This is a genomic window from Lysobacter sp. HDW10 (genome assembly GCF_011300685.1).
In the GTDB taxonomy this organism is placed as follows: domain Bacteria; phylum Pseudomonadota; class Gammaproteobacteria; order Xanthomonadales; family Xanthomonadaceae; genus Solilutibacter.
The window spans coordinates 57,672-115,342 of record NZ_CP049864.1; the positions used below are offsets into that span (position 1 = coordinate 57,672).

Genomic DNA, 57,671 nt, shown 5'->3' on the forward strand with positions numbered 1-57,671 from the left:
CAGTGCCCTGCCGATGCGCGTCTTCGACATGTATCAGCCGGGTGTGATTGCGCGAATCCTTCAAGGTGAACCGGTGGGAACGCTCGTTCACGCCTAAAGCCCCGCCAAAGGCCGCTTAAAACACGGCAGGCATCGCATCCGCTCTATAATGGCCGGTCAGATTCGCGGAGCATCGACCATGTTGAATGAAATCAAGAAAGACGCGCAGTCGCGCATGCAGAAAAGCATTGAAGCGCTTCGCACCACCTTGAGCAAAGTGCGCACAGGGCGCGCCACCACGGCCTTGGTCGACCATTTGAAAGTGAATTACTACGGCTCGGACATGCCCCTGACCCAAGTGGCGAGCGTCACCGTCAGCGATGCCCGCTCCTTGACCATTACGCCTTGGGAAAAGCCCATGGTGGCCGCGATCGAAAAAGCGATCTTGGGTTCAGACCTCGGCCTCACGCCGAACACGGCCGGCACCACGATCCGAATCAATATTCCGGCATTGACTGAAGAACGTCGCAAGGACCTGACCAAGGTCGTGCATAGCGAAGGCGAAGACGCAAAAGTCGCGGTCCGCAATATTCGCCGTGATGCGAACCAGCAAATCAAAGATTTGTTGAAAGAAAAGGCGATCACCGAAGACGATGAACGCCGCACCGAAGACGAAATCCAAAAAATCACCGATAAGGCGATCAAGGACATCGACGAGGTGATCAAAGAGAAAGAAGTTGAATTAATGGCTGTTTGACGCACCTGCGTCCGTCCGGCACATGTCCGATACAAAGCCGATGCCCCGCCACTTAGCCGTCATCATGGACGGCAATGGCCGTTGGGCGCAGCAACGTCGGCGCCCCCGCATCATTGGTCATCGGGCCGGTGCACGGGCTGTGCGCAACACCATTGATTTCTGCCTGCAGCAAGGTGTCGAAGTCCTCACTTTGTATGCGTTCTCAAGCGAAAACTGGCGTCGTCCGGAAGAAGAAGTCAGCGGCTTGATGCGCATCTTCTTGAATGTGCTCGACACCGAAGTCTCCGAGCTGGCGCGGCGTGGCGTTCGTATCCGCTTCATCGGCGATCGTGAAGCCTTCAGCGACGCCCTTCGCAGCAAGATGCAGCACACCGAGACCCTGTCTGGAGCCAATGCAAAGCTCACCTTGGTGATTGCTGCAAGCTACGGCGGCCAACAAGACATTGCGCATGCCGCGCGCGTTTTGGCGCAGCAAGTGGCGGACGGGCAATTGGCCGCACAAGACATCACCGCAGCAAAATTAGCTGAACACGTGGCCCTGTCGGATCTGCCCGAGGTCGACCTGTGTATTCGTACCGGTGGCGATTTACGCATCAGCAACTTCTTGTTGTGGCAAATTGCATATTCCGAACTTTGGTTCACCCCGGTGCTTTGGCCGGATGTGGATGAAAAGCTTTTGTCCCAAGCCTTCAACGACTACGCGCAAAGGCAGCGTCGTTTTGGCATGACGGGCGAACAAATCGACGCCGGCGCAGGAGCGGCACTCAACCCATGACCCGAACACGCGTAATTTCGGCCTTAGTGATGGCACCTGCCGCCATCGCCGCCATCTTGTTGCTCCCCACTCAGTGGATGTCTGTGCTTGCCGCCGTGGTCTTCTTGGGTGCGCTTTGGGAATGGCTCAAGCTGTCAGACGTCGATGATACTTTGGCGCGAAGCATTCTGATTGCACTGAATCTGTTGCTTCTGGTGGTTTTGGTGTGGGGTTCGCATTCCGAGCAAGGCGGCACCACCGCCCTCCTCCAGCTGATGACCATGATTGGCGTCGTGTGGTGGTGCTTCAGTGCTGTTTGGATGCGCTATCCGAGTTTTGGCTCGCACCACGAAAGCTGGGCACGCGTTTTCAAATTGTTTGCCGCAAGCCTCGCGGTGTTGCCCGCGTGGTGTGCTTTGATGCTGCTACACAGCGGCGCAGAAGATGTCGTCAAGCTGGGTTTGTGGCATCTCCCATCCGGGCATTGGTGGCTGCTTACAGCCTTGGCCACCGTTTGGATGGCCGATTCAGGCGCCTACTTTGCCGGCAAGCGCTTTGGCAAACGCAAGATGAGCCCGCGCATCAGCCCGAATAAAACCGTCGAGGGTTTGATCGGCGGCATTGTGATGGGCGTGATCACCTGCATGGTGTTTTCGCTCGCCACAGGCATTTCCGCTGCGTCGTTGCCGATGGTCGCTTTGATTGGCTTCATCACCGTAGTGGCCGCGGTCATTGGTGACTTGTTTGAAAGCATGTTGAAGCGTCACGCAGGTGCCAAAGACTCTAGCGATCTCATTCCGGGCCATGGCGGCATCTTGGATCGCGTAGATAGCGTCTTGGCGGCACTCCCTGTGTTCGCACTCTCAAAACTCTTGCTCGGGTTGTGACCACACACACGCCACAGCGCATTGCTTTATTCGGTGCCACAGGGTCCATTGGCACTTCTGCGTTAGACGTCATTGCGCGACACCCTGAGCGGTTCAGCGTAGACACCCTGGCAGCGGGGTCAAACGTCACTGCGTTATTGAAGCTGTGTGAACGTTTCAAACCGCAGGTGGCCGTGATCGCGGATGAAAAACAATTTGCATCACTCAAACAGGGCCTGCAAGACTTAGGGCTGTCGACGCGTGCAGAAGCTGGCGATGCCGCACTGCGCGCGCGCGCTGCCGCATCTGAGGTCGATACCGTCATTGCAGCCATCGTGGGTGCTGCGGGTTTGACCTCTACGTTGGCCGCTGCGCGCGCGGGCAAGCGTTTGTTGCTCGCCAACAAAGAATCTTTGGTGTTGGCCGGCGAGTTGCTGATGCAAGCCGCGCAGGCATCGGGCGCCACCTTGGTGCCGGTCGACAGTGAACACAACGCCATCTTTCAATGCATGCCCGCCGACGGTGAAACACGCACCGTCAAGCGCATTATTTTGACGGCTTCCGGTGGTCCGTTTCGTGGGCGTACGCGTGCCGCACTTTCAGACATCACACCGGCGCAAGCCATTGCGCATCCCAACTGGTCGATGGGTGCAAAAATTTCGGTTGATTCCGCCACCTTGATGAACAAGGGTTTGGAAGTGATCGAAGCGCATCATTTGTTTGCGATGCCTGCCTCGCGCATCGCCGTTGTGGTGCATCCGCAAAGCATTGTGCATTCCATGGTCGAGTACGAAGACGGTTCGACACTCGCGCAATTGGGTAGACCTGATATGCGCACCACGCTCGCGGTCGGTCTCGCGTGGCCAGACAGAGTGAATTCGGGCGTAGAAGGTCTGGATTGGACGCAGCACAACAAACTCGAATTTGAAGCGCCGGATCTTGAAACCTTTCCCGCGCTTCAATTGGCTTTCGATGCCATGGCAGCAGGTGGCACGGCGCCGGCCATGCTCAATGCATTGAACGAAATTGCAGTTTCAGCCTTTCTTCAGGCGCAATGCAGTTTCCTAGGCATACCCGCGCTGGTTGCTGCGGGTCTGGATGCCCTCGAATCCGGCCCGGCGACTTCACTGGATGCGTTGCTCGCTGCTGATCAGCGTGCTCGTGCGTTTGGCGCGGAATACCTGCGCAAACATTGACTCTTCGCATCCAGGAATCGCAGTAACGCATGAGTACATTTTTCGGATCTCTCCTTTGGCTTGTCGTCACGCTTGGCGTGCTGGTGACATTGCACGAGCTTGGACATTTCTGGATGGCGCGTGCGTTCGGCATCAAGGTGAATCGTTTTTCTTGGGGCTTTGGTAAACCGTTGTGGACGCGTCGCGGAAAGGACGGTGTCGAATACGCCATCGCCGGCATTCCCCTCGGCGGCTACGTCGCCATTCTCGAAGACCCGGATAACACCTTGGTTGAGCCGATGCGTTCGCAAGCGCTCACCCATAAGCCGAAGTGGCAACGCGCCTGCGTATTCGCAGCCGGCCCCTTAATGAACTTGCTGCTATGCGTGCTCTTTCTATGGGTCATGTTGGTGGTCGGTCGTCCCGACTACACACCCGTTGTGGGTGACGTGCGCGGCTTGGCCGCCGAGCAAGGGTTCAAGCCAGGTGACACGCTGCTCTCGATTGATGGCGATGCGGTGCCCACATGGAACGACGCATTGATGCCCATCCTGCGTCACGGTGTGGCACGTGATCGCGTGCCGGTCGAAGTGCGCACGGCCGATGGCACCGTGACGCAAAGACAGATGGATTTCAGCGCACTGCCCGCAGGGACCTCCGACGCGGATGTGTTTGCGGCAACAGGCCTGTTGCCCAAGCATTGGCTGATTCCCCCCGTGGTGGGCGAAGTGCAGGCAGGCACGCCTGCCGCGAACGTTTTCAAGCGTGGCGATCAGATCACGTCGATCGACGGCAAGGCCATTCGGGGTTACCCGGAGATTGGCACGGCGATTCGTGCGGCCGCCCCAGAACATACGTTTGAAATCAATTTCGTACGCGATGGCCAGCCGTTGACTGCGCGCTTAAAGGCGCAGGTCTCCGGATCTAGCCACATCATCGGCATTGGCCCGGCGTCCACGGAAAGCCCCCCCTTCGATACTGTTTACGCATTGAGCCCGCTCGCCGCAGTGCCCGCTGCTCTGAAGGAAACCGTTCAGTTAGGGCGGGATACGGTCACCCTGGTGATGCGCTTATTCAGCACTTCGAGCGCACGTGAAGGGGTTTCAGGCCCAATCACCATCGCGCGCGTCGCCAATGAATCGGCCAGTCAGGGGCTTGCCTGGTTCTTGCGTTTCCTTGCGTTAATGTCTTTGAGTCTTGCAGTCATTAACCTTATGCCTGTCCCATTCTTGGATGGCGGGCACCTGCTGTACTTGGCAATTGAAGCTGTTCGTGGCCGTCCGCTGGAACCAAATGCGATGATGGTGGGTCAATTGCTAGGTGCAACCTTAATCGTGTGCCTTATGGGGCTCGCGTTCTACAATGACATCTTAGGCCTGCTACGGTAGCCGGTCAGAAATAACGGAAATCATGATGACGAGACGTCCAACTCGCCGCCTCATTGCGCTTGCTCTTGCAGCAGCGCTCTCGGTCCCCGCCTTTGCACAAGAAATCGAGCCTTTCCAGGTCAGCGATGTTCGCGTGGACGGTCTACAACGCATTTCCGCAGGCACGGTCTTCACCTACCTGCCGATTGAACGGGGTGACACCGTCAATCAATCCAATGCTGGCGACGCAATTCGTGCACTGTACAAGACCGGCTTCTTTGAAGACGTGCGTCTCAGTCGTGAAGGCAACATTCTCGTCGTCAATGTCGTTGAACGTCCTGCGATCAACAAGATCGAAATGAAGGGCAACAAGGACATCAAAGAAGACGACCTTCGAAAAGGCCTGAAAGAAATCGGTCTGGAAGAAGGCGACACCTTTGATCGCATGAGCTTGGACCGCGTGACGCAAGAATTGACGCGTCAATACAACAACCGCGGCAAGTACAACGTTGAAATCAATCCGGTGGTCACCCAACTGGATCGCAATCGCGTTAACGTTGCCATCAATGTGAAGGAAGGCAAGGCCGCCAAGATCCGTCACATCAACGTGATCGGTAACGAGTTGTTTACCGATAAAGAATTGATGGACAACTGGGAATCGCATCCCACAGGTTGGCTATCTTGGTACAAGCGCGACGATCAGTATTCAAAAGAACGCTTGTCTGGCGATCTTGAGAAACTTCAGTCCTACTACCTCGACCGCGGCTACATTGACGCGGATGTGACACCTGACAACACGCAGGTCACCATTAGCCCGAACAAGCGTGATCTCTACATCACCGCGGGTTTGACCGAAGGTGAACAGTACAAGGTGTCCACCGTGACCGTCTCCGGTGACACGGTACTGCCGCATGAAGACATCGAAAAACAAGTGCAATTGTTTGTGGCACCCGACAAGGTGTTCTCTCGCCGTGGTTTGGAAGCCGCTAACGAATCTGTTGCTGCTGCGCTAAGCAATATTGGCTACGCGTTTGCTTCGGTGAACCCGGTACCGAATGTCGATCGCGAAAAACGTACCGTCTCACTGGATTTCCAAGTGAACCCGGGCCCGCGCGTCAACGTTCGCCGTATCGTATTCGATGGCAACACCCGCACTGCAGACAACGTCTTGCGCCGCGAAATGCGTCAAATGGAAGGCAGCTGGTACTCGCAAGCCGCGATCGACCGCTCCAAGATCCGCTTGCAACAATTGGGCTTTTTTGAAGAAGTCAAAATCGAATCGAAACCTGTGCCGGGCACGCAAGACCAAGTGGATCTCGCTGTCAGCGTAAAGGAAACGAACTCAGGCACGATGAACTTCGGTGTCGGCTATTCGCAGTTGGGTGGCATCCAATTGAATGGTTCGATCTCTGAACGCAATTTCATGGGTTCGGGCAATCAGCTGTCCATGGCGTTGGCGCGTAGCAGCTACCAGAAGCAGGCATCGTTCCAGTTCTTGAATCCGTACTTCAGTAAGAACGGCATGTCGCTCGGTTACAACATCTACTGGAGTGAGTTCGATTACTCGAACTACAACACCGCGCAATACAACACCAGTGAAGGTGCCGCCAACGTCACGCTCGGTATCCCGCTGACAGAGTGGGACTCCATCAGCTGGTCTGTAGGCTATAGCCGCAAGCAAGTGTCGATCTTCCGCGGTTCGACGCCGCAATCGATTGTTGATTACATCGATGCTGTGGGCACACGTACGTTTAATGCGTGGCGCACATCGGTATCGTTTGCGCGCGACACGCGTGACAACTACCTGCAGCCGACACGCGGTACCTATCAACGCTTGGGTCTTGAAGTCACTTTGCCGAACTCGACCGTGAGCTATTACATGCTCGACTATCAATTGTCGAAGTTCTTCCCATTGAGCGACAAGTTCGTCTTGAACACGGTCGCCAATGTGGGCTATGGCAACTCGTATGGTAAGACTTATACGCGTACCCTCTCGGATGGCCGGGTGGTCACCGCGAAAGGCATGCCGTTCTATGAAAACTTCTACGCAGGCGGTGTCTCGCAAGCAGGCCGCGTGCGTGGTTTCGTCGACAACACCTTGGGCCCGACCGACGCCAGCAGCTGGGGTTACAACCAACCGATCGGCGGTTCGATCAAGACCATCGGTTCACTCGAGTTGTTCTTCCCCAAACTGATCGACTCGCCTGCAGCGCGCGTTTCAGCCTTCCTCGACTTCGGTAACGTGTTTGCCGATCGTTCGTCGATCAAGGCCAGCGAACTGCGTGCCTCAGCGGGTGTCGCGATGATGTGGCGTTCGCCGATGGGGCCCATTTCCATCAGCTATGCCATCCCCGTGCGTAAATTCCCGGGCGACCGCATCGAACGCTTACAATTCTCCTTTGCAGGACAGTTCTAACGGAGACGTGCATGCCGGCGACACGCAGCACCGACGCCGGCTATACGCTGGAAGACATCGCCCAACGGCTTGACCTCACCCTTCGGGGTGATGGTCGTGCGCGTATTACCGGTGTCGCTACTTTGGCCAATGCCGGCGCGACCGACATCGCGTTCCTCGCCAATCCGCTCTATCGCAACCAAGTGCCAGAAAGTTTGGCCGCCGCCGTGATTGTGCGTGCAGACGATGCTGAGCTCGTCACCCAAGCCGCGCTCATTGCGAAAGACCCTTACAGCGCGTTTGCAAAAGTTTCTGCGCTATTTGATGAAGAAGCGGACATGCCCGCGGGTATTCATCCCAGCGCCGTCGTCGATCCTTCTGCGCATATCGATGCGAGCGCACATGTCGGTCCACACTGCGTCATCGGCGCAAGAAGTGTTGTGATGCCAGGCGCGCGCATCGGCCCGGGCTGCGTCGTGGGTGACGATTGCATCGTTGGCGAAAACAGTACCTTGGTGGCACGTGTGACCTTGGTGATGCGCGTTCGAATTGGCAGCCGTGTGCGCATCCATCCGGGCGCCGTGATTGGCGCCGACGGTTTCGGCTTGGCGCAAGACGTGAGTGCCACTGGCGAACGCCATTGGATCAAAGTGCCGCAACGCGGGGGTGTCGTGATTGGAGACGATTGCGAAATCGGTGCCAACACCACGATTGATCGCGGCGCGCTGGACGACACCCAATTGGGCCGCGATGTGCGGCTCGATAATCAAATTCAAATCGGCCACAACGTCGTCGTCGGTGATCACACCGCGATGGCAGGCTGTGTGGCCGTCGCAGGCAGTACGCGCATTGGAAAGTACTGCCTGATCGGGGGTGCGGCTGGTATCGTAGGACATCTGGATATCTGCGATGGCGTCGTTATCACCGCGATGAGTTTGGTCACGCATTCGATTGATGCGCCGGGCCAATATTCATCGGGGACACCCTTGATGGAGAGTCGCAGTTGGCGCAGGAGTGCCACCCGTTTTAAACAGCTCGATGAACTGGCGCGAAGGATCGCCCGGCTCGCGAAGGAGTCGATGTGACCGCTTCAATGGAACTACCGCTTGACGTTGTACGTATCAGGGAACTTTTGCCGCACCGCTACCCATTTTTGTTCCTTGACCGTGTTGTCGAGTTCGAAGCGGGCAAGCGCATTGTGTGTATCAAGAACGTCACTGCAAACGAGCCTTATTTCGAAGGTCACTTCCCGAGCCAACCGGTGATGCCCGGCGTGCTCTTGATTGAAGCGATGGCGCAGGCCGGTGGTGTTTTGAGCCACCTTAGTCGTGAAACTACGTATAACAACGGCTTGTCGTACTTGGTCAAAGTTGACGGTGCGCGTTTCTCGCGCATGGTGGGTCCGGGTGATCGCGTTGAACTTGAGGTCACCATCAAACGCGCCATTCGCAACATGGTGTTGTACGAAGGCGTGGCCCGCGTCGATGGCCAAGAAGTCGCCGCGGCCGAAATTCTCTGTGCAGAGGCCAAGTAAAGCATGTCGAATCTGATCCACCCCACCGCTTCGATCGATCCCGGCGCACGTTTGGGTAAAGACGTACGCGTGGGCGCCTTCACCTTGATCGGCCCTGAGGTCGAGATCGGTGATGGCACACAGATCGGTTCGCACTGCAGTCTTCAAGGCCCGACGACGATCGGCAAGCACAATCTCATTCACGCACATGTGGCGATTGGTGGCGATCCGCAGGACAAGAAGTTTGAGGGTGAACGCACCACGCTTGTGATCGGCGATGGCAACACCTTCCGTGAGTTCTGCACGGTGAATCGTGGAACGGGCCAAGGGGGCGGCGAAACGCGCATTGGCGACGGCAATTGGTTCTTGGCCTATGTGCACATCGCGCATGACTGTCGCGTGGGCAATCAATGTGTGCTGTCAAACAATGCGACCCTCGCGGGACACGTCACCGTGGAAGACCACGTCATCTTGAGTGGCTTTGTGGGCGTGCATCAGTTCTGCCGCATCGGCGCACATGCATTTGTCGGCATGGGCGCATTCGTCAATGGTGACGTTCCGCCATTTGTGATGGTTGCGCAAAGTGATTACAGCCGACCGCGCGGCATCAATTCGGAAGGCATGAAGCGCCGCGGCTTCAGCAGCGAACGCATTGCCATGGTGAAGCGCGCCTATCGCGCGCTATATATGGGCGATGCCAAGTTGGACGAAGCGAAACTCGAAATCGCCGAGATTGCGTCAAGCAGCGAAGACGTACGTGCATTCTTGGACTTTATTGAACGCGGCGAGCGGCCGCTTCTGCGCTGACGTGAACGACCTACCCCGCCCTTTGCGCATCGCCGTATGCGCCGGGGAAACCTCGGGCGACCAACTCGGCGCCGGCCTTGTGCATGCGCTCAAGCAACGCTTTCCAGACGCGCACTTTGCGGGGATCGCAGGCCCATTGATGCAAGCCGCAGGCGTAGAGGCATGGGAAGATGCCGATAGCTTGGCCGTGATGGGTCTTGCTGAAGTGTTGTCGCATTTGCCGCGCTTGCTAAAACTTCGCAAGCACTTCCGTCAGCGCGTGTTGAATTGGCAACCGGATGTTTACGTTGGTATTGATGCACCCGATTTCAATTTGGGCGTAGAAGCGTGGCTGAAAGCGCGCGGCGTTCGCACCATGCATTACGTGAGCCCCAGCGTGTGGGCTTGGCGTGCCGACCGTGCGGAAAGGATCGGCGACTCGGCGCACCGCGTGTTGTGCTTGTTCCCCATGGAGCCACCGATTTACGCCACCTATGGTGTGGATGCCGTGTTTGTGGGCCATCCATTGGCCGATGAGATTCCTTTGTCGACAGATCGCACTGCCGCGCGACGTGCATTGGGCGTCGAAGTGGAACGACCGGTACTCGCCGTTCTGCCCGGGTCTCGACTCAGTGAAATCGAAAAAATGCTACCGATTTTTTTGTCGGCGGCACAACGCGTTGCGTCTCAGCAGGCGGGGCTTCAAGTATTGATTCCCGCAGCGAATAGCGCATGCCGCGCGCGCATCACCTCAATCTTGGCGAGCCATCCAAGCACCGACTTGGACGTGCGCGTGTTTGATGGTCAAGCGCAAGCCATCATGATTGCGAGCGACGTCGTGTTACTTGCTTCAGGCACCGCGGCACTCGAAGCGATGTTGTGCAAGCGTCCGATGGTCGTAGGACATCGCATTTCCGGCCTCACCTACGCCATTGTGAAAACCTTCGGTCTGTTGAAATCCGAATTTGTCAGTCTGCCCAATGTGTTGGCGAATTACCCTTGGGTGCCCGAGTTGCTTCAGGCCGAGTGCACGCCGCACAACTTGGCGCATGCCGTGCAAGCGTGGTTTAACGATGCAGATCGCCGTGCACGAGCGCTGGCAACGTTTGAGCAAGTGCACCACACACTGCGAAAAGACGCATCAAGCCGTGCCGCAGACGCGATCACCCAATTGATCACCCGCTCATGAGCGGTGACGTGCGCGTGGCGGGCGTAGACGAAGCTGGGCGCGGACCTCTAGCGGGCCCCGTTGTGGTTGCCGCTGTGGTGTTTCCTGCGGGTCGTGCGCCCTTGAATGGCTTGGATGATTCGAAGCAATTGACGGCACGCAAACGTGAGCAGTTGTATCCGCGCATTATCGAGCGCGCGCTCGCGTGGTCGATCGAAGTCGTAAGCGTCGAGGTGATTGATTCACGCAATATCTTGCAGGCCACCTTGCACGGCATGCGTTGTGTCATTGCACAAGTGCATTCGTTTGCCGATGAAGTTCGCATCGATGGCAATATCGTGCCGAGCGACCTTCCCTGTGAAGCCACCGCGTGGGTGGGCGGCGATGCACGCTGTCGCAGCATGATGGCCGCGTCCATTCTGGCCAAGGTCACACGAGATCGGATCATGATGGATCTCGATGCAGCCTTCCCGCAATACGGTTTTGCGTCCCACAAAGGCTATGGCAGCCCGCAACACCTCGCCGCGTTGCGTGCCCTTGGCCCCTGCCCTGCGCATCGGCGCTCCTACGCGCCGGTTCAGGCGGCGCAAATCGAACAAACGAGCCTGGGGTTTTGAAGGGTGGTTCAAGGTCTGCCGCAGCTTCCAAATGTCAAGCCTTGTGGAGCGCCGCTGTGAACCCTACCCTCAATAGTCCCCGCGCGCTTTGATGGCATGAGCACCCGTTTCGCACACCTCCAACTGCACAGCGAATACTCGCTGATGGACTCGGTCATCCGATTGGATGATCTCGTTGCGCGTGCGTGTGAATTGACGATGCCGGCCGTTGCGATTACCGACCGCAACAACATGTTTGCCTTGGTCAAGTTTTACGGCAAGGCGGAAAAGGCCGGGATCAAGCCGATTGCGGGTGCGGATGTTTCGGTTAAACATGCCGATGGCAGTCGATCGCAGCTGACCTTGCTGTGCCGCAATCGTGACGGCTATCTATCGCTTTCGCGCTTGCTGACACGCGCGTGGATGGAAGGCCATCAGACCGAAGGTGTGGCAGTTGAATTCGATTGGATTGCCCAAGAGGCGCCACGCGATCTGTTTGCCCTTGCGGGATTTGATTCGGCCATTGGGCGACATGCCCTGGCGCAGAAAGATGCGCTGGCCAAACAAGAAGCCGAAGCCTTGCGCGCCATTTTCGGCGAGCGTTTGTCCTTGGCCGTTGCGCGTGCACAGCGCGAGCATGACGATGCATTCAATGCGGCTGCTTTTGATTTGAGCAGCACGCTTTCAATCCCTGTGGTTGCGAGCAATGACGTTCGCTTCCTCGACGCCAGCGACTACGAAGCGCACGAAGCACGTGTCTGTATTTCCAGCAGCCGCGTGCTCGATGACCCAAGACGTCCGCGACTGTATACGCCGGAACAATCACTCAAATCTTCAGATGAGATGCGTGCGTTGTTTGCCGATGCGCCTGATGCCATCGACAACGCCAACGCGATTGCGCGCGCCTGTAATCTTGAACTTCAGCTCGGCACTTACTTCTTGCCGGCCTTCCCGGTGCCCTCTGAAGAAACGCTTGAATCGTGGATGAAGTCGCAAGCCTATGAAGGCTTGACTGCACGTCTCGAAAAACAGCCTTTGGCCGAAGGCCATACGCGCGAATCGTACTTTGAGCGTCTAGATACTGAGCTTGGCGTGATCGCCAATATGGGCTTTGCCGGCTACTTCCTGATCGTGGCCGACTTTATTGGCTGGGCGAAGAAGCATCGCATTCCCGTGGGTCCGGGCCGCGGTTCGGGTGCGGGCTCGCTCGTCGCTTGGGCCTTGGGCATTACCGACTTGGATCCATTGCCCTACGACCTGCTGTTCGAACGCTTCTTGAACCCCGAGCGGGTCTCAATGCCCGATTTCGATATCGACTTCTGCATGGACAGACGCGATGAAGTCATCGAATACGTCGCGCGCAAATACGGCCGCGATCGCGTAAGTCAGATCATCACTTACGGCACGATGGCGGCGAAGGCTGTAGTACGTGACACCGGTCGTGTCATGGGCTTCGGTTACGGCTTTGTCGATGGCATTGCCAAATTGATCCCGATGACTTTGGGCGTAGGGCTTGAAGACGCACTTGGCAGAACTGAGAAAGCCAAGAAGGACGCCAACTTTTTCAGCCCTGAGTTGCTATCGCGCTACGAAAAAGAAGATGGCGTGCGCGATCTGCTTGATCTCGCATTGAAACTTGAAGATTTGCCACGTAACGCCGGCAAGCATGCGGGTGGCGTGGTGATCTCGCCAACGCCTTTATCTGATTTCTGCCCGTTGTTTGCAGAACATGCGGGAGAAGGGATCGGCCGCAACCCCGTGACCCAGTTCGACAAAGACGACGTTGAAGCTGTGGGCCTGGTGAAGTTCGACTTCTTGGGTCTGCGTACGCTCACGATCATCGATTGGGCAGTGAAGGCGATCAATACGCGGCTGCTCGCGCAAGATTCTAGTGCGACGCCTGTCGATATCTCAGCGCTGCCGCTCATCGATAGCGCAACCTTTGAACTGTTTGCGCGTGGCGACACGGTGGCGGTATTCCAGTTCGAATCGCGCGGTATGCGCGAGCTGTTGAAGAAGGCAAAGCCCGACACGTTCGAAGATTTGATCGCGCTCGTGTCTTTGTATCGTCCGGGCCCAATGGATCTGATTCCAGACTTCATTGATCGTAAGCACGGTGTTGCCGAAGTCAGCTATCCGCATCCCTTGTTGGAACCTGTCTTGGCGCCGACCTATGGCGTGGTGGTCTATCAAGAACAGGTGATGCAAACGGCGCAGATACTCGCCGGCTATTCCTTGGGCGGCGCAGACCTGTTGCGTCGTGCAATGGGCAAGAAGAAAGTCGAAGAAATGGCGAAGGAACGCGCCAAGTTCGAAATCGGTGCGAAAGAGGTTCATAACATTGCGCCCGCCGTCGCGGGACCCATCTTCGATTTGCTCGAAAAGTTTGCAGGCTATGGTTTCAACAAATCGCACGCCGCAGCCTATGCCCTTGTCTCCTATCAAACCGCATGGCTAAAAGCGCACTACCCGTCTGAATTTATGGCAGCGGTGTTGTCGTCCGATATGGACAAGACCGAAAAGGTCGTGGGCTTCCTCACCGAAGCGCGCGGCATGGGTTTGAATTTGTTGCCGCCGGACGTCAATGCCTCCAACTACATGTTTGACGCCATCGATTCGGAAACGATTCGACATGGCTTAGGCGCCGTCAAAGGCGTCGGGCAAAATGCGTGTGAAGCCATTTCTGAAGCGCGCGACGCGGACGGCCCGTTCAAAGACGTCATGGATTTCTGCGCGCGGGTCGATGCGACACGCGTGAATCGTCGTGCGATCGAAGCCTTGGTGAATGCTGGTGCCATGGACGGACTCGGTGGCAACCGTCCAACGCTGTTGCTGCAATTTCCTGAAGCAATGAAAGCGCAAGAGCAAGAAGCGAAGGCGCGCGCCGTGGGACAAGATTCATTGTTTGGCGGCATGGGTGACGCGACCCCGCCCTTACAAGTCGATCTGCCTACCGCTGCCGATTGGTCCTTGTCGCAACGTTTGAAGGCGGAGAAAGAAAGTCTCGGGCTGTACTTGTCGGGACATCCGGTCGATCCGTATCGCGACAGCTTGTTTGCGCTGACCGGGCATGATCTCTCTCACCTGGACACCATTTGGAATAACCGCAGCGACCAAGAGCGTCGCGGCTGGCGTCCGGAAGCCAATGTCATTCTGGGCGGCATGATCACGGCCCTTCGTCGTCGTGGCGAAACGCAGACCATTGCCACGATGGAGGATGGCAAGGGGCATATCGAATGCATGTTCTTCCAAGAAGAGCTCGAGCAGTTCGGCCACATGTTGACCCAAGACGCGATCTTGATCATCGAAGGCGGTATGCGCGAAGACGACTTCAATGGCGGGTTTTCGTTGCGTGCAAGGAAGGTTTGGAACTTCCGCGAAATACACCCGGCCTACGCTGAACGCATTCTGGTGCGGCTCGATGCCCGCGATAAAGACGTGCCTGAGCGCTTCCTCAGCGCCCTCAAGGCCTTCCGCCCCGGCCTGACCCCCTTGCGCATCGAACTGCTCAGAGACGGCGTACGCGGCGCAATTGATCTGCGTGCGCCAAACGGCGTGTTGCCGGATATTGAGCTGCCAGGCACGCTACGGGCCGTGGAAGGCGTGCAATCGGTGGCCGTCTCGTTCAGAAAGCCTTGGTAGAACCAAGCCCCCGCGTAGGGTGTGAAATCCGAAATCCGTTAAACTGAACGGCACTCTCGGAAGACCAAAATGAATCCGAATTACCTAGATTTCGAAAAACCTATCGCCGATCTTGAGGCCAAGATCCAAGAACTTCGCCAAGCAAGTACGGGTCCGGCGCTCAATATCGAAAACGAAGTCGTTGCTTTGCAGAACAAACTGCGTCAACGCACGGCACACATTTTCCGCGATTTGAGCGACTGGCAGATTTCGCAGCTCTCGCGTCACCCGCAACGCCCCTACACGCTCGATTACATCAAAGTGATGTTCACCGATTTCGAGGAACTGGCTGGCGATCGCGCGTTCGCGGACGACAAAGCCATCGTGGGTGGCGTGGCGCGCTTGAATGGCGCGCCCGTCATGGTCATCGGCCATCAAAAAGGTCGCGACACCAAATCCAAGGTCAAGCGCAATTTCGGTATGCCGCGTCCCGAGGGTTACCGTAAAGCATTGCGCTTGATGAAAATGGCAGAACGTTTTGATATGCCGGTGATCACCTTCATCGACACTGCGGGGGCTTGGCCGGGTATTGATGCGGAAGAACGCGGTCAATCCGAAGCCATCGCGCGCAATTTGCTGGAAATGTCGGAGCTCAAAGTGCCGATCATTTGCTGCGTTGTGGGTGAAGGCGGTTCGGGTGGCGCATTGGCCATCGGCGTCGGTGACCGCACGATCATGCTCGAATACAGCACCTACTCGGTCATTACGCCGGAAGGTTGCGCCGCTATTCTGTGGAAAGACTCAGCCAAGGCCAATGAAGCGGCCGAGCAAATGTCGATTACCGCAAAGAAATTGAAAGGCCACGGTTTGGTCGACAAGGTCGTGCGTGAGCCGATCGGCGGGGCGCATCGCAACCCGGTGCAAACGGCGAAACGCTTGAAGGCCGTCATCGTCAATGAATTGACCGCACTCAGAGCCCTGCCTGTTGATCAGCTGTTGCAGCAACGCTATGAACGTCTGCGCGGTTATGGTGCCTACAGCAAAAGCTGAGCACGTATGTTGATGCCGCTCGAGCACTTTTTGCGGCATTTGCCTTCGGCATTTGTGCATGCGCACACACGCATGGTCGTGGGCTTTAGCGGTGGCATGGACTCCACTGTGTTGTTACATGCTTTGCTGCAAGCCTTTGGCACGCGCGTGCATGCGGTCCATGTCCATCATGGGCTGCAGGCCGACGCAGATGCTTGGGCAGCACAGTGTTCGGACGTGTGTCGACAATGGCAGGTGCCGTTGGATGTCGTCCATGTACAGGTCACCGAAAACGGGCATGGCCTTGAAGCCGCCGCACGTGATGCGCGTCACGCAGCTTTTGCCGGTGTGCTGCAGTCGGGCGATGCAGTTGTGCTCGCACATCATCAAGACGATCAAGCCGAGACGTTTTTACTGCATGCCTTGCGCGGTTCGGGTCCGGATGGCCTGTCGGCCATGCCGGCTTGGCAAGCGCGTGGCGACACCTTTGTGTGGCGTCCGCTGCTAGATGTGCCGCGCGCGCAGCTAGAAGACTACGCGCGTACGCATGCCCTCACTTGGATTGAAGATCCAAGCAATGCATCGACGCGTTTCGATCGCAACTATCTGCGCAATACGGTTTTCCCACTGTTGCAAGCACGTTGGCCGCAAGCCGCGGCCGCGCTCGCGCACGCTGCCGAGTTGCAATCCGAAACACGCGTGCAGCATGACGTACGCACAGCGCAGCAACTCGATGCCTGCCGTTTGCCGGGCGCTGATCTCAGTGTGGATGCGCTCATGCGCTTTGCGGTTCAAGACCGTGCACGCATGCTGCGTGCATGGGTGAACACGCTCGGCTTACCGCCCTTGGGCCGCGCGCATTTGCAGCATATTGAGCGCGATGTTTTAGCTGCACGCCACGACGCCGAACCCGCTTTCAATTGGGGCAATGCGCAGATCTTGCGCTGGCGTGATGTCTTGCATGCGTCTTTGCGCGCGGCACCTATGTCGATGCCCGTCGTGCCTTGGGATGGCCAGCGTCCTTACCCGTTACCGGACGGCCGCCAGTGGCGACTGTCGTTGCCGCTCACATTCCCGCAGGCGTACACAGTGGTCTCGCGCAAGGGTGGAGAACGGATTCAATTGCCGGGGCGCCGCCATCGCACTGAAGTGAAGAAGCTGCTGCAAGCGATGGGTGTGCCGGTGTGGCAGCGCAAACCGCTGATGCTGCTGGTCGATGCTTCGGGGGAAGTCCACGCCATTCCTGGCCTAGCCATGTCGGAGACGCTCTCCAAATGGCTGCAAGCCCAAGGTGCCGAGCTCGTCATTGATGCCAAGATTGACCCCGCCACACTTGATTGACACACTTGAACCTATGGCTCGCAAATCCTCTTCTGAAAGCTCCGCCGACGCCAATCCGGTGGCCGAATTCGAAACCTCGTTGGATGCGCTGGAAGCATTGGTTGCCCGCATGGAAGGCGGACAGCTGACGCTGGAGGAGTCTCTGGCCTCTTACGAGACCGGCGTCGGCCTGTATCGCAAATGCCAAGCCGCGCTTGAGCAGGCCGAACTGCGCGTCAAACTGCTGACCGATCTCGACAACCCCGCATCGGCACGCGATTTTCCGGGATTGACCGACCCCACTTCGGAATGAGCCCCACCGCCTTAAACGCCAACCAGTGCCTTGAGACTTGGCACACAGCGATCCAAGCCGCGCTTGAAGTGTCGCTCGGCAGAGCCCAAGGCAACACGCGTCTGCAGTCCGCCATGCGTCATGCCGTCTTGAATGGCGGCAAACGCATGCGACCCCTGTTGTCGTTGGCAACCGCGCATGCCTTGGGACATGACGCATTGACGGCCATGCAACCCGCCCTCGCCGTCGAGCTGGTTCACGCCTACTCCTTGGTGCACGACGATCTGCCCGCAATGGACGACGACGACCTGCGTCGCGGCCAGCCGACCGTCCACATCGCATTTGATGAGGCCACCGCCATTCTCGCAGGTGATGCGCTACAGACCTTGGCCTTTGAAGTGCTCAGCGCGGCGCCACACGCAGCCGATACGCGCATTGAGATGGTGCGTTTGCTGGCGAGTGCCTCCGGCATCGCAGGCATGTGCGGTGGCCAGATGATGGATCTCGAAGGCACCGGTCAAGCACAAGCGCATACCGTGCAAGGCTTGGAAACCTTGCACGCGATGAAAACCGGGGCCTTGATTCGTGCCGCGGTCTTGATGGGTGCGCTTTCCGCAAACGCGTCTTCAGCGCAGATCGCCATGCTGACAGCGTTTGCAGATCAATTGGGGCTCGCCTTCCAAATCAAAGACGACATCCTCGACATCGAATCTGACAGCGTGACCTTGGGCAAGACGGCAGGCAAAGATGTCGAACAAGGCAAAACCACCTACCCGGCGCTGATCGGCATGCAGGCGTCAAAAGCCCGGCTTGGCGCATTAGAAAACGAAATGCACGCATTGCTGCGTGCATTCGGGGAAGCGGCGGATCCGCTCAGGCTGCTCGTTGCGCGCGTCGTTGAGCGCACGCATTGACTCACTCGCTTACTTAAGAAAACGAAGTGTCATCGGGTAGCGATAGAGCTGCCCTTCGTAAGCCTTCATCGCAGCGATGATGCCAAAGACCACCCACAAGATTGCGATAGCACCCAACGCCAGCACGATCACCAACACCATGGGTGCGGCCACCAATGCAGCCACGCCAAGCGTTGCAATCGTTGCAATGACGGCGCCCACGCCGAGAATCAAGCCAAGCACGACGGCCACACATGCGTAGAGGAACATCGACAAGTTGAAGTTGAAACATTCCTTTGCATGCGCCGCCGCAAAGGGATTGCGATCACGCACCACAAACCAAACGCACAGTGCGACAACGGCACCTGCGATGCCCACCATCCAGCTCGTGAAGAATGCTGCAATCAATGCACCAATATGTACGCCGGCACCCCACAGACGTTCGTCTTGGCTGACGGTGTTGTTTTCAATCGAATCCATCTTTGTTCTCCTCCATTGATTCACGCTCACACTATGCGGACTGCTGACATGCGCTTCAACCCAACTGAAGGCCTGTGCGCCGTAGTATGACCTAGGCTGTGACAACCGCCGTTCAGCCAGCGTTGCCTGCGACCGTCATCGAGGGCACGCGGATTGCGCCCACATGCACGTGCGAACGCGGATCGAAATCGGCGGAGATTGCATCGATGTCCGTAAACATTTTTTTAAGGTTGCCGGCGATCGTAATGCCGTCGACCGCGTAGGCAATCTCACCGTTCTCAACCCAGAACCCGGCTGCCCCACGGGAGTAGTCGCCGGTGATCGGATTGACGCCTTGGCCCATCAAACTGGTGGCCAAGAAACAGCGCGGCGTGTCTTTCAAAATAGCGGCGAGGTCAGTGGCATTCGCGTTGACACGCAGGTTGTGTACGCCGCCGGCATTGCCGGTGCTTTCCAAGCCCAATTTGCGCGCAGAGTAGCTCCCCAACAAGTAACGCTGCAGCACGCCGCCTGAAACAATCGGCGCCTCTTGCGTGGCCACGCCTTCGGCGTCAAAAGAACTTGAACGGAATCCGCCCGGAACGTGCGGCATTTCCAGAATATCGACCCAGTCAGGGAACACAGGCTTTCCTGCATGGTCGAGCAGGAAGCTTGCCTCGCGATACAACGCACTGCCGGAGATGGCGCCCAAGAACGCGCCGATGAGTCCACGGGCCATTTCTGCAGAGAACACAACAGGCACACTGCCCGTCGGCAAAGAACGGGGTGATAAGCGCGACACCGCTTCTTGCGCTGCACGCTCACCGACAGCACGCGCACTTTCCAAGGCGTCGCGGCGAATGGCTGTGGTGTACCAGCCTTCACGTTGCATTGCGTCGCCTTCGCCTGCAATTAGCGCGCAAGCCAAGGTGTATCCGGTATCGCGCTCGGTGCCGATAAAACCGTGCGAGTTCGCATAGACGCCGACGGCGGTGCTGGCTGCCATCGTGCAGCTGTCTGAGTTGCTGATGCGTGAATCAAATTCGCGACCCGCGGTTTCGCAGGCAATGGCTTCGGCCACAAAGGCATCGGCATCGAAGGTTGAGGGATGCCACAAATCAAAATCACGAATGTCGCGGGCCATACGATCAGCATTGGCCAATCCCGATGCGGGATCGGCTTCCGTGTACTTGGCGATTGCGCATGCCTGATCCACCGTGGCGCGCAAGCTTTCCACGCTCAAATCACCGGTGCTGGCTGTGCCCTTGCGTTGATCAAAATAGACCGTCAAAGACACGCCGCGGTCGCGATTGGATTCCACAGTTTCCGCGTCTCCCATGCGCACGGTCGCGGTGAGCCCCGTCGATTCGGAACAATCGACTTCCGCCTGGCTGGCACCCCGCCCTTTGCACATCTCCAAGACGTGCTCTGCCACCGAGGTCAGCGCTGCGATGCGTGCTTTGCTGTCGTCTGCGTGCGGGTCGTAGTTCTGGAGAACGGTGTTCAATGGCGTATCCTATTCGAAGCAAGGAGAGAGTTATGGCGCGCGGACGCGACGTTGAAACAGGTGAATTCATTGGTGAAAGTCGCAGCCAACAAAGGCGCGACGCGCTCGACGTTTTGGCGCTTGCCGAGGTGTTGACCGGCTTGTCCGAGGCGCAGCTGCAAAAACTGCCGATCCCCGAAGACGTGTTGCCGCATATTCGCGACGCGCAACGCATCACCTCGCATATCGCGCGCAAACGTCAAATCGCATTTTTGGCGAAGCAGATGCGTCGCGAAGACGATGATGCATTGCGCGCGATTCGCGATGCGATGGACGTCAACAGCGAAGGCTCGAAGCGACAAGTGGCCTTGATGCATGGTGCGGAAGCTTGGCGTACGCGCTTGATTGAAGGCGGCGACGAAGCGCTCACTGCGTTTGTTGCAGAAATGCCCCATGCCGATGCGCAGCAATTGCGCCAACTCGCGCGCAATGCCAACACGGAAATGAAGGCGAACAAAGCGCCGCGTGCGTTTCGTCTGTTGTACAAGGAGATCCTTGCCTTGCTGACGGCATTTGAATTGACGCAGGGAAACGAAGTCGATCATGACGATGACGAGGACGCGGCCTAAGCGCTCGTCCCACCGACGGTCAGTTCACTGATCAAGATCGACGGCTGACCCACACCGACCGGTACCGATTGTCCATCTTTGCCACACACGCCCACACCTGCGTCTAGCGCAAAGTCGTGGCCAATCATGGTGACCTTCTGCATGGTTTCCGGACCGTTGCCGATCAAGGTGGCACCCTTCACTGGCGCGGTCACTTTGCCGTCTTCAATCAAGTAGGCTTCGGTCGCCGAGAAGACGTATTTGCCATTGGTGATATCGACTTGGCCACCGCCGAAATTCACCGCATACAAACCACGTTTCACCGAGCGAATCATGTCTTCCGGATCATCTTGACCCGGCAACATGTAGGTATTGGTCATGCGTGGCATGACGGTGTGCGCAAACGATTCGCGTCGTCCGTTACCGGTGGGTTTGGCGGACATCAGGCGCGCGTTCAAGCTGTCTTGCATGTAGCCCGTCAACACACCGTCTTCAATGAGCGTGGTGCATTGGGTTTGTTGGCCTTCATCGTCGCAGTTGAGCGAACCGCGGCGGCCACTCAGTGTGCCGTCATCCACAATCGTGACGCCGGGCGATGCAACGCGTTGACCCATGCGTCCGGCATAGGTCGACGTGCCCTTTCGATTGAAGTCACCTTCCAATCCGTGCCCGACCGCTTCATGCAAGAGCACACCTGTCCAGCCATTGCCCAGCACAACAGGCATGACACCTGCAGGTGCATCGACGGCTTCAAGATTCAGCAGCGCGGAACGCAACGCCTCGCGCGCAAACTTCTCAGGTTGTCCATCACTGAGCAACGTACGGTAGTCATAGCGACCCCCGAAACCGGCATAGCCGGATTCACGGCGACCATTTTGCTCAACGATGACTTGCACGTTCATGCGAACCAAGGGGCGCACGTCCGCTGCAAGCACGCCGTCGCTGCGCGCAATCAGAACGGTGTCGACGGCGCCCGAGAGGCCGACAGTGACTTGGCGCACGCGTGGATCCAACGAGCGGACCAATGCATCGACCTGTCTCAGTGCTGCCACCTTTTCATCATTGGGGAGTGTGTCGACCGGATCGATCGCGGGATAGAGCGCATGCGACGTACGCGGTGCGAGTGCGCGCGGTGCCATGGCACGACCGTCGTGTGCAATTGCACGGGCCGCACGCGCGGCGTCTTGCAAGGCGATCGCACTGATGTCGCCCGAATAGGCAAAGCCGGTTTTCTCACCGCTGATGGCGCGCACACCGACGCCCTGATCAATCGCATGTGCACCGGTCTTGACGATGCCGTCTTCGATGCTCCAACTTTCACGTCGCGAATGTTGGAAGTAGAGATCACCGAAATCGATGCCCTGCCCCATCAAGGTGGAAAACGCCGGATCGATGCGTGCGATGTCGAGCTCAAATGGTTTGAGCAAACGCGACGTCGCGGCGTCCAACATCGAATCCGCAGAGGTTTCCACTTCAATCATTTTCGCTTCCCGTTCTTGTCTATGGTCTCGACGTGTGGGTCACTCCAAGGACCCGTCACGCGATAGGTTTTTGCAGCCATTTGTCCCAACGGCTTCTTCAAGATTTGACCCGCTACGGCACCGATCGCCGCACCAATCGGGCCACCTGCTACGGCGCCCGCCACTGTCAGCATGTTTCCGGCTTTCGGATATACATCTATGGTTTGGTCAAAAGTTTGTGTTTCAAGGTTTGCGGTGCCGCGAATGTTGATATCTGCCGACGGGCCTTTGATCGAAAAATCGTCTGTTTTGGCAAATCCGGACTCAAAACGGATGTCGCCGTTCACCGAATCAAACGCAAACCCTTCAGCGAAGAAATCGCTGAAATCCAATGTCAATCGACGTGGCAATCGCGCGACGCTGAACAAACCGATGACACGACCCACACCAGGCTCCACTTTCACCAAGCTGCCTTGACGCATATCGACCGCGATCTTTCCGCTGAGTTTGGACGTTTGCAAATCCATGGGACTCGACGGCCACGCGACATCGGCGCTGAAGGTGCCGCGACCTTTCGACACCTGATCGGCCGCGCCCATGGCTGACACGAGCTTGCCCAGATTGCGTGTATCTACCTTGAGCTTCAGCGCTGTTCGCGACTGCGATGCATCGCCGAACCAACTGCCTGTCGCCTCTAGCTGCGTTTGCGCTGCAGTGGCTGAGAATCGATCGATCAACGTCCCCGCGGCGACTTGCGACGTTTTCAAACGCACGCCGTTAAATTCGGTCTTGCCCAGCATCAATGATTTGATTTCCAGATCTAATGGCGGCAGTTTTCGCGGATCTGACACCAATGCATTCGTGCGCGATGCACCCGACGTGGGCGACGCGCCCGTGAACTTCGGCATGGCCACGCGAACGCGATCAAAACGACCGACAATCGGCGCGTTGCGTGCACTGCCAATGTGCAGTGTGCCTTGCAACGCACTGCCGGAGACATCCACCTGATTGCCATCGCGAAGCGGTGTCAGGCGCAAGCGTGCACCGGGCAAAGCGGTGTCACCCAACAAGATTCGATCTGCTTGGACGTCCAAGCGATCGATGCTCATTGCGGTATTTGCACCGCTACTGCCATCCAAGATCGCCATCCATGCCAAGGCATCCATGGCAGGCACGGCACCGTTGATGCTGACACCGCGTGCCGGTGGTGTTGCAGCGGCGGCGCCACCTAACATCACCGCAACACCTATATTCGCGCCCGTCGTGCGTGCGCGAACGTTGGCAAGTTTTCCGAGCGTAACTTGTACATCGCCGCGACCGTCCATCGACAATGGAATGCGCACCGTCGTGGGTAATCCGACTGATGCAGATTTATTGAACGGTGCGGGCAAGTTCAGTGCCGTGCCCACAAGGTTGGAACGCAGTTCCAATTCAGTTACGGCTTGTGCATCACTCCCGACAGGAATGGCCACACTCGCCGTCCAATCAGATCGACCTTCGACATGCGGCGCCATCCAATTCAAATTCGGCACGCGCGCGATCAAGCTGCGCACCGTGGCATTCACTTTTAAATCGCTTTCAAATGCATTCTGCGAATTTCTCACACCACTGCCGACGCGCAAGCTGAGCTTTCCGGGCTGCCCTTCATGCATCACCGCAAGATCATCTGCCTTGAAGCCGCCGCGACCGAATCGACCTGTGCCGCGCACTTGATCGAAGGCTAACGCGTACGTTTGATGTTTTGTTTGTACGCCCTTCAAATCCACCTGACCGTCCAGTTCGAACGGCGCGTCGTTGTGCAGCGGCAAGGTGAGATCGACACGCGCACTCGCCGGGCCCGTCACGATCAGCGGGTCGGTATGCTCGCCAAATTCTTTCTGCAGCGGACTTGTACGAATCAGTTCGAGGAACTGCTTTGCGTCCCCGGACCCTTCGCCGTGAATAACGAGTACTGGCAAGCCTAGATGCTCAATGTCCGCGCTTGCCTTTGAAAGCTTGATGCCGCTGATGCTGCCATCTGAGGTGATGTGCATGCTATTCCCGACGAACTGAAGCACAGCGTGGTTGCCTGCCACCTCTGGCCATTCGGGATGAAACTTCATGCGGAAATCGCGCACATCCGCCAAGACTTCAAAGCGACCGTTGTGCTTATCCATTGGCCACTCATCCAAGTCGCCTGAAATCACAATCTGCGCGCGCTCCACCGTGCCGCCCAGCAAAGCGGTATTCAACCAGTGAATCGCCTCTTTCGACATCGTGTTGTGCACCCAAAAACCCTGCGCCTTCGTCACTTGCGCCGGCGCAGTGAGTTCTGCCGCGATGTCTATCTGAGGATGCGTACCATCGCCTTGCCAATACATGCCGCCACGCGCTTCAACAGACGCGTCAGGGCCGCGCAATGACAAACTGCTTGTGCCGACACGGATGCCGTTGCCGTCACGCCACAGCACGACCGTACCTTCAGGCGTGAACTGATGCGGCACACCAAAGCCGGCCGGCCAATCAAAGGTCCACTCTGATTGCGACGAAAGCGCGATGCGCACGCCCGCTTCATCACCGCGCACGCGCCCTGACACGCCACGAATACCCGGCGCCGAACCCACGGGATTCACACTCAAATGATTGGCGTCGGCATCGAACTGGACACGCCCGCTGGCATTCCTGCGCAACACGATATCGTCCAAACTGCCTTCGGGTGCGGCGCGCGACAGCCATTGATGAAAATCGGGCGGCAGACGGTCAGTGAGATCGGCAAATGCCGCCACCAACTTGAGATGGATGCGATCCACGGCGACATACATCGAATCGCCGTTGTTGATTTGCAAACCCTTGAGCGTTTGCGTTTCGCCTTGGCTTTGAATGGAGAGTTCAGGAATTTGCAGCGACCACTTGTCGGCATTGCGATTGAAGAAGGTCTGCCCCTTCAAGCGATCCACTTTCATCGACTTCGGCGCTGCGTGTGATGCAAGGGATTGCAGACGCACATTGCTGAAATCGACGTTGCTTTGAACACCGGTGACAAACCGGTTCTTCACCGTGAGCCAAGCCTGCCCCAAGCCACGACCATCGGTGATGGCAATCCCTGCGAACTTCAACGCGGATGCTTGGCCCGAAAGATCCAGTGACTTGCCACCGACATAGACCTGCCCGTCGCCTTTCTTGCGATCGAAGCGCATGACGGCATCAATCGGCTGTTTTGATTTTTCCAACCAGGCACGCATGCCGACGCGCAGCATGTCGCCATTGACTTGGGTTCGCACATCCACATGCGGCGCATACACATCGACACCGAGAGAGGGTGCCAATACGCGCAGCTTTCCGTTGATGACTTGAAGCTCGCCTAATCGCTCGAGCGTCGTGAACGGATCTTCGGTGGTAGGTCCTGGCAAGCCATGCACGCGCCAATCACCGGCGACGCTGCGTTCAAGCGTAATTTCAACACCACGGATGCGAAGCTCGGTAAAGCGCCGACCGGGCCACCAACCGCTGTACTGCGACACCAACAGTTCCGCATCACCAACGCGCAGCGGGTTGCCTGTCGGCCCTACCGTCATGTTCTTGAGCTTCAAGAGCGGACCGGAGCGCGTCCATTGCGCTTGCAGTGCATCGAAGTGCACGGGGCGACCCGCTTTTTGCGTGAGCCAAGCACTGACCCGTTGCGGATTGTTCTCAAGCCATGGCATGAAGCGTGACAAAGCCACCATGACGACAGCCACTAACAGCAGCTTTGCGCCAAGCAGGTAGTAGACGCTCTTTCCGGCAAGATGCAGGTGACGCTTCATGCTTTAGAGCAGCACCACGTCGTACTGCTCCTGCGAGTAGTGTTCGTCCATTTGGAATCGAATTGATTTGCCCAAGAACTCTTCAAGCTCGGCCACCGCGACCGACTCTTCGTCGGTAATACGATTCACCACCTCAGCCGAGGCGATGACGAGGAGCTGATCGGCATCGAACTGCCGAACTGCACGGGTGATTTCTCGGAAGATCTCGTAGGTGACGGTCTCAGTGGTTTTCAACGTGCCGCGCCCATTGCAGGTCATGCAGGGTTCGCACAGTTGACGCTCCAAAGACTCCACTGTGCGCTTGCGCGTCATCTCGACCAGGCCCAAGGGCGAAAAGTCGTAGACCGTCGTCTTCGCATGATCCTTGACGAGTGAACGCTCCAAGGTGCGCAAGACTTGCCTGCGATGTTCGACGTCATGCATATCGATGAAGTCGATGATGATGATGCCGCCCAAGTTTCTCAGCCTCAACTGGCGCGCGACCGATTGCGCGGCTTCCAGGTTGGTTCTGAACACGGTCTCTTCCAAAGTGCGCTGACCTAAGAACGAACCGGTGTTGACGTCGACTGTGGTCATCGCTTCGGTTTGATCGATCACCAGATAGCCACCGGATTTCAGCGGCACTTCTTTTTGCAGCGCACGCTGTATTTCGTCTTCAACGCCGTACAAATCGAAGATCGGTCGCGCACCCGTGTAGTGCTCCACCTTCTCCGCTAACTGTGGCATGTATTGCGCAGCAAATTCACGCAGGCGATCACAGGTCTCGCGTGAGTCGACGCGCACGCGTTCAACATTGCTGCGCATTAAATCCCGCACTGCACGCAATGGCAGGATCAAGTCTTCGTAGATGCATGCGCCCACCGGTGCGGTGCGTGCTCTTTCTTCGATCAGACCCCACACCCTGGACAAGTAAGCCAGATCTTCAGCGAGGGCTTCTGCCGGTTGGCTTTCCGCATTGGTGCGCACGATAAATCCGGAACCGCCGATCAATGACAGTTCTTGCACCAAACTCTTCAAGCGTGTGCGTTCGGCATCCAGCTCAATGCGCGAAGACACGCCAATCACCTTGGATTGCGGCAGCATCACCAGATAGCGCGACGGCACACTCAACTGTGTCGTCAATCGTGCACCCTTGGTGCCGATCGGATCTTTCAACACCTGCACGATGATGTCTTGACCATCGCGTAGCAATTCTGAAATCGGACGCACCTGTTGCGGTGGCACGGACGCGTCTTCGGGCAAGGCGTCATCGGCCGGCAGCTGTGTGCTGTTTCTGAAAATGTCGTTAGCGTGCAAGAAGGCAGCGCGCGGCAAACCGATATCGACGAACGCCGCTTGCATGCCAGGCATGATGCGTTGCACTTTGCCCTTGTAGATGTTGCCTACGACACCTCGACGCCAGCCCCGTTCAATGTGCAACTCTTGCAACATGCCGTTTTCGACAACAGCGACACGGGTCTCGCGCGGCGTGACATTGACCAGAATGTCTTCCGTCATTGCGCGCGGTCCTGCACAAAGAGTCCGAACTTTCGCAATGCCCGAGCCGTTTCAAACAATGGCAGGCCCATCACACCGCTCGGGCTGCCTTCCACGTGGGCAATGAATGCTTGTGCCGCACCTTGAATGGCGTAAGCGCCGGCCTTGCCTTCCCATTCGTTGCCAGCCAAATAGAAGTCAAGCAGGGCCGCATCGAGGGCACCGAAACGAACGCGGGTCGTCGACACTTCGCGAACCTCGTTGCCCGCAGACACCAGCCATAGCACTGTGATCACCTCGTGTGTTTCGCCTGACAGGGCTTGCAGCATCTCGCGGGCGTCGTCGCGATCTGCCGGTTTGCCGAAGACGCGGTCGCCAAGGACCACTTCGGTGTCTGAACCCAGCACCACAGCACTGGGATTGGACATGACCTTCAACAAACCTGCACCCGCCTTCTCGCGAGCGACCCGGCTGACGTAGTCGACCGGCGGTTCATTGGGCAAGCGAACCTCGGGCAAGTCCAGATCGAGCAGGCCAAAGGGGACGCCCAATCGGGCGAGCAGGTCTGCGCGTCTGGGGGATTTCGAGGCTAAATAGAGCATGGCTCAAGGATACCGTGTCCACCCGTATGCACGGGCGATTCGCTGAATCTTTGGCAACCTGCGACCTGGCCTTTAACCCATCTCCCCCTCACCGACCGTTCACCGCCTATGACGCACTGTGCGTTCATGAATTTAAGGACCCTCCCATGAAAGTGATTCCGACCCTCTTGGCCGCAGCGCTGGCCGTCTCACTCACGAGTTATGCCATGCCTAGCAAAGCCCAGAACGCCGCCAACATTGCCGCGGGTACCCAAACGCAAGATGGCACCTTGATTTCCGTGTCCGCTCAGGCCTCGGCAAATCGCGTGCCGGACATTGCGACGATTTCAACGGGCGTTGTGACGCAAGCGACGGATGCCAATTCGGCCATGCGTTTGAATGCCGAACAAATGACCCGCGTGAATGCTGCGATCAAGGCCGCCGGCATTGAGACACGTGACATTCGCACCAGTGGCGTCAGCCTCAATGCGCGCTACGACTATGAGAACGGCAAAAGCCCGCGCATCACCGGTTATGAAGCGCGCAATACCGTCAGCGTCAAGGTGCGCGATCTGTCGAAGCTCGGTAAGTTGATGGATGCGCTGGTCGCGGCCGGTGCCAACGATTTGAATGGCCCGAGCTTTGAAGTGGACAAAGCCGATGAGGCATACGACGAAGCGCGCTTGGCTGCACTGAAGAAGGCACGTGCGCGTGCAGACTTGTATGCCAATGCATTGGGCTTGCGTGTGCGTCGCATCGTCAGCATCGATGAAGGCGGCGGCATGATGAACCCGATGCCGGTGATGCGTGCCATGAGTGCCGATGGCTTTGCAGGCAAGGCGGCGAATACCGAGATCGCACCCGGCGAAAGCAGCCTCGGCGTGACGCTCAATATCGTTTACGAATTGGGTCGCTAAGCACCCGTTCAATGGACCCTCGCCATCGCGTATGGCGGGGGTTTTATTTTTTAGGCGCGATGATACGGATGGTTCGCCAACATCGAGCACGCGCGATACAGTTGTTCTGCCAGCACCACGCGCGCCAACATGTGCGGCAAGGTGAGCGGACCTAAAGACCAAGATTCATCTGCACGTGCGCGCACTTCGTCTGCGTGACCTTCCGGGCCACCAATCAAGAAAACGAGATCCCGTCCTTGGCCACGCCAGTGCGCCATGCGTTGCGCCAGTTGTTCTGAAGACCAAGGTTTGCCCGGGCCATCGAGTGCCACCACCCACGCCCCTTTCGGAATGTGCTCAAGCACGCGCTGGCCTTCTTCATAGGTCGCGCGCACCGCATCGCGGCCTTTGCCGCGGATGCCCGGTGTCACTTCATGCAAATGCAGCGGCAAGTTGTGCGATAGCCGCTTTCTGAAATCTTCGAAGCCTTCACTCACCCATGCAGGTGGCTTTTCACCCACGGCAATGAGGTGGGCTTTCATGCGTTGGCCTTCGGCTGCTTAGCCGGCGTTTTGATCACGTGATGACGGCGGTTCATCGCCGACCGTCCAGAGGCGTTCCAAGGCGTAAAACTCGCGCACACGCGGCAACATCACGTGCACCACGACGTCGCCCAAATCGACCAGCACCCATTCGGCTTCGCGCTCACCTTCAACGCCCAACGGCTGGCAGTCGAGCTTCTTGGATTCACGCATGACTTCATCGGCGATGGACTTGACGTGCCGGGTCGAAGTACCGGAGACGATGACCAAGTAATCGCACACGCTGGTCTTGCCACGTACATCGATTTCTGAGACTTCCAAGCCTTTCAAGTTGGCGACGGCGATATGCACGTGTTTCAAGAGCACATCGACAGGCGGCGGTGGATTAGGCAACTGGGTCTTAATGACGTGGGCTTGGTTGGTCAACAGTGGGTACTCCGGTGGATACCGCGAATTATAGGGCAGCCTCGGCACACTTGGATGTCAAAACCTCAACGTGAAACCCTGAACGAGCCAAGCGCAGGCGCGCTTGATGTGCCTCAGCGTATGACTGGCAGCGATACCCGAACGGGCTTAAAACGCGGGTTAACTGCCAACCGGCAGCGTTCGACACCCGAGCGCTTCCAGCACGCCATGCAGGACGGGTGACTTTGCGAGCAAGGGTGCAGACAAGGTCAAAATGCCGAGCAACATCAAACCGGCCGCAGCAAATTTTTTGCCTTTGCCGCGTTGAAGGCCTTGCGCCACTCGGGCACCCGCCCACGTCAATGGCACCATCACGACACAGGTGCCAAGGCCGAACGCTGCCATTGTCAGTGCACCGTGCCAGACGTCGCCTTGCAGCCACGCGGCCGTCAAGAGCGTTGTACTCAAACCGCAGGGCAACCATCCCCAAAACAATCCGACCAACACGCGCTTAAGGGTCGTGTCGGCAGGAACGAGTTGTTTATGCAATGGCTGCAGCCAATGCCAAAGGCGACCGCCCGGTGATCGAAGTAAGCCCAAGCGTCCGCGCGTGTCGAGCATGCGCAGTGCCACGATGATCAATACAAGTCCGACCATCGCACGCAGCGTCAAACCCACGTTGGGATTGCGTGCAAACTGCAGCATACCGGCACCGATCGCACCGACCGCTGCACCCGCAACGGTGTAGCCTAAAACGCGTCCTAGATTTGGTTGAACCGCCATCCAGAACGAGGGTTTGGATGTGCGTGCATTGATGCTTGTTGCGATGCCACTGCACATCAACACACAGTGCGCGCTGCCCAACAAGCCGCTGAGCAAGGCACCACTGATCACGATCCAATCAATCGGCATCGGCCTTGCCGGAGGTCGATGTGTCTGTTTCGTCGTCTACGAGAATATCCAGTGCTGCGCTATCGAGATTCTCGAATTGACCTTTTTTCACGGCCCACACGAACATCAAGATCGCCACGACCAAAAGCATCAAGCTGATTGGGATCAATAGCAGCAGCATGTTCATTCGCGTTTTAGCTCCAGACTGACTGCCGACTTCGCAGGCAAAACAACGCGCACCGGGGCTGTTTCGATATCGCCTTCACCGCGGTTCGCCGTGCCGCCGAAAGACAATCGCGCAAACACTTCAACGGATTTCACAGTGCTGAGTTTGGCGGTGGGCATCGGACTGTCGGCATCGGTCAGGTTGACCGTGGCAGGAAGTTCCGACAAGGCGAGTTTGCGTGCCGCGATGGGCATGGGTTGGCCATCCGGCAATCGCGCGATGACGTAGACAGCGGTGTCGGCTGTCACGCGCGAATCTTTTGCCAACGCCGGATCAATTTTCACGTGTACGTCGAGTCCACGCGCTTCACTGCTGGCGCGTGCCGGCATTTGAATTTCAGGCAGGCCTGCGGCAACGCGTGCCAAATTGACTTGTGGCAACAGTGCTTCGGCCGCTGCAGATTCAACGCGTGCCAACAAGGGTGTCCACGTTTCTGCTGCCTCGGCATTCTTCCCTTGTTGTCGCAAGGCAACGCCTAGGAACCAACGGGCACGTTCGTTATTCGCATCCTTGGTCGATGCGCGTTGCAGCATCTCTATGGCTTGAGGATCGAACCGATGTTGCGCATCCGCCATGGCGCGTGATTCCGCTGCATCGGTGAGGAACGCCACATTGTCAGGTGCCAAGGCTGTCGCCTTTGCAAATGCATCGCGTGATTTCTCAAATTGGCCGTCTTGGCGATAGGACTGTGCAAGCAAGGCCCAGCCTTCGGGCTGCTTCTCATCTTTGGCCAGCGCCGTTTCCAACTGATAGATGGCGTCTTTCATGGAGCGGGGTTGGTTCACCAAGCGCGCATCCAAGGCTTCGGGTGTGCCCAATTGCCAATACAACGCGCCCGCACCCACTGCGCCGATAGCGAGGACGGCGAGTCCCACTTTGGCTTGTGCTTTTAGAACCGGATACAACACGAGTGCCAGGACGACGACGACCAGCACCGCCGCAATAACGATGAATTGAATGTTCACCACTCTTCTTCCTCTTCCGGTACGCGAGCGTCACTGTGCGGCACAACGGTTTTGCGCTTTCTAACGAAGCCGAACAGGACGACAGCGCCACCTACAGCCAATAGCAAGGGGCCAAACCAAAGCAGCATATTCATGCCAGCCATGCGCGGCTTGTACAGCACAAATTCGCCATAACGCTGTACCAAGAACGTCTTGATCTCGGCGTCGGTCATGCCCTTTCGCATCAGACCCAATACCTCTACGCGCAAATCGCGCGCGATGACGGCATTGGAATCTGCCAAGGATTGGTTTTGACACATGACGCACCGCAGTTCTGATGACAGTGCATGAAAACGACTTTCTTCATGTGCGTCACGAAAGATCAACGGTGCTGCATTGGTATCTGTTTGCGCGCTCGCCTTCGGCGACATCACGCCCAGACCTGCACACAAGCACAGCATCACGAGCAAGCTTTGCATCATGCGCATCATGATGTGGCGCCCCCCATGCCTTTGAAGCGTTTATCGGCAGCGGTCACAAAGGCACCCAAGGCCATCAAGATGGCGCCGAACCAGATCCAACGTACAAAGGGTTTGATATGGATGCGCACGGCCCAGCTGCTACTGCCCTTGCTGCTATTGGCGGCATCTAGCGGCTCGCCCAATGCAACGTAGATGTCACGCAATGCATTGCGCGAAATCGCGGATTCCGTCATGACTTGTCCACCCGCAACGTACTTGCGTTTTTCAGGGAGCAAGGTGGTTTCTTTCATACGTGGTGTGCGCATGATCAAGATGCCCTGGTCCGAGACATAGTTGGGGCCTTCCACATGCTTCGCACCTTTGAACGTAAAGGTGTTGGCGCCGACGGTCACGGTATCGCCCGGCTTCATCGCAAGTTCGCGCTGTGTACTCAGCGCTTCGGTGAGCAATGCGCCGACCAAGAACACAGCAATGCCCATGTGCGCGAACGACATGCCCACCATTTCGAGCGTCATTTTCTGGCCCGCAGTTTTCGACTTCAGGCGGGAATAAATGAAGCGAGCGGTCCCTGCTGCCACCCAAACAGCGGCCGCAATACCGACGGCCGCTTTGAAGCGCCCTTGCGGTGCGATAAAGAATGCAAGTGCACCGCTCACGAGTGCCAACGCGGCCCACGGCCACAACAGCTTTGCAACGCGACTGCCTTGCTCACGCTGCCAATAGGTCAAGGGACCGAAAGGCACCAGCAACACCAAGGGTGTCATCAACACGATGAACAACAATCCGAAGTACGGCGGCCCCACGGACACTTTGCCGAGGTTCAACGCATCGGCCAACAGCGGATACAAGGTGCCGATCAACACCATCGCACTGGCAGACGTGAGCAACAAATTGTTTGCCATCAACAGCGTTTCACGCGAGTTGAGCGTGAACGGCTTTGGCGTTGAGGACGCTTGCGTCGTGTGCGCGCGTAAGGCGTACAAGATGAGTGAGCCGCCGACCACGAGCCCCAAGAAAATCAGAATGAAAACGCCACGCGTTGGATCCGCTGCAAAGGCGTGCACACTGGTCAACACACCGGAACGCACCAGGAACGTACCGAGTAAGGACAGGGAGAACGCAGCGATCGCAAGCAGGATCGTCCACGCGCCAAAGCCACCGCGCTTTTCTGTCACGGCTTGCGAATGCAGCAAGGCAGCGCCCGCGAGCCAAGGCATGAAACTCGCATTCTCAACCGGATCCCAGAACCACCATCCGCCCCAACCGAGTTCGTAGTACGCCCACCACGAGCCGATCATGATGCCGAGCGTTAGAAAGCCCCAAGCCACATTCGTCCACGGCCGCGTCCAGCGCAGCCAACGTGCATCCAATTGGCCTTCCAACAAGGCGGCAACTGCAAACGCAAACGGCACGGCAAAACCGACATAGCCCAAGTACAGCATTGGCGGATGCGCGACCATGCCCGGGTCTTGTAACAAGGGGTTTAAGTCGTTGCCATCTGCCGCCGACGGCAGCAAGCGAACAAACGGATTGCTTGTGAAAAACAAGAACGCAAGGAAACCGGCAGAGACAAAGCCCATCACGCCGAGCACGCGCGCCATCACGGTCAGCGGTAACTTGCGTGAGAACAGCGCGACGGCTGCGGTCCACACCGACAGAATCAATGCCCAAAGCAGCAATGAGCCTTCATGCGAACCCCACACCGCCGTGACGCGATACAGCATCGGCAACAAAGAGTTGCTGTTATCGGCCACGTATTTGATCGAGAAATCTTGACGGACGAAACCCAAGGTCAAGACGAGATAGGCCAAGCCCACCATCGCGAGCTGTGCCGCCGCGGCGGGTCGCGCGATCTCCATCCAGTCTCGACGTCCGCCGTGTGCGCCCCAAAGCGGCAAAACACACTGCAAGGTTGCAATAATCATCGCCAAGATCAGGGCGATTTGTCCAAGCTCTGGCAACATGCGTGCCCTTCTCCGTTAGTGCGCCCAGACATTCCCGGTCGCCTTTATGCACAACGTACTAGGATACCTTGCGCGTCAAGCGCGAGCGGGATAAACGCAGGGCGTTCAGGGTCACAATCAGCGAAGACACCGCCATCCCGACCGCCGCCATCCACGGCGTCACCCAGCCCATCGCCGCAATTGGCAAGGCGACCACGTTGTAGGCCAAGGCCCAAAACAGGTTCTGCGCAATGATTTTGCGCGTCGCGCGCGCCAATTCGATGGCACGGGGCAATTTCTCGAGTTGGGTGCCGGACAGCACCAAATCGGCAGCCCGCTGCGCGATGGCGGCACCCTCGCCCATGGCCACTGAGACGTCCGCACCGGCCAATACCGGCGCGTCATTGATACCGTCACCCACCATGCCCACGACATGTCCGAGCGCCTGCAAATTACGCGCCCGCATCAGTTTGTCTTCCGGGGTTTGTCTGGAGGCCCAGGCATCAATGCCCAATGCTTTTGAAATCTCGGCAACCTTTGCTTCAGCGTCGCCACTCGCCAAGTGCAGTTTGATGCCTTGCGCGTGGAGTTGACTCAAGGTTTCTCGCGCATCGTTGCGCGCGGTTTCGCCAAGTTCGAAGCTTGCAATGACCTCGCCGTCCAAAGACAACCACAGCTTGCCGTCATCTGCCTGACGTCCGCGCGTGACAAAGTTGGAATGACCAATTGACAGCGCATGCGCACCCACGCTCCCCATCACACCCGCACCCGGCACAACTTTGACGTTGCGCGCGAACAAGCCTTGATCAAACGGTCTGAAGGCCAGCGCAATCGGATGACCACTGCCTTGTTCAAGTGCCGCCACCCACGCCAACACCTCTGAGCGATCGAATCCGGAAGCAATTTCGACTTTTGTCAGTGTGGGCACACCGGTGGTGAGTGTGCCTGTCTTATCGAAAATGACATCGGTGACGCGCGACAGGCGCGTCAAGGCATCTGCACTCAGCGGCAATACACCCAGCTTCGACAATCGTCCGTTCGCCGCTGCAAGTGCAGCCGGAATGGCCAACGACAACGCGCATGGACAACTCACTACCAAGACGGCAAGCATCACTTCAAATGCGCGTTCCGGCGCATGGATGCGCCACAACACATACACCGCACACGCGGCAATCACGAGTGCAACGACAAACCATGCGGCGATCTTGTCTGCGAACTCAGCAAGCTTCGGACGATGCGCTTGTGCGCGTTCAACCAATGCAGTGAGTTGCGAGATCCGCGTGGCTGTTCCGGTATGCGTCACCCTCAGTCGTGCGGGTGCGTCTGCACACATCGAGCCTGCCAGCACCGCGTCGCCTGCGGCTTTACGCACGGGCGCTGACTCTCCTGTGAGCAGACTTTCCGAGAACGCAGCGCTTTCGTCCAATAAGACACCATCCGCCGGCACCACTTCCCCGGTGGATACAGCCACGATGTCATCCGTATTCAACTGCGACACAGGCACTTGGGCACGATGCACACGCCCTTCGTCGTCTTCCGTTTCCAAGGTTGCAAATCTTGGACGCGCGCGTGCGAGTGCGTCCACTTGTGCTGAAGCGACATTGCGCACGCTTTGTTCGAGCATGCGCGCAACCAGCAACAAGAACACAAACATGACTGCAGCGTCGTACCACACATGCGGTCCGCCGCGCACCGTTTCCCAGGCGCTGGCACCCCAGGCCAACACCGTTGAGAGCGACACCAAGGTGTCCATGCCGGGTCGATGGCTTCGCAGCTCGCGCGATGCACCGGACAAAAACGGCCAGCCCGCCCAGAACACAACGGGTGTCGACACCAAGAACGTAATCCAACGGAAGAAGTCGCGCGTCGGCACGGGCATCTCGTTGTTTACGTCTAGATAGAGCGCTTCCGCAAACATCATGGCTTGCATACTGGCCAAACCGGCGATGCCAATGCGGATCAGCCAGAGATTCCGTTGCTTGCGTCGCGCCTCTTCGCGTTCGACGCCAGCGGCCAAATACGGGCGGTAGCCAAGCGCGTTTAGGCGTGCAAGTAAACGTGATAGCTGCGTCTTTTGCGTATCCCAAACGATGCGAACGCGCCCGGTCACGGCATTGGCACTGACGGATTGCACACCGGGTTCTTGCATCAATGCGCGATCGATCAGCCACGCACAGGCCGCGCAATGCATGCCATCGGTCAGCACCGTCATTTCCCGACCTTCACTGACATCACGCGCGTGTTCGCGCTGCACCTCTTCGCGATCCCACACGCCTAAATCAGCTGGTGTTTCGTCGATGCGCGGTGCAGGTGCCGTGCGCAATTGATAGTACGCATCCAAGTGCGCATCTCGAATCCACTGCGCGGCCGTGGCGCACCCGTTGCAACAGAATACTTGCGGCTTGCCTTCAATCGCTGCGCGCACTGGGGATGCGCCCACGCGTTCATCGCAGTGGAAACACCGATCAGACGCAACCATTACGGTCGACTCGACAAGACGCGCGGTTGCACGTCACGCTTCACTTTGAAGGGGTCAGAGAAGGCTTGAGAAGTGTTGCCTGCTGCGCCATCGGCCATCGCCCGTCCAAGCGCCAAAAGCCATCGTCAGGCATCAGTTCGACCACCCAATCGTGCGTCATCGGGAGATCAGTCTCGACCGCCCAGCCGGTGACGGTGCCTTTCAGTGTCAGCGCTTTGTCTTCCGAAGCGGACACTGGGTGGTGCAGTTTTAAAACCAAATCACGCGAGCGATCAAACTCGCCCGACGCAGGAATGACTTCGATGCGCTTGCCATCGAACTTGATCACCGCGGATAGATTCAACTGCACGGCTTGTTCAACGGGCCCTGTATTGGCCGTTTGAATTTGACCGGTGCGTTGCACTGCGTCAGAGACGCCATCGACGCCGCCTGCGTGGTTGGACGCCCAGATCAGGCCACCCACCGCAAAGAATGACAAGAGCGGAATCGCCGTGATCATCCACACCATCGGCTCGCGCCAGGGCGAGCGCTTTTGCGTATTCATTCCATCTTTCCGAAGAAGCTACTTTTCACGACGGCTTGACTTGCGCCGTCTGCAGATTGCACTTTGAATTCCACCGCATGGCGCCCTTCAATCGCTTTCGGGCCATCCACAAGAAGCGGTGATTCGACCACATCACCAGCGGCAACATGCACAGGTTTCATCGCACGCAAATTCAGCGGTGCACCTTTTGCATCCAGCGACACCAGATAGTCTTGCGATACATCCGTCTTGTTCGCAATCTTCAAGGTGTAGCCGTTTTCCAATCCTGTGGCGGTTTCGCGATATAGCGCATTTCGATCTCGCAGGATGTCAGCAATCATCGTGCTTCGATTGGCGAGGCCATACGTAAACGCAGAGAGCAGACCGAGCAACAAGAGACCGTACACCCAAATGCGCGGACGCATCACTGTGGTGACACCGCCATCAATGGCGTTCTGCGTTGTATTGCGGATCAGGCCATGTGGATAGCCCATCTTGTCCATCACTTCGTCACAGGCGTCGATACACGCGCCACAGGCAATGCACTCGTATTGCAGGCCGTTACGAATATCAATGCCAACGGGACAGACCTGCACGCAAATCGTGCAGTCAATACAGTCGCCCAGCTCCTCAGTGCTGAACTTCGGCAATGGCAGTGCGACATCCGAATCAAAGGTGATGGTGCCTTTGGCATGCGCGCGATTGTCTGCCGCAGTCGGGTGCTGCGCGACGCGGAAGACGTAGTCGTACGCAGTGAGCTTGTCGAGCAAACCTCTACCGCGCTCTAGCACGCTACCCAGGCCACGCTTACGCGGGCCGCGCGGTTCGCCGCGCATGGGGTCATAGGCAATGATCAAAGTATTGCGGTCAAACATTGCGCTTTGGAAACGCGCATAGGGACACATGTACTTGCACACTTGCTCGCGCAAGAAGCCGGCATTGCCCCAAGTGGCTAATGCATAGAACAAAACCCAGAAGGTTTCCCAGCCACCCCACTCGCCGTGCGGCAAACGCAGCGCCAATTCACGAATCGGTGTGAAGAAACCCACAAAGGTGAAGCCGGTCCACAACGCAAACACCAACCAAAGCACATGTTTGCTGGTTTTACGCACGATCTTGTTGCGGTTCCACGGACCCGCATCCAACTTCATGCGTGCGTTGCGATCACCTTCCGTCCAGCGTTCCATCCAAAGGAAGGTTTCGGTCCAGACGGTTTGCGGACAGGCATAGCCGCACCAAAGACGACCCGCGAGTGCCGTAAAGAAAAACAAGGCCATGCCCGCGATGATCAAAAGCAAAGCCAGCAAGGGGAAATCTTGCGGCCATAGCGTAATGCCGAAAATATGGAATTTGCGCGCCGGCATGTCGAACAACACGGCCTGGCGGCCACCCCAGGCCAGCCAAGGGAACAGGTAATACATGCCAAGCAGCACGAACACCGCAATTCTTCGCAGCCTATCGAATGTGCCGCGCACATCACGCGGATAGACTTTGCGCTCGCTCACATAGTTGGAGAGGTTTTCTTCGTCCAACGCAATGTCGATCGATTTTTTCACTTGTTTTCCAGCGAGAGGCCGGCTTAAGAATCCAGCCTGTGGTTAAAACGACTTGAGGGGCGCAACAGCAACCAAGTAAACAAACTTGATGCTGCCGTTGCGCTCCAGAACATGAAAAACCCGATCGTGTATCCGAAGCCACGCGACATCGGCATATCCGGGAAGGTCATGTCACGCATGACGATCGGATCAACAAACGCAAAGAACACCATCGTACAAACGCCTGCAGCGAAAAAACTCGGCCACAAAATGGCGCCGATGCGTTGCGCCAATGGGCGCGGCGGATGATCGAACTGGCGTTCTGCTTCCATCAATTCGCCTCTGCGTTGTTTGCCTGATGAGATATTGACCACACGTAGGCACCGACCACGCGCGTCCGAGTGTCACCCAACAATTCCAAGTGCGGCGGCATGATGCCGTGGCGTCCGTTTTGAATCGACTCGCGAATGGCCGCGGTTGAATCACCGTAGAGCCAGTCTTTGTCAGTCAAATCAGGTGCGCCGATGGCGGTATTGCCCTTGCCGTCTTTCATGTGACATGCAACACAGACGCCGTCATACATGGACTTGCCGTTCGACGCCATGAAGTTGTTCTTCATCAACGACGGATCTGACAAGGTGCGCACATAGGCCGCAACAGAGTCGACCGCATTCGGGCCACCCATGCCGGTCAAGACCGTACCCCAAGGGGTCATCAAGCCTTCGCGACCCTTTTGAATGCTGACGAGAATATCTTCAGGCGTACCGCCCCACTTCCAAATGGTGTCGGTGAGATTGGGGTAACCGTTGGTTGCACCCTTACCCGAAGAACCGTGGCAGGTTGCGCAGTTGTTGGCAAAGATTGCGCGGCCCATTTTCACGGCCGTCGGATCTTTCGCAATTTGATCGATCGACAATCCCTTGTAGGGCGCGAAGGCTTTATCAATCTTTGCGTCTTCAATCTTCTTTTGTTGATCGTGTTCGGATGCAGACGTCCACTTCGAGACGCCCTTGAAGTTACCGAAACCCGGATACCACACCAGGTAGCCAATCGAGAAGACGATCGTGAGCCAGAACAGAATGATCCACCAACGCGGCAACGGCTTGTTGTATTCGGTGATGTCGCCGTCCCACACGTGACTGGTGTCTGTCGGTTTCGGATCGCCCGGGCGACGTTTTGCCGTCCACATCAGCAAAGCCGCGACGCCGACAATGTTGAGCGTCACCAAGAAGATGACGTAAATCGACCAACCCGTTGTCATTGTGCGTCCCCTTCCGATCCTTCCAGCGGCAGTCGTGCCGCAGCATCAAATACTTCGCGACGTTTGGGACTCCAAACCCAGAACCAACCGGCCACAAATAAGACCAGCAAGACTAGGGAAATCACGCCCGACAGTGCACCCGGACTCATTTCGCACCTGCCGCAGCGGCGGCTGCATCATTGGCGCGATTTTGTGCACGTGCTTTGCCAAGCCCTTGCAGATAGGCCACGACCGCATCGAGTTCGGTCTTGCCCGCAAGCGCTTTCGGCACATTTTGAATATCAGCGTCGGTGTAGGGATCACCCAAGCGCTTCAGTGCGCGCATATGCGATTGCAACTGTTCGGCGTTCAAGGTGTTTTCTGCCAACCACGGGAAGGACGGCATGTTGGATTCTTGCACCAACGAACGCGGATCCTTCAAGTGTTCACGGTGCCATTCGTCGCTATAACGACCACCGACACGTGCAAGGTCAGGACCTGTGCGCTTGCTGCCCCATTGGAACGGACGGTCATAGACCGATTCACCTGCCAATGAGTATTGGCCGTAGCGTTCGCTTTCGAAACGCAAGGTGCGAACCATTTGCGAGTGACAGTTGTAGCAACCTTCGCGCACATAAATGTCGCGGCCTGCCAACTGCAACGCCGGATAGGGCTTTACACCTGGCAACGGTTTGATCGCTTCAGCTTGGAACATCATCGGCACGATTTCGGCCAAACCACCAAATGACACAGCGATGGTGATCAGGACCGCCAGCAAACCGACGTTGCGTTCGATCTTTTGGTGCGCGTTGGTACCGGCGACGTGCTCTGATTTTTTATCTTGTTTGCTCATGTTCTTATCCTTAGGCCACGCGTGCGTCCGACGGATCGGGTTGCAACACCGGGTTCAGTACCGGTTTCGTCGCGGCGAAGGTCTTCCAAACGTTGTAGGCCATCAGCAGCATGCCTGCGACCACCAGCAAACCGCCGGCTGCGCGGACAAAGTAATACGGGTACGTGGCATTCAAGGCTTCGGCAAAGCTGTAGGTCAAGGTGCCGTCGGCTTTCGTTTGACGCCACATGAAACCTTGCATGATGCCTGCGATCCACATCGAAGCGATGTACAGCAACACGCCGATCGTGTGCACCCAGAAGTGCGTATCGATGAGCTTCACCGAATGCATTTCTTTCTTGCCGACCAATTTCGGAATCAAGGCATAGATCGAACCGATCGAAATCATTGCGACCCAACCCAAGGCACCTGCGTGAACGTGGCCCACGGTCCAATCGGTGTAGTGCGACAACGAGTTCACCGTCTTGATCGACATCATCGGGCCTTCGAAGGTCGCGATCATGTAGAAGCTGATGGCCACGATCAGGAATTTCAAAATCGGATCTGTGCGCAATTTATGCCACACGCCGGAGAGGGTCAGAATGCCGTTCATTGCGCCGCCCCAGCTCGGTGCGAGCAAGATCAGCGAGAACACCATGCCAACGGACTGCGCCCAATCTGGCAACGCGGTGTAGTGCAAATGGTGCGGGCCTGCCCACATGTACACAGCGATCAATGCCCAGAAGTGGACGATCGACAGGCGGTAAGAATAGATCGGCCGACCGGCTTGTTTCGGCACGTAGTAGTACATCATGCCGAGGAAGCCTGCCGTCAGCAGGAAGCCGACTGCGTTATGGCCGTACCACCATTGCGCCATGGCGTCGACGGCACCGGCGTACGCGGAGTACGACTTCATGCCGCCAGCCGGCATGGAAATGTTGTTCACGATATGCAGCAATGCGATGGCCAGGATGTAGCCACCGAAGAACCAGTTCGCCACGTAAATATGGTTCACGCGACGCTTGGCGATGGTGCCGAAGAACAGCACGGCGTACGCCACCCAAACAATGGCAATGGCGATATCGATCGGCCATTCGAGCTCTGCGTATTCCTTACCTTGCGTATAACCCAATGGCAAAGAAATCGCGGCTGCAACGATGATCGCTTGCCAGCCCCAGAACACAAAGGCCGCAAGCTTGTCTGAAATTACGCGCGTATGACACGTGCGCTGAACCACATCGAGACTGGTCGCGAACAACGCACACCCACCAAACGCAAAAATCACCGCATTGGTGTGCAAGGGACGCAGTCGACCATACGATAACCACGGAATCCCCTCGCCCAAGGTCGGCCAGTACAGCTGGGCGGCGATAAACAGGCCGACGGTCATACCGACGATGCCCCAAATCACAGTGGCTATGGCGAATTGTTTGACGACTTTGTCGTTGTAATAGCCCAGTGGCGCAGCGTTTTTTGTCGCTGCCACGGGTGCTTCAGCGGATGCATTTGTCATTGCGTATCTCGATCCGGCGCAGTATCTATCGCATGATACTGCCCCATTTATAAAAAAGCTTCTTGATCTGTATCAATTAATCAAAGTGAACGTGAATGCGTTGGCTTTTCAAGCGTCACGTTTTTGCTCAAATACCGGTCAAAACACATCGCAATGTTGCGCAGGAAAAAGCGGCCTTTGAGCGTGACGTGGATGCCACTTTCATCACGATGCAAGAGGCCATCCGCTTCAAACGCGGCCATTTGCGCGATTTCTTCGGCGAAATAGCGCTGTCCATCGATGTTGTGTCGCTTGGAGAGCGCATCAAGCGACACTTCGCCTTGACACATCAAGTTTTGAATCAAATCTGCACGAAGCTCATCGTCTTTGTCCAAGTTCATGCCTCGGAAGACGGGCAAACGATCTTCGTCGAGTGCGAGCTCCCAATCATTGAGATCACGCGGGTTTTGGCTGAAGGTTCCGCCGATCTTGCTAATCGCGCTGACACCAAAGCCAATGAGGTCTGTATTGGCGTGCGTCGTGTAGCCCATGAAATTTCGGTGCAAAGTCCCCGCTTCTCTTGCCTTCGCAAGGCTATCGCCGGGTAAAGCGAAGTGATCCATGCCGATGTAGACGTAGCCCGCGGCCGTCAAGGTTTCGATCGCACACCGCAACAGTTCCAATCGTGTGTGCGCCGTCGGTAGCAAGCTTGCATCCAGTTGTTTTTGCGGCTTGAACAAGTGCGGCATATGCGCATAGCCGTACACAGCCAAACGATCGGGGCGAATCGCCAAGACTTCATCCAAAGTCTTGCGAAAACTTTCGACCGTTTGATTGGGCAGTCCGTAGATCAAATCCAGGTTCACGGACTCAAATCCGGAGGCGCGGCACGCATCGACAATGGCGCGCGTTTCTTCAATGGATTGCACGCGATTCACCGCTTCTTGCACGGCCAAATCAAAATCCTGGACACCTAAGCTCGCGCGATTGAATCCAGCCTTGGCCAGCTTGAAGATGTCGTCCGGTTTGACGAATCGCGGATCCAGCTCGATTGAAATATCGCGGTCAGATGCGTTCGAGAAGTTGAACTGGTTGCGAAGCAAAGCCACCACTTCGTTCAATTGTTCGGGTGTCAAGAAATTGGGCGTGCCGCCACCGAAGTGCAGCTGCACCACTTCCCTGTCTTGATCGAAATGTTCCGCCAACAGCGCAAACTCTCGATAGAGTCGTTTGAGGTAGAGATCGGCCTTGGACTTGTCGCGCGTGATGATGCGATTGCAGCCGCAGTAGAAGCACGGTGATTCGCAGAATGGCACGTGGACGTAAAGCGATAGCTTTCGCGGAATCGGTTCGTCGTTGGATTGCGCGATAGCCGCGTAGAGTTCGGTCTGACCGAATGCATCCGTGAATCTTGGCGCCGTCGGATACGAGGTATAACGCGGACCGGCCGTGTCATAGCGACGGAGCAATTCGGGATCAAAGCGTATTGGCGTGTCTTCCATGCGAGCAGACTACGTGTCTGCGCTGGGAACCGCCTTGATTCAAATCAATAATGGGTCTGAAGGCCACTTCCGAAGGAAGTGGTGGGCGGTACAGGGTTCGAACCTGTGACCCCTACCATGTCAAGGTAGTGCTCTACCGCTGAGCTAACCGCCCGTGAAGCCGGCAAGTATAACGAAGGTTTGCGGTGAGCTCAAGCACGCAAAAGCCGCCCCGTGGGGCGGCTCTGGGCTGTCGCTGGCGCGAAATCTAAGGAATCTTAGTCTTCGGCCGGAATGCGCAGTACCTGACCCGGATAAATCTTGTCCGGGTGCTTCAGCATCGGCTTATTGGCCTCGAAAATCCGGTTGTACTTATTGGCATCGCCGTACATTTCCTTGGAAATCTTGGACAAGGTATCGCCCTTTTCCACGGTGTAGGTGCGTGAGGTCCAGCCCTCGCCACCACCACCGCCGGAACCGATGTTTTGAACCGTCTCAACGGAACTCTGGACGTCGCTGAAATCGGCATTGCTCACCGGCACCGTGAGCTGATCATCCACCTTATCGATGCCTTGCACATTGCCGGCAATCAGCACGGCCTTTTCCTTGCTCATGATGTCAGTGGCTTGTCCGCTCAGCGTGACCGTCGAGCCGTCCACTTCGATCTTCATACCTGAATGGTCAATGCCATTGTCGGTCAGTGCGGCTTGCAGCGCGCCTTCGGCTTTGGCTTCACCTGGCTTGAAGATTTTTTCACCCGCATCTTTCACGAAATCAATAAAACTCATGAGTCATCCTTGTTGGCAGTGTCGTGGAGAAGTTCACCACCTCAGCGTCGCACGGTGATTGTTAGGGGCACATCAAGATGCGCCGTACGCATCAACTCAGTTCAGCTTCTCTCAATATGCGCAACTGATCTCGCGTACTTGCGGCCTCTTCGAACTCGAGATCTCGCGCGTGCTGGTACATCTTTTGCTCGAGCGCTTTGATTCGCTTTGCCAAGGCTTCAGGTGTGAGTGTCCGCGGATCGAATTCGGGCTCTGCCACACGGCGTGTGCCCTTTCCTTTTGCGTTGCGTGCGGAAGCCGCATCCTCACGCGCCCCCTCCATGATATCGACGATCGGCTTGCTCACCGACTTGGGTACGATGCCGTGTTCAAGGTTGTAGGCTTCTTGCTTTTCGCGACGGCGCTTCGTTTCATCCAGCGCAACTTGCATGGATTTCGTGATGCGGTCTGCATACAAGATGGCTTTGCCGCGGACGTTACGCGCCGCACGACCAATCGTTTGAATCAGCGCACTGGCCGAGCGCAGGAAGCCTTCTTTATCTGCATCAAGCACGGCCACCAATGACACTTCGGGCATGTCCAAACCTTCGCGCAAAAGGTTGATGCCGACCAACACATCGAACTTGCCAAGTCGCAAATCACGAATGATTTCCACGCGCTCGACCGTATCGATATCGGAATGCAAATAGCGCACGCGAACGCCATGCTCATCCAAGTATTCGGTGAGGTTTTCAGACATGCGCTTGGTGAGTGTCGTCACTAGCACGCGGTCACCCATCTCTACGCGTTCTTTGATTTCACCCAAGAGGTCATCCACTTGTGTTCCCACCGGTCGAATCTCAACTTCCGGATCCACCAAGCCCGTCGGGCGCACCACGAGTTCGACGACTTCTTCGCCACTCTTTTCAATTTCATACTTGCCGGGCGTTGCGGACACGAAGATCGTTCTGGGTGCGCGCTCTTCCCATTCCTCAAAGCGCAAGGGACGATTGTCGAGCGCTGAAGGCAGGCGGAACCCGAAATCCACCAGCGTTTCCTTTCGTGCGCGGTCGCCGCGATACATCCCACCGATTTGCGGCACGGTCACGTGCGATTCGTCCACGACCAAGAGTGCATCGGGCGGCAGGTAGTCAAACAACGTGGGCGGTGGCTCGCCCTCGAGCCTGCGCGTGAGATGGCGAGAGTAGTTCTCGATGCCGTTGCAGAAACCCACTTCTGCCATCATCTCCAAATCAAATCGCGTTCGTTGCGCCAACCGTTGTGCTTCTAACAATTTGTTCTGCGCAGTGAGTTCTGCCAACCGATCTGCCAACTCACTCTTAATGGTTTCGATCGCGTTCAATACACTTTCGCGCGTACTCGCGTAGTGCGTTCTGGGATAAATCGTGTAGCCACGCACCTTGCGTTTGATTGCGCCCGTGAGCGGGTCAAACAGCGACAAACCTTCGACCTCGCCATCAAAGAGTTCAATGCGCAAGGCTTCTTCTTCACTTTCCGCGGGATGCACGTCAATGACTTCACCGCGTACGCGGAAGGTACCGCGACGCAGTTCGACATCATTGCGAACGTACTGCAATTCGGTGAGGTGTTGAATCAACGCACGCTGTTGAATGCGTTCACCGACGGCCAGAATCAAGCGCAACTTCAAATAGTCGTCTGGATCGCCCAAACCATAGATGGCAGAAACAGTTGCGACGATCAGGGCATCCGGCCTCGACAACAATGATTTTGTTGCAGACAAACGCATCTGTTCGATGTGCTCGTTGATGGCGCTGTCTTTCTCAATAAATGTGTCGGACGACGGCACATAGGCTTCCGGCTGGTAGTAGTCGTAGTAACTGACGAAATATTCCACCGCATTCTTGGGAAAGAACGACTTGAACTCACCATAGAGTTGCGCGGCCAATGTCTTGTTGTGCGCCATGACGAGCGTGGGGCGCTGAATCGCCTGCACCACGTTTGCGATCGTGAACGTTTTGCCTGACCCGGTAACGCCCAACAATGTTTGGTGCGCGAGACCCGATTCGAATCCCTGAATCAGTCTACTGATGGCTTGCGGTTGCTCGCCTGCGGGTTGATAGGGGGAATAGAGCTGAAAACCTGCGTCTTCTGACATGGTGCAATTCAATCCAATGAGCCAAGGCGTCGCGCGCCGTCTTCGACCAACTAGTCTAAGCCCCGAGCGACTACGCCCCGTGTAGGCATCGCGGAGGAAAGACTGACAGCAGATACAGAGTCTGCTGCTTTTCCGTCTCAAGTTATGAGACCAAGATGACCGCAAGGAAGAAGGAGTACGCCATGGATGGCAAGCAGGCCGGATTTACCTTGATTGAGCTGTGTATGACCGTGGTGGTCGTCGCCCTGCTATCGGGCTTTGCGGCACCTGCATTTGCGGGCTTGATGCACAGGTTGAGGGCAGACACATTGCTCTCCGCAATGACGGTGGATTTCGCGACAGCACGGGTACGCGCCATTTCGAAAGGCACCGACGTGGTGGTGTGCCCAAGTCAGAACGGCGAAACCTGTGACCTCACGACCGATTGGCTACAGGGCTGGGTGTCGTTTGAGGATCGAAACCACAATCGTCGTCGCGATGCTGACGAAGCCATCGTTTACGTCCACCAGAAGGGCAAGACGGGCGGTTTATCGGTTCGTTCGACGGCAGGTCGCAAATCGATCGTGTACCGCCCTGATGGTCTCAGCATGGGCGCGAATCTAACGGTGACTTACTGCGTGAAATCGCGTATTCATGCCAAATTGGTGGTCAACAACGGCGGGCGTGCTCGCGTCGAGCGTCCTCAGCGGGAAAGCACCTGTCCCGCTTGATCTTCCGGTCAGGACTCTTTAAAATCCCCGTTCCCGCCCGAATAGCTCAGCCGGTTAGAGCACTTGACTGTTAATCAGGGGGTCGTTGGTTCGAGTCCAACTTCGGGCGCCAGTTTTGAATGAAAAGGGTTGCGAGCGATCGCAGCCCTTTTTTATTGCGGAAATGCACGAAAGTCGTGTTTATTGCTCCGCGCTGAATGAAATGCATTCCTGTATGCCCAACGTGCGATTGACGCGTTGACGGCATGGGCATCCCTTAAACGTGGATTGCCCTTCCCCCCACACAGGAAATGCCTCATGAAATCATTGCCCTGGATTTTGTTAGCCGCCCTACTCTTCGCGCCCGCCCTTGAGGCGCAGTCCTTTGGTGATCGCATCACGCGCATGCGCGCAGCAAGCCGACAGGATCGGCCCGTCAAAACGCCACCCGGTACCGAAGCCATTTTGAATGTCGCTTATGGCCGAGATCAGGCCCAGCGATTCGACATATGGTTGCCGGCACGTGCACGCAACGCACCCGTAATTTTTTATGTCCATGGCGGCGGATGGGCAAACGGGGGCAAGGACAACCCGGGCATTGAGAACAAGCTCGCGTATTGGATTCCCAAAGGCTATGCGGTCGTGTCTACGAACTACCGTTTGGTGCCAGACGCAGATCCCGTGTCACAAGCGAAAGATGTGGCACGTGCCTTGGCTGTTGTACAAAGTCGCGCGCGCGAATGGCAGATCGATGATTCAAGAGTGGTCTTGATGGGACATTCTGCGGGCGCACATCTGGTTGCACTACTCGGTGCAGATCCGCGCCTCCTGCGGGAATCGGGTGCGAAACGACCGCTTGGCGTGGTCTCTTTGGATAGCGGCGCACTGAATGTTCCAAGCTTGATGTCGCAACGCAGGGTGCCTCAGCTGTACAAGAATGCCTTCGGTGATAACCCGCGTTATTGGGCGAAGAGCTCGCCCTATGACCAGCTCGCGCGTAATGCGCTGCCCATGTTGATCGTGTGTTCAAGCACGCGGCATGTACCGACTTCGCCCTGTGATGAGGGGCGCGCATTCGCAGATAAAGCACAGCGTCTTGGCGTGTCCATGCGTGTGCTGCCTGAAGCCATGGATCACGGTGAAATCAATCATGATTTGGGCGAACCTTCGGCCTACACGCGAGAGGTGGCACGCACAATTGCTGCTTGGGTGAACTAAAAAAGAACGGGTGCCTAAGCACCCGTTCTTCATTTCAAACGTGAGACAGCTTATTAGCCGCGCGGTGTTTGACGGTGGGTACGCGACGGCGGGCGATTGCCTGCCGGACGACCTGCCGGCTTGCCCGCATGGGCTTGCGCCTTCGGCTTGCCGTAGCTACCGCCCGGAGAAGCGGTGTTGCCATGCGAACGGGTCGCACCTGCAGCACGTGGCGGACGCGGGCCGCGCGGCGCTTGCTTCGGCGCCTTGGCATTGAGATTGATTGCACGCGATGGCGTAAAGCCGTTGACGTGTTCCATCACGATGTCCGCGCTCAGGACGCGTTGGATTTGCTTCAGCAAATGACCTTCTTCCGCACACACGAGTGACAGCGCTTCACCGGTGGCGCCGTTGCGACCGGTACGGCCGATGCGGTGCACGTAATCTTCCGCGACCATCGGGAGATCATGATTGATCACCAAAGGCAGATCGGGAATGTCGAGTCCACGTGCTGCGACGTCGGTAGCGACCAGGATGCGCGCCTTGCCGGACTTGAATTCGGATAGTGCCTTTTGACGTGCGCCTTGGCTCTTGTTGCCATGGATCGCGACCGCCGGGAGGCCTGCCTTTTCGAGTTGTTCGGCCAAACGATTGCAACCATGTTTGGTCTTGCCGAAGACGAGCACTTGATCGTTATGACGTTCGGCAAGAATCTGGACAAGTAGATCCTTCTTACGCGAGCCATCGACCGGATGCACGCGGTGGGTCACGGTATGTGCAACGGCATTTTGCGTGGCCACTTGAACTTGCTTCGGATTGTTCATGAACTCCAAAGCGAGTTGCTTGATGCGCGCTTCGAAAGTCGCCGAGAACATCATTGTTTGACGATCTTTCGGCAAGCGGTTGACGATGCGCTTGATCGCCGGCAAAAAGCCCATGTCGAGCATGCGATCGGCTTCGTCCATCACCAACATTTCAATCGCGTCCAGCTTGACGCTGCCACGATCGAGATGGTCGATCAAACGACCCGGACATGCGACAAGCACGTCCACGCCCAAACGCAATTGTTGGACTTGCGGCTGCATGCCCACGCCACCGAACAAGGTATTCACGTTCAAGCGCAAATGACGGCCGTATTTCTTGAAGCTGTCAGCCACTTGGACAGCCAATTCGCGTGTCGGCACCAAAATCAGCGCGCGCGGCTTGCGCGGGCCGGCTGGCGGTGTGGTTTTGCTCAAACGGTTCAAGACCGGCAACGCAAAGGCTGCGGTCTTACCGGTGCCGGTTTGTGCGGCGCCCAAAACATCGTGCCCCGACAATACAAGCGGAATCGCCTGCTGTTGGATCGGGGTGGCAGTGTTGTAATTTTTTTCTGCGAGCGCACGCAGGATTGCGGGCGAAAGCCCGAGGGTATCGAAATTCATGATGACTCCAAAGTGATGCACAACCCTGGACATCAGGGCAGTGTTTTGACTCGGAGCGATCCACATTCGCGCTGCAAGCCTAAAAGTAATGACGATGCTGAAAGTAGATCAGATCGTGTTCGTGCTGCGAAAGACGTGCGATAGAAGAGCCGGATGATGCAATGGCATCACGCGGCGGGCTGCCTGGGAAAACGGACCAGCCGAGCGCGAACTTTTAAATTATAGCAGAACCGCGGGCTCCCCTCTCCGCACTGCGGAGAGGGTGCCAAAGTTTGAACGTATCAGATGACGTCAGAAGCACTGTGCAACGTTTGATGCCGACCCGGACTTGGTCTTGGTGCCCTTCTGATCAATGGTCAGGGTGCCGCACTTAGCGTCATTTTGTGCACCCGTCGGCACGCCTTGGACCGTGAACGTCGTCGCGGTCGCTGCGCCGTTCAAGCCGACCGTGTAGTACTGCGACACTTCATTGATGCAACCCAAGTTTGGCAACGCGCCGCCCAAGTAGGTCATGTTGGTGGTGTAGTAGCGCTCCATGAACTGGCTGGCTTCCATCATGCAACCGGCTGCCGCCGCACGACGCGTCTTGCGCACGTGCTCAATGTAGCTCGGATAAGCGACCGCACCCAAGATGGCGATGATCGCAACTACGATCATCAATTCCACCAGCGTGAAGCCTGCAACGCGACGGTTCGAATGCATCATTGTGAGTGTCCTTTTCATTAGTCGTCCTGCGGCACAATTTCACGCCAAGTCATGCGCTGCGGGATACCACCCAGCGGAAGCGTACGCTTGAAGCTGACCGGCGAACCACCACCACCGTCACCGACCGTGGCCAGTTGCGAGGTGACGTTCACTTCGGTCGGCATACCACCGACGATACCCATCGAGCCGATCAAACCCGCCGGATTGCTACCACTCCCCGGAATCGTTGCCGTTGTGTCGAAGAAGCTGTTTTGCAAGGGGCTGGTGCCGGTGAAAATATTCAGCACGTTCAAGTAACCACTGCCCAATGCACCCGAGCAATCACTGCCCTGGGCGGGGATGACTGAGGTGAGCCACATCGCTGAACCCACAACAGTAGGCGCAGTGATGACGCGCTCGCCCGCCGAAGTTGCCGCCGGAATACCTAAATCGATATACCAACCTTTCGCGCTCGTCGGCAAATCCGAATAAGCCTCGAACCCACGCACGGGCAAGCTATTGACCGTGCCTGTGTAAGGAATCGTTCGTGCTTGCAAGTTAGCGCGTGTGACCAAGGTGCCATTGTCCTTGATGCCATACATACTCTGCGTCTGCGCGACATAACCGGTATTGCCGGGCAAGTCAGATAGCGACAGCAATCGACCCGTACCAAAACCAAGGAAGATTTGGCCGGCCGTGTCACGCGCAACACCAATGCCACCCGTGATCGGTTGAGCCGTAGTGCCGTCTGTTGCTGCGAAGATCTTGGTACCCGCGGTCGGCATGGCATGCGTTGAATCGAGCACCGAAATGTCCCACTTCCAAACGCGACCCAATAGATCGCCACCATACAGGGTGTCAATCGTACCGTTGCCATCCAAATCAGCCAAACCCGTGGACATCATGCCGTTGCCCGTGGCAGTGTCAGTTGTTAGCTTATAAGTCGCATCAACGCCACCTGCGCTATTGAGCTCATATACGAACAAGATGGCACGTCCATTCGTGCTGTCGATGCCATTGGGAACAATCGCAAAGATCACCGGCTTGTTCGACGAGTCTTTCTTATTGCTTTGACGCAGTCTGACATTCCCCAGCACATAGCCCATGTCGTTGTCGACCGTGCCGTTTGTTGTGTCAAATGTCTTGTCCCACAGCAAACCGTAATTTGCAGCTGAAGACATTCCCGTTCCCGTCGGGGTGGTGACATCCAAAGCGAAGACACCCTTGGCACCACGCCCTGGTGCTGCCACCAAGATGTTCTTGCTGCTGCCTTGTTTCTGCCGGGTGATGACGTCAATCTGACCGTCCACGAAATACCGGTGAGAATAGTCCGTGCTGCTGAGCGTCTTTAAATCATTGGCTGACACGCCTCTCGGAATATATGAGAAGAGTACTTGGCCGGTTTGCGCGTTGATGGCATGAAGCATGCCGTCATTGGCGCCTACAAACACCGTACCCGTGTCTGGACTATAGGACGGCGAAGAATCGACAATATCGCCCATCGGGTACGCGCGGGCGCGCAACGTGCCGTTCACACGGCCAACTTCTTTGGTTTGATCGCCCAGAATGTAGCTGATGTTGTCCGCACCTGTGACGGCATCCACGCCGCCGGTACGCTCAAAGGAACTCGCACCCGCATAGTTACGATCAAAACGAACTGCCGAGGTGCTACCGGCCGTGAAGACGAAGCGACTGGCGAAGCTTCCATTGGCCCCTGACGCCCCGAAGGTATTTGAAAGCGTCCACAAGGGCGTCGTGGAAACGCCGGTCAATGCCGCATTGAACGGACTCGCAGACAAGTCGCCAATCCACGAACCGGAGGTGAACTTCGCAGCAAAGGTCAGCGTCCCTGCATCGGTCTTAGTCGAACTCGATGCAATGTTCGAGCCAGAGGCTGTGCGTTCGGAAATCGTATCCAACGCTGATTTCAATGCGTCTGCAAAGGCATCTGCGTCACCTGCAACAACGAACTTGCCATGACCATTGAGTGCGGCATGCCACAAGTCGTCAATACGATCCGCGTCTTCTCGATCCGTTGGATCTGCCCAGGTCGCCGGCGGCGGGTTGTTCGGATTCAGTCGACCTTGAAGACCAATCGACACACCGAAAGTCACCATGTGCTGGTGCGTCGCCGGATCGCCCGTTGACGGTCTGACGTTATTCGGCCAGCTCGCGCCCGGCTTCAGGTCTTCATTCCAGTATTTGTACGCGACGTCGGCCAAAGTGTTGGCGTAACTGTCGCCGTACTGACTGCCCGAATCCGCGTTACCTACACTGGAGTAACCAGCGCCGTCATTCCAAAAGCCGTCTGTCGTCAAGATCGAGTAGTTCTGACGGCAGCTCAACATCCGACCGGACGAGTCCTTCCACGGATCATCCGTCATGTAGTAGCGCGCAGCGCGCTGGAGCGCGCCAAGCAACGGCGTACCGCTTTGGGCGCCTGCACCTTGCAATCTCGAGTAGAAGGTGGATCTGTTCGTACCAGAGAACAGCCCATCGTCCGTTGCAAAAGGAATCGGATAGGACGGTGAGCTACCAGAGGTATTGGTGACAACATTGCCACGATTCCAAATCGTGTCGAAACCCACGCGGTATCGTGAACCCAAGCGACCAAAGGCTTCCGAAGCACCTGCTTTAGCGGTCTTCGCGCGCGTTCTGAAATACTGGTACCAGTTGGCTACGTTCTGAAGCTCTTCTGCTTGCGTGCGCTGTTGATTCGTACCGGCCTTGTCTTTATAGAGCGGCGTCGCATCAACCCAACTCCTGCGACTGACGGTGATCGTGATATTGGTAACAGCCGAATACGCGTAGACGCGGTAGCTGTAGTCACGATTCGGCGAATTGATCGTGATTTTCTCGTTGTTGTTATTGCCACGACTATTGTAGTCTTCGCCGCCACTACAGTTGCCACCCTTCCAAACATAGAGATCGGCGTCTCCAGTTCCACCCGACGTTTCGAAAACGACGTTTTCCCAGCCATTGGCGGGAACCGTCACGCACGGCGTATAGGTGCTCTTTGCCAAAGAGGCCACGACGACCGAGCTGTAGTTTTCGGTCGAAACCTTTTGAACGACAGAGCCGTTGACCGAGTTTGACGATGAGGAAGTGGCGACACGAAACTTCTCGTAATTGTTCGCATCGGTGCCAGGCGACGTCACCGTGGTCTTCGGCACGTAATAGTAGAGCTCTGAAGAATTTCTAAGGTCTCCAAACGACGTCAGCTGAGACGTGTGTGTCGAAAGTGACGCGATGTCGGCCGCAGCCAAGCGCGCGTTGACATCCGTGCTTGATGTTCTCCACGGACGATAGTTCGTGGCTGCGTTGTAGTAGATCGTGTTGTTGACGGCCGAACGATCCGAAGGATTGTCGTCAAGGTTTCCGTCAGAAGCGTCATCCGGCATCTTGACGAACGCCATGGATCCCGAATCGTCGAGGATCATCAGAATGTTCGGCGGAATGCCTTCACCACCCGTGATCAAAGGCGAATTCGGAAAGGTCGCCGCGCTGACTGGCAAACCCAACACTGTGCATGCAACAACCGACGCCGCGAGTAGCGCGCGCTGCTTCAAAGGGGAATGCTTACGCTTCATATTCATCTTGATCACCTAACAACGCTTTAGCGGCGGTACAACGATTGCAGCATCACCTGTGCGCCGTTTGGCGTACTGGCGTAGGAAGTAATACGGAACACGGCTTGATCCGGTGGTGACTCAACCGGCTCTTTGGATCCGTCGACACCTTGGCCACCTGCGGCAGCACCTCCGGTCGACATGCCGTAGTCTTCGATGACATATCGCGGTTGAATCGCCGTCGGCCCTGAACCCAATGCCGTACCTTGGCGATAGCCGGGTGAAGATGTATTTGTCCAGAAGGTATTGAGGTCCCACGGCGGTGTTGCCGTGACAACCGGACTTGCGCAACGACCCGCCGAACAGCCACTGGTCGGCGCGACAGCGATCGTGCCATCACGCACGGAAAGCTCAGCTTCACGCATGCCCGCTTCCGCTGCCTGGAATGCAGCGGCGCGCGCCAAGGTATTCGCTGCCATGCGCTCTTGCATGATGGCGCCGCGCATGGACGCGAGTCCAAGCAAAGTTACGACGATCAGCAGCATCAATACAACGATCAATGCGGCACCTTGTTGGCCTTGACGGCCTTGAATCCCATAGAAGCTCGGCGTGTTCATTGGATGTCCAAATGATTGCGGAGTGCGATGACATCGACCGCAGATCGGGTCAGCGCAGCATTATTGGTGCCACGTACATCTGTCGTGGATTGCGCACCTTGCACAGAAGTGAATGTCATCGCAACACGCACCGCGGTCACTGTTGCCCATTGCGTGCCTGTGACTGAACTAGCATTAACGAATGTGGTTGCGTTGCCGATCTTGTAAGAGAGCTGAAGGCTCTGCACACCTTCGGCAATTTCACTGGCAGTGCCATTGACCGTCCTGAACAAGGAATTGCTGCCGCGTCCGTTGGCCGCAATCGTCCATTGAATGGCCGAAGGCACAAGAAGCATTGCCGGTGAGCGACCGCGTTCTGCGCTGGCACCACATGTGGTTTGGTCGACACTGTTGAAGCAGTAACCCACCGTACTGGCCACGGCATCGCTACACCTTGCGTAATCGGGCTGACGTGTAAAGCCACGGCCACAATTTGCAGTGCCATCATGGCCAACCGTCGTTCCGCCACTGGTGATCTTCGTTGCCGAGAACAGAATGGCGGTGTCTGCGTTGCAGACCATCAAGGTTTGACCATTCACCAATCCCGCCGTGTCACTGACGGTCAGGTCTGCACCGGGTGTCGAATGGCTGGTGACGCGCGAACGCCCGCTTGCGTTGAACACGGTGACAGAATCGCTCGTTCCGTTTTCAGTACCCGTCAAACCCATTTGATAGGTCGTCCAAACAGGATTACTACGATCGGCCAAGAGATTGATCGGGCCTGCAGTCGCTGTGAAGCGCGTACATGGATTCGAACCTGCTTCGCGAACGTCCCGCGACATCATTTCAAACGCTGCGCGTTGGTTTTCTTGAATCCGATTGGTGGCTTCCGTCGAACCATAGACACGCTTGTTCGATAGGAAAATGCCGCCGGCCGCAGCAATCACCAGCAAACCCAGCACGAGTGAAATCATCAGCTCCACCAGGGTGAAGCCGGATTGCGCCGCAGGCATTTTGGAACGTTCGAAACTCATATGCGGCTCCGGATAACAATTTCTTGCGTTTGGCTGCCGCCGGTTGCGCGTTCATCACTCCAACGGACACCCACTTCGCAAATTTGCGTGTCAGGCGTGCAGATGACGCGACCCATTGCGTCGGGTGCGATCGTGGTCTGCAAGCTATTGAGCCATGCGGCCATCGAACCCGGGTCACCGGTGCCGTCGCCCGCCACAAAGGTGTTGGTGTTGTAGCCCGAAATATTGCCGCGATTGCCGCGAATAATGTCGAACATCGAATACACCTGAATCGACGCTTGCGTGCGCGATGCCGAACTGCCAGCGTTCTTCAACGTGATGGCTTGCAACGCCGCAATACCCAAAATGCCGATGGCCAACACCAGCACCGAAATCAAGACTTCCAACAAGCTGACGCCTGCTTGGTCGCTTGGACGTTTAAATGAGTTCAAACGCATCTTCATCGTGTCCTCAATGTTCCGTGGGGTTCGAGCACGCGGCGGTTGCTGTACGACGTGCTGTGGTGACGCGTCCCATGGACGAAGTGATATCCATTGCGTTGCTGCCCGTGATATTGCTGCCACACACAGCCACGGTAGCCGTTGTGGGCGCTGCAGCACCGGTGCCTGCTTTGGAGAAACCGGAGGGTCCAAAGGTCACGCGAAAATTAGCTGAGACCAAATTCGGGCTACCTTGCGCTGTCACACCTGTCGGCAAGGTGATCTCCCGGATCACCTCATTGCCGGCAGTGCGGACAATCCAACGTGTACCCGCTGCGTTCGAACAGGAGGAACCGTCGGCCGTCGGGCACAGCGTGACCGTTTGTGCTCGAGAAATCGCGGTCATTCGTGCGGTTTGTAGCGCACCCACAAACTCATTCCCTGCACTGGTCAAGCGCGCGCGCCGCGTCATTTGGGTGAAGCTCGGCGCGGCAATGGCACCAATGATTGAAATCAAAGCGACCACAACCATCAGTTCGACCAATGAGAAGCCGAATTGACCTTGTTTGGATTTAACGCCAGCACTGCGCACGTGGTATCCCCTACTCGTCATAAAGCACCTTAGATTGTCCCCGCGCCCTTTGTACCGTGACCCGACGGGCGGCCTTTCATGGTAGCTGAACGGCCAGACATCAAGGACGGCTAAGATGGGACATGACCACCGAACGTCGCCATCCCCTGGACACGCTTTTTGAACCCGCCACGCTGATCAGTGTGTTTGCGGCGGGCGAATTGCTGGCGGTGATCCTGGTTTTGGCCCCGGAACTTCAGGAGGCACGACTGATTCGCTTTGGCGTGCTCTCCTTTGCCATCCAGTGGAT

53 protein-coding genes and 2 tRNA genes (2 of these 55 cut by a window edge) are annotated in these 57,671 nt (G+C 56.9%); 23 read left to right on the forward strand and 32 right to left on the reverse strand.

Annotation, left to right across the window (positions count from 1 at the left end):
* From pyrH to G7069_RS00360, 17 genes are all read left to right on the forward strand, one after another.
* On the forward strand, window positions 1-97 hold the 3' portion of the coding sequence (gene pyrH, locus G7069_RS00280) for a UMP kinase (protein WP_166293271.1). It extends 620 nt beyond the left edge of the window; 97 of the gene's 717 nt are visible here — the last part of the coding sequence; its start codon lies off the left edge, out of view; the stop codon is at window positions 95-97.
* Between the two features lie 81 nt (window positions 98-178).
* Entirely contained in the window at window positions 179-736 is a 558-nt protein-coding gene (frr, locus tag G7069_RS00285; RefSeq protein ID WP_166293272.1) for a ribosome recycling factor, read from the forward strand.
* A 40-nt stretch (window positions 737-776) separates the two neighbouring features.
* Window positions 777-1,511, forward strand: a complete 735-nt coding sequence (gene uppS / locus G7069_RS00290; RefSeq protein WP_166297366.1) for a polyprenyl diphosphate synthase — start codon at window positions 777-779, stop codon at window positions 1,509-1,511.
* Entirely contained in the window at window positions 1,508-2,377 is an 870-nt protein-coding gene (locus G7069_RS00295; protein ID WP_166293273.1) for a phosphatidate cytidylyltransferase, read from the forward strand. The genes uppS and G7069_RS00295 overlap by 4 nt, the downstream gene beginning before the upstream one ends.
* Window positions 2,374-3,552 carry a 1-deoxy-D-xylulose-5-phosphate reductoisomerase gene (locus G7069_RS00300; RefSeq protein WP_166293274.1) on the forward strand — a complete coding sequence of 393 codons (1,179 nt, stop codon included), beginning with the start codon at window positions 2,374-2,376 and terminating at the stop codon, window positions 3,550-3,552. Before G7069_RS00295 ends, G7069_RS00300 begins: the two co-directional genes overlap by 4 nt.
* A gap of 29 nt (window positions 3,553-3,581) precedes the next feature.
* Window positions 3,582-4,919: an RIP metalloprotease RseP gene (rseP, locus tag G7069_RS00305; RefSeq protein WP_166293275.1), complete on the forward strand. Its 1,338-nt coding sequence runs from the start codon at window positions 3,582-3,584 to the stop codon at window positions 4,917-4,919.
* Window positions 4,920-4,944: 25 nt separating this feature from the next.
* Entirely contained in the window at window positions 4,945-7,314 is a 2,370-nt protein-coding gene (bamA, locus tag G7069_RS00310; RefSeq protein ID WP_166293276.1) for an outer membrane protein assembly factor BamA, read from the forward strand.
* An 11-nt stretch (window positions 7,315-7,325) separates the two neighbouring features.
* Complete coding sequence (gene lpxD / locus G7069_RS00315; RefSeq protein ID WP_166293277.1) at window positions 7,326-8,378, forward strand: UDP-3-O-(3-hydroxymyristoyl)glucosamine N-acyltransferase; 1,053 nt, start codon at window positions 7,326-7,328, stop codon at window positions 8,376-8,378.
* Window positions 8,379-8,386: 8 nt separating this feature from the next.
* A complete protein-coding gene (gene fabZ / locus G7069_RS00320; RefSeq protein WP_205758759.1) occupies window positions 8,387-8,827 on the forward strand; it encodes a 3-hydroxyacyl-ACP dehydratase FabZ in 441 nt (146 codons plus the stop codon).
* A 3-nt stretch (window positions 8,828-8,830) separates the two neighbouring features.
* A complete protein-coding gene (gene lpxA, locus G7069_RS00325) occupies window positions 8,831-9,613 on the forward strand; it encodes an acyl-ACP--UDP-N-acetylglucosamine O-acyltransferase (protein WP_166293279.1) in 783 nt (260 codons plus the stop codon).
* 1 nt (window position 9,614) lies between these two features.
* On the forward strand, window positions 9,615-10,781 hold the full coding sequence (lpxB, locus tag G7069_RS00330; RefSeq protein WP_240912591.1) for a lipid-A-disaccharide synthase: 1,167 nt from the start codon (window positions 9,615-9,617) through the stop codon (window positions 10,779-10,781).
* Window positions 10,778-11,377 carry a ribonuclease HII gene (locus G7069_RS00335; protein ID WP_166293281.1) on the forward strand — a complete coding sequence of 200 codons (600 nt, stop codon included), beginning with the start codon at window positions 10,778-10,780 and terminating at the stop codon, window positions 11,375-11,377. The genes lpxB and G7069_RS00335 overlap by 4 nt, the downstream gene beginning before the upstream one ends.
* Before the next feature lie 96 nt (window positions 11,378-11,473).
* Window positions 11,474-14,998 carry a DNA polymerase III subunit alpha gene (dnaE, locus tag G7069_RS00340; RefSeq protein WP_166293282.1) on the forward strand — a complete coding sequence of 1,175 codons (3,525 nt, stop codon included), beginning with the start codon at window positions 11,474-11,476 and terminating at the stop codon, window positions 14,996-14,998.
* A 69-nt stretch (window positions 14,999-15,067) separates the two neighbouring features.
* Window positions 15,068-16,027: an acetyl-CoA carboxylase carboxyltransferase subunit alpha gene (locus G7069_RS00345; RefSeq protein ID WP_166293283.1), complete on the forward strand. Its 960-nt coding sequence runs from the start codon at window positions 15,068-15,070 to the stop codon at window positions 16,025-16,027.
* A gap of 6 nt (window positions 16,028-16,033) precedes the next feature.
* Window positions 16,034-17,347 (forward strand): tRNA lysidine(34) synthetase TilS, encoded by a 1,314-nt coding sequence (gene tilS, locus G7069_RS00350; RefSeq protein WP_240912592.1) that lies wholly within the window; start codon window positions 16,034-16,036, stop codon window positions 17,345-17,347.
* Between the two features lie 13 nt (window positions 17,348-17,360).
* Window positions 17,361-17,639, forward strand: a complete 279-nt coding sequence (locus tag G7069_RS00355) for an exodeoxyribonuclease VII small subunit (protein ID WP_166293284.1) — start codon at window positions 17,361-17,363, stop codon at window positions 17,637-17,639.
* Complete coding sequence (locus G7069_RS00360; protein WP_166293285.1) at window positions 17,636-18,532, forward strand: polyprenyl synthetase family protein; 897 nt, start codon at window positions 17,636-17,638, stop codon at window positions 18,530-18,532. The genes G7069_RS00355 and G7069_RS00360 overlap by 4 nt, the downstream gene beginning before the upstream one ends.
* Window positions 18,533-18,541: 9 nt before the next feature.
* Here G7069_RS00360 and G7069_RS00365 read toward each other — a convergent pair whose 3' ends face one another.
* Window positions 18,542-18,991, reverse strand: a complete 450-nt coding sequence (locus G7069_RS00365; RefSeq protein WP_166293286.1) for a DUF4870 domain-containing protein — start codon at window positions 18,989-18,991, stop codon at window positions 18,542-18,544.
* Window positions 18,992-19,103: 112 nt separating this feature from the next.
* Window positions 19,104-20,477 (reverse strand): metalloprotease PmbA, encoded by a 1,374-nt coding sequence (gene pmbA, locus G7069_RS00370; protein ID WP_166293287.1) that lies wholly within the window; start codon window positions 20,475-20,477, stop codon window positions 19,104-19,106.
* A 32-nt stretch (window positions 20,478-20,509) separates the two neighbouring features.
* Between pmbA and yjgA the strand changes: the two genes are divergently transcribed.
* The gene (gene yjgA, locus G7069_RS00375; protein WP_166293288.1) at window positions 20,510-21,085 is read left to right on the forward strand and encodes a ribosome biogenesis factor YjgA; all 576 of its coding nucleotides are present in this window, start codon (window positions 20,510-20,512) and stop codon (window positions 21,083-21,085) included.
* Here yjgA and tldD read toward each other — a convergent pair.
* Genes tldD through G7069_RS00395 form a run of 4 tightly spaced genes read right to left on the reverse strand, consistent with a single transcriptional unit; the run spans window position 21,082 to window position 28,384 of the window.
* On the reverse strand, window positions 21,082-22,545 hold the full coding sequence (gene tldD, locus G7069_RS00380) for a metalloprotease TldD (protein ID WP_166293289.1): 1,464 nt from the start codon (window positions 22,543-22,545) through the stop codon (window positions 21,082-21,084). The two genes, yjgA and tldD, sit on opposite strands and share 4 nt — an antisense overlap.
* Entirely contained in the window at window positions 22,542-26,306 is a 3,765-nt protein-coding gene (locus tag G7069_RS00385) for a YhdP family protein (RefSeq protein WP_166293290.1), read from the reverse strand. The genes tldD and G7069_RS00385 overlap by 4 nt, the downstream gene beginning before the upstream one ends.
* 3 nt (window positions 26,307-26,309) lie before the next feature.
* Complete coding sequence (gene rng, locus G7069_RS00390; protein ID WP_166293291.1) at window positions 26,310-27,803, reverse strand: ribonuclease G; 1,494 nt, start codon at window positions 27,801-27,803, stop codon at window positions 26,310-26,312.
* A complete protein-coding gene (locus tag G7069_RS00395; RefSeq protein WP_166293292.1) occupies window positions 27,800-28,384 on the reverse strand; it encodes a Maf family protein in 585 nt (194 codons plus the stop codon). Before G7069_RS00395 ends, rng begins: the two co-directional genes overlap by 4 nt.
* 146 nt (window positions 28,385-28,530) lie before the next feature.
* Here G7069_RS00395 and G7069_RS00400 point away from each other — a divergent pair, with 146 nt between their 5' ends.
* A complete protein-coding gene (locus tag G7069_RS00400) occupies window positions 28,531-29,280 on the forward strand; it encodes an SIMPL domain-containing protein (protein WP_166293293.1) in 750 nt (249 codons plus the stop codon).
* A gap of 50 nt (window positions 29,281-29,330) precedes the next feature.
* Here G7069_RS00400 and rlmH read toward each other — a convergent pair whose 3' ends face one another.
* The 19 genes from rlmH to uvrB form a co-directional block, all read right to left on the reverse strand.
* Window positions 29,331-29,801 (reverse strand): 23S rRNA (pseudouridine(1915)-N(3))-methyltransferase RlmH, encoded by a 471-nt coding sequence (gene rlmH / locus G7069_RS00405; RefSeq protein ID WP_166293294.1) that lies wholly within the window; start codon window positions 29,799-29,801, stop codon window positions 29,331-29,333.
* A gap of 18 nt (window positions 29,802-29,819) precedes the next feature.
* Complete coding sequence (gene rsfS, locus G7069_RS00410) at window positions 29,820-30,227, reverse strand: ribosome silencing factor (RefSeq protein ID WP_166293295.1); 408 nt, start codon at window positions 30,225-30,227, stop codon at window positions 29,820-29,822.
* A 159-nt stretch (window positions 30,228-30,386) separates the two neighbouring features.
* Window positions 30,387-31,118, reverse strand: a complete 732-nt coding sequence (locus tag G7069_RS00415) for a sulfite exporter TauE/SafE family protein (RefSeq protein ID WP_166293296.1) — start codon at window positions 31,116-31,118, stop codon at window positions 30,387-30,389.
* A complete protein-coding gene (ccoS, locus tag G7069_RS00420; protein WP_166293297.1) occupies window positions 31,108-31,284 on the reverse strand; it encodes a cbb3-type cytochrome oxidase assembly protein CcoS in 177 nt (58 codons plus the stop codon). Before ccoS ends, G7069_RS00415 begins: the two co-directional genes overlap by 11 nt.
* A complete protein-coding gene (locus tag G7069_RS00425; protein WP_166293298.1) occupies window positions 31,281-32,288 on the reverse strand; it encodes a tetratricopeptide repeat protein in 1,008 nt (335 codons plus the stop codon). The genes ccoS and G7069_RS00425 overlap by 4 nt, the downstream gene beginning before the upstream one ends.
* Complete coding sequence (locus tag G7069_RS00430; protein ID WP_166297370.1) at window positions 32,285-32,749, reverse strand: cytochrome c-type biogenesis protein; 465 nt, start codon at window positions 32,747-32,749, stop codon at window positions 32,285-32,287. The genes G7069_RS00425 and G7069_RS00430 overlap by 4 nt, the downstream gene beginning before the upstream one ends.
* Before the next feature lie 5 nt (window positions 32,750-32,754).
* Entirely contained in the window at window positions 32,755-34,713 is a 1,959-nt protein-coding gene (locus tag G7069_RS00435) for a heme lyase CcmF/NrfE family subunit (protein WP_166293299.1), read from the reverse strand.
* Between the two features lie 58 nt (window positions 34,714-34,771).
* Window positions 34,772-37,171, reverse strand: a complete 2,400-nt coding sequence (locus G7069_RS00440) for a heavy metal translocating P-type ATPase (protein WP_166293300.1) — start codon at window positions 37,169-37,171, stop codon at window positions 34,772-34,774.
* A 40-nt stretch (window positions 37,172-37,211) separates the two neighbouring features.
* Entirely contained in the window at window positions 37,212-37,715 is a 504-nt protein-coding gene (locus G7069_RS00445; protein ID WP_166293301.1) for a FixH family protein, read from the reverse strand.
* Window positions 37,712-39,250 carry a 4Fe-4S dicluster domain-containing protein gene (locus G7069_RS00450; RefSeq protein WP_205758727.1) on the reverse strand — a complete coding sequence of 513 codons (1,539 nt, stop codon included), beginning with the start codon at window positions 39,248-39,250 and terminating at the stop codon, window positions 37,712-37,714. The genes G7069_RS00445 and G7069_RS00450 overlap by 4 nt, the downstream gene beginning before the upstream one ends.
* Before the next feature lie 23 nt (window positions 39,251-39,273).
* A complete protein-coding gene (locus tag G7069_RS00455; RefSeq protein ID WP_205758728.1) occupies window positions 39,274-39,561 on the reverse strand; it encodes a hypothetical protein in 288 nt (95 codons plus the stop codon).
* Window positions 39,561-40,490, reverse strand: a complete 930-nt coding sequence (ccoP, locus tag G7069_RS00460) for a cytochrome-c oxidase, cbb3-type subunit III (protein WP_166293303.1) — start codon at window positions 40,488-40,490, stop codon at window positions 39,561-39,563. Before ccoP ends, G7069_RS00455 begins: the two co-directional genes overlap by 1 nt.
* Window positions 40,487-40,639 carry a cbb3-type cytochrome c oxidase subunit 3 gene (locus tag G7069_RS00465; protein WP_166293304.1) on the reverse strand — a complete coding sequence of 51 codons (153 nt, stop codon included), beginning with the start codon at window positions 40,637-40,639 and terminating at the stop codon, window positions 40,487-40,489. The genes ccoP and G7069_RS00465 overlap by 4 nt, the downstream gene beginning before the upstream one ends.
* Window positions 40,636-41,322: a cytochrome-c oxidase, cbb3-type subunit II gene (gene ccoO / locus G7069_RS00470; protein ID WP_166293305.1), complete on the reverse strand. Its 687-nt coding sequence runs from the start codon at window positions 41,320-41,322 to the stop codon at window positions 40,636-40,638. The genes G7069_RS00465 and ccoO overlap by 4 nt, the downstream gene beginning before the upstream one ends.
* 10 nt (window positions 41,323-41,332) lie before the next feature.
* The gene (gene ccoN / locus G7069_RS00475; RefSeq protein WP_166293306.1) at window positions 41,333-42,814 is read right to left on the reverse strand and encodes a cytochrome-c oxidase, cbb3-type subunit I; all 1,482 of its coding nucleotides are present in this window, start codon (window positions 42,812-42,814) and stop codon (window positions 41,333-41,335) included.
* A gap of 80 nt (window positions 42,815-42,894) precedes the next feature.
* On the reverse strand, window positions 42,895-44,295 hold the full coding sequence (gene hemN / locus G7069_RS00480) for an oxygen-independent coproporphyrinogen III oxidase (RefSeq protein ID WP_166293307.1): 1,401 nt from the start codon (window positions 44,293-44,295) through the stop codon (window positions 42,895-42,897).
* Between the two features lie 79 nt (window positions 44,296-44,374).
* A tRNA-Val gene (locus tag G7069_RS00485) sits at window positions 44,375-44,449 on the reverse strand.
* A 103-nt stretch (window positions 44,450-44,552) separates the two neighbouring features.
* Window positions 44,553-45,062, reverse strand: coding sequence for a LysM and BON domain-containing protein (locus G7069_RS00490; protein ID WP_166293308.1), 510 nt, complete (start codon window positions 45,060-45,062; stop codon window positions 44,553-44,555).
* 91 nt (window positions 45,063-45,153) lie between these two features.
* On the reverse strand, window positions 45,154-47,178 hold the full coding sequence (gene uvrB, locus G7069_RS00495; RefSeq protein WP_166293309.1) for an excinuclease ABC subunit UvrB: 2,025 nt from the start codon (window positions 47,176-47,178) through the stop codon (window positions 45,154-45,156).
* A 155-nt stretch (window positions 47,179-47,333) separates the two neighbouring features.
* Here uvrB and G7069_RS00500 point away from each other — a divergent pair, with 155 nt between their 5' ends.
* The 3 genes from G7069_RS00500 to G7069_RS00510 all read left to right on the forward strand — a co-directional run bounded on the left by G7069_RS00500 (window position 47,334) and on the right by G7069_RS00510 (window position 49,085).
* Window positions 47,334-47,888 carry a GspH/FimT family pseudopilin gene (locus G7069_RS00500; protein ID WP_166297374.1) on the forward strand — a complete coding sequence of 185 codons (555 nt, stop codon included), beginning with the start codon at window positions 47,334-47,336 and terminating at the stop codon, window positions 47,886-47,888.
* Between the two features lie 35 nt (window positions 47,889-47,923).
* Window positions 47,924-48,000: transfer RNA gene (locus G7069_RS00505), tRNA-Asn, on the forward strand.
* Between the two features lie 185 nt (window positions 48,001-48,185).
* Window positions 48,186-49,085 carry an alpha/beta hydrolase gene (locus G7069_RS00510; protein ID WP_166293310.1) on the forward strand — a complete coding sequence of 300 codons (900 nt, stop codon included), beginning with the start codon at window positions 48,186-48,188 and terminating at the stop codon, window positions 49,083-49,085.
* Window positions 49,086-49,138: 53 nt separating this feature from the next.
* On the opposite strand, the gene G7069_RS00515 is transcribed toward G7069_RS00510, so the two are convergent.
* From G7069_RS00515 to G7069_RS00545, 7 genes are all read right to left on the reverse strand, one after another.
* A complete protein-coding gene (locus G7069_RS00515; protein ID WP_166293311.1) occupies window positions 49,139-50,488 on the reverse strand; it encodes a DEAD/DEAH box helicase in 1,350 nt (449 codons plus the stop codon).
* A 291-nt stretch (window positions 50,489-50,779) separates the two neighbouring features.
* Entirely contained in the window at window positions 50,780-51,193 is a 414-nt protein-coding gene (locus tag G7069_RS00520; RefSeq protein WP_343162589.1) for a type IV pilin protein, read from the reverse strand.
* A gap of 17 nt (window positions 51,194-51,210) precedes the next feature.
* Complete coding sequence (locus G7069_RS00525) at window positions 51,211-54,768, reverse strand: PilC/PilY family type IV pilus protein (protein ID WP_166293312.1); 3,558 nt, start codon at window positions 54,766-54,768, stop codon at window positions 51,211-51,213.
* 20 nt (window positions 54,769-54,788) lie between these two features.
* Window positions 54,789-55,358, reverse strand: a complete 570-nt coding sequence (locus G7069_RS00530; RefSeq protein WP_166293313.1) for a PilX N-terminal domain-containing pilus assembly protein — start codon at window positions 55,356-55,358, stop codon at window positions 54,789-54,791.
* Entirely contained in the window at window positions 55,355-56,371 is a 1,017-nt protein-coding gene (locus tag G7069_RS10585) for a PilW family protein (protein WP_205758760.1), read from the reverse strand. The genes G7069_RS00530 and G7069_RS10585 overlap by 4 nt, the downstream gene beginning before the upstream one ends.
* Window positions 56,368-56,814, reverse strand: a complete 447-nt coding sequence (pilV, locus tag G7069_RS00540; RefSeq protein WP_166293314.1) for a type IV pilus modification protein PilV — start codon at window positions 56,812-56,814, stop codon at window positions 56,368-56,370. Before pilV ends, G7069_RS10585 begins: the two co-directional genes overlap by 4 nt.
* A gap of 7 nt (window positions 56,815-56,821) precedes the next feature.
* Window positions 56,822-57,403 (reverse strand): GspH/FimT family pseudopilin, encoded by a 582-nt coding sequence (locus G7069_RS00545; RefSeq protein ID WP_166293315.1) that lies wholly within the window; start codon window positions 57,401-57,403, stop codon window positions 56,822-56,824.
* A gap of 101 nt (window positions 57,404-57,504) precedes the next feature.
* Between G7069_RS00545 and G7069_RS00550 the strand changes: the two genes are divergently transcribed.
* A protein-coding gene (locus tag G7069_RS00550) for a histidine kinase (protein WP_166293316.1) crosses the window boundary here: on the forward strand, window positions 57,505-57,671 show its beginning. It continues 835 nt past the right edge of the window; the window shows 167 of its 1,002 coding nt (coding positions 1-167); it begins with the start codon at window positions 57,505-57,507; its stop codon lies beyond the right edge, outside the window.

What these genes read in the sequence shown, in the direction of transcription:
- fabZ (WP_205758759.1), top strand. Translation starts at nt 8,387, where the DNA reads ATGGAACTACCGCTTGACGTTGTACGTATCAGGGAACTTTTGCCGCAC.
- G7069_RS00440 (WP_166293300.1), bottom strand. Translation starts at nt 37,171, where the DNA reads ATGGTTGCGTCTGATCGGTGTTTCCACTGCGATGAACGCGTGGGCGCA.
- uppS (WP_166297366.1), top strand. Translation starts at nt 777, where the DNA reads ATGCCCCGCCACTTAGCCGTCATCATGGACGGCAATGGCCGTTGGGCG.
- G7069_RS00345 (WP_166293283.1), top strand. Translation starts at nt 15,068, where the DNA reads ATGAATCCGAATTACCTAGATTTCGAAAAACCTATCGCCGATCTTGAG.
- G7069_RS00385 (WP_166293290.1), bottom strand. Translation starts at nt 26,306, where the DNA reads ATGAAGCGTCACCTGCATCTTGCCGGAAAGAGCGTCTACTACCTGCTT.
- G7069_RS00515 (WP_166293311.1), bottom strand. Translation starts at nt 50,488, where the DNA reads ATGAATTTCGATACCCTCGGGCTTTCGCCCGCAATCCTGCGTGCGCTC.
- G7069_RS00335 (WP_166293281.1), top strand. Translation starts at nt 10,778, where the DNA reads ATGAGCGGTGACGTGCGCGTGGCGGGCGTAGACGAAGCTGGGCGCGGA.
- hemN (WP_166293307.1), bottom strand. Translation starts at nt 44,295, where the DNA reads ATGGAAGACACGCCAATACGCTTTGATCCCGAATTGCTCCGTCGCTAT.
- G7069_RS00355 (WP_166293284.1), top strand. Translation starts at nt 17,361, where the DNA reads ATGGCTCGCAAATCCTCTTCTGAAAGCTCCGCCGACGCCAATCCGGTG.
- tilS (WP_240912592.1), top strand. Translation starts at nt 16,034, where the DNA reads ATGTTGATGCCGCTCGAGCACTTTTTGCGGCATTTGCCTTCGGCATTT.
- G7069_RS00465 (WP_166293304.1), bottom strand. Translation starts at nt 40,639, where the DNA reads ATGAGTCCGGGTGCACTGTCGGGCGTGATTTCCCTAGTCTTGCTGGTC.
- G7069_RS00360 (WP_166293285.1), top strand. Translation starts at nt 17,636, where the DNA reads ATGAGCCCCACCGCCTTAAACGCCAACCAGTGCCTTGAGACTTGGCAC.
- G7069_RS00510 (WP_166293310.1), top strand. Translation starts at nt 48,186, where the DNA reads ATGAAATCATTGCCCTGGATTTTGTTAGCCGCCCTACTCTTCGCGCCC.
- yjgA (WP_166293288.1), top strand. Translation starts at nt 20,510, where the DNA reads ATGGCGCGCGGACGCGACGTTGAAACAGGTGAATTCATTGGTGAAAGT.
- G7069_RS00295 (WP_166293273.1), top strand. Translation starts at nt 1,508, where the DNA reads ATGACCCGAACACGCGTAATTTCGGCCTTAGTGATGGCACCTGCCGCC.
- G7069_RS00500 (WP_166297374.1), top strand. Translation starts at nt 47,334, where the DNA reads ATGACCGCAAGGAAGAAGGAGTACGCCATGGATGGCAAGCAGGCCGGA.
- uvrB (WP_166293309.1), bottom strand. Translation starts at nt 47,178, where the DNA reads ATGTCAGAAGACGCAGGTTTTCAGCTCTATTCCCCCTATCAACCCGCA.
- G7069_RS00525 (WP_166293312.1), bottom strand. Translation starts at nt 54,768, where the DNA reads ATGAATATGAAGCGTAAGCATTCCCCTTTGAAGCAGCGCGCGCTACTC.
- lpxD (WP_166293277.1), top strand. Translation starts at nt 7,326, where the DNA reads ATGCCGGCGACACGCAGCACCGACGCCGGCTATACGCTGGAAGACATC.
- rlmH (WP_166293294.1), bottom strand. Translation starts at nt 29,801, where the DNA reads ATGAAAGCCCACCTCATTGCCGTGGGTGAAAAGCCACCTGCATGGGTG.
- G7069_RS10585 (WP_205758760.1), bottom strand. Translation starts at nt 56,371, where the DNA reads ATGAGTTTCGAACGTTCCAAAATGCCTGCGGCGCAATCCGGCTTCACC.
- lpxA (WP_166293279.1), top strand. Translation starts at nt 8,831, where the DNA reads ATGTCGAATCTGATCCACCCCACCGCTTCGATCGATCCCGGCGCACGT.
- G7069_RS00455 (WP_205758728.1), bottom strand. Translation starts at nt 39,561, where the DNA reads ATGGAAGCAGAACGCCAGTTCGATCATCCGCCGCGCCCATTGGCGCAA.
- G7069_RS00415 (WP_166293296.1), bottom strand. Translation starts at nt 31,118, where the DNA reads ATGCCGATTGATTGGATCGTGATCAGTGGTGCCTTGCTCAGCGGCTTG.
- tldD (WP_166293289.1), bottom strand. Translation starts at nt 22,545, where the DNA reads ATGATTGAAGTGGAAACCTCTGCGGATTCGATGTTGGACGCCGCGACG.
- frr (WP_166293272.1), top strand. Translation starts at nt 179, where the DNA reads ATGTTGAATGAAATCAAGAAAGACGCGCAGTCGCGCATGCAGAAAAGC.
- rng (WP_166293291.1), bottom strand. Translation starts at nt 27,803, where the DNA reads ATGACGGAAGACATTCTGGTCAATGTCACGCCGCGCGAGACCCGTGTC.
- rseP (WP_166293275.1), top strand. Translation starts at nt 3,582, where the DNA reads ATGAGTACATTTTTCGGATCTCTCCTTTGGCTTGTCGTCACGCTTGGC.
- G7069_RS00430 (WP_166297370.1), bottom strand. Translation starts at nt 32,749, where the DNA reads ATGATGCAAAGCTTGCTCGTGATGCTGTGCTTGTGTGCAGGTCTGGGC.
- bamA (WP_166293276.1), top strand. Translation starts at nt 4,945, where the DNA reads ATGACGAGACGTCCAACTCGCCGCCTCATTGCGCTTGCTCTTGCAGCA.
- G7069_RS00395 (WP_166293292.1), bottom strand. Translation starts at nt 28,384, where the DNA reads ATGCTCTATTTAGCCTCGAAATCCCCCAGACGCGCAGACCTGCTCGCC.
- ccoO (WP_166293305.1), bottom strand. Translation starts at nt 41,322, where the DNA reads ATGAGCAAACAAGATAAAAAATCAGAGCACGTCGCCGGTACCAACGCG.
- ccoS (WP_166293297.1), bottom strand. Translation starts at nt 31,284, where the DNA reads ATGAACATGCTGCTGCTATTGATCCCAATCAGCTTGATGCTTTTGGTC.
- G7069_RS00400 (WP_166293293.1), top strand. Translation starts at nt 28,531, where the DNA reads ATGAAAGTGATTCCGACCCTCTTGGCCGCAGCGCTGGCCGTCTCACTC.
- G7069_RS00520 (WP_343162589.1), bottom strand. Translation starts at nt 51,193, where the DNA reads ATGATGCATTCGAACCGTCGCGTTGCAGGCTTCACGCTGGTGGAATTG.
- G7069_RS00490 (WP_166293308.1), bottom strand. Translation starts at nt 45,062, where the DNA reads ATGAGTTTTATTGATTTCGTGAAAGATGCGGGTGAAAAAATCTTCAAG.
- dnaE (WP_166293282.1), top strand. Translation starts at nt 11,474, where the DNA reads ATGAGCACCCGTTTCGCACACCTCCAACTGCACAGCGAATACTCGCTG.
- ccoN (WP_166293306.1), bottom strand. Translation starts at nt 42,814, where the DNA reads ATGACAAATGCATCCGCTGAAGCACCCGTGGCAGCGACAAAAAACGCT.
- G7069_RS00365 (WP_166293286.1), bottom strand. Translation starts at nt 18,991, where the DNA reads ATGGATTCGATTGAAAACAACACCGTCAGCCAAGACGAACGTCTGTGG.
- ccoP (WP_166293303.1), bottom strand. Translation starts at nt 40,490, where the DNA reads ATGACAACGGGTTGGTCGATTTACGTCATCTTCTTGGTGACGCTCAAC.
- G7069_RS00435 (WP_166293299.1), bottom strand. Translation starts at nt 34,713, where the DNA reads ATGTTGCCAGAGCTTGGACAAATCGCCCTGATCTTGGCGATGATTATT.
- pilV (WP_166293314.1), bottom strand. Translation starts at nt 56,814, where the DNA reads ATGAAGATGCGTTTGAACTCATTTAAACGTCCAAGCGACCAAGCAGGC.
- G7069_RS00530 (WP_166293313.1), bottom strand. Translation starts at nt 55,358, where the DNA reads ATGAACACGCCGAGCTTCTATGGGATTCAAGGCCGTCAAGGCCAACAA.
- G7069_RS00545 (WP_166293315.1), bottom strand. Translation starts at nt 57,403, where the DNA reads ATGACGAGTAGGGGATACCACGTGCGCAGTGCTGGCGTTAAATCCAAA.
- G7069_RS00445 (WP_166293301.1), bottom strand. Translation starts at nt 37,715, where the DNA reads ATGAATACGCAAAAGCGCTCGCCCTGGCGCGAGCCGATGGTGTGGATG.